This window comes from Verrucomicrobiia bacterium, assembly GCA_035765895.1.
Lineage (GTDB): Bacteria > Verrucomicrobiota > Verrucomicrobiia > Limisphaerales > DSYF01 > DSYF01.
In genome coordinates, this window is the sequence record DASTWL010000068.1 from 1 (window position 1) to 57671 (window position 57671).

Here is a 57671-nt window from a genome sequence, read left to right on the forward strand (position 1 = left end):
CCCTTCAACATTATGGCATGTTCGATTACTCCTTCAGCGGGGACTGGACGGGCACCACGTCAATCGGCGTCGGTGTCTTCAACAACGGCACGCAGGAATACATGGACGGCCGGCTGGACAACACGGCGCTGACGGGCGGGATTCTGACCCCCGGCGATCTTCAGGCGCGGCTCAACGCGCTTTATCTCAACCTGCCGAGCTGCCAGACGGCGGGCATTGTCAGCGACCCGGTGGACCAGGCCGTGGAGACGCCGAACACGGCCACGTTCTCTGTCGCCGCGACGGGCACCAGCCCTGCCTACCAATGGCAGGTGAGCACCAACAGCGGTTCGCTGTGGGACAACGTGGTCACGGGCACGGGCGGGACAACCGCCAGCTACACGACCGCCCCGACATCCTTCGCCGACTCGGGCAAGCAATACCGCTGCATCGTCAGCGTGAGCTGCGATTCCAGTTCCGTCACCTCGGCCGTTGCCACCCTGACCGTGACCGGCACCGCCAACTGGACGGGCGGCGGCGGCAATGGTTTGTGGAACGACACGAATAACTGGGACATTCTCCAGGTTCCCGACGCCGCCACCAAGGCGATCATCGGTTTTGACACCGTCAGCTACAACACGCCGATGGCGGCCGCCAGTTTCCGCGGACTGACGCTTGCGGGCGCCCTCAATGTCAACACCAACGGATTCACGATTGACGCATCCAGCGCGGTGCCGCTGACCGTTCAGCCGGGCGGTCTGGTGACCATCAATTCCAACGGCGTGGTCACCATCACTGATTCGGGCTCGGTGACGATGCCCACGCCCACCAGCGGAACGCCGCCGGTCATCGATGTGGAAGGCGGCACGCTGATTCTGACCAACAACGGCAGCGCGTTCTTGATGGGTGACAACACGAGCAGCGACGCCAACATTGGCGCGGCCTTCACCAACAATGGCGGCACGGTGGTGATCGACCAGCCGTTGCGCGTGCGCGGCCGCGACTCTCGCTTCTACATGAGCGGCGGCACCCTGGATTTGCAGGGCGGCCTCAACCATGACGTGGGCGGCAACGATTCCCGGCAGTTCTTCCGCATCGCGGGCGGCTCGGCCAACCTGAATGCGGTCACCATCAATCGCGCGAGCACGTCGGGCGGCCTGTCTGTCGAGGGCGGCGTGGTGAATTCCAGCAGCGTCCGGATTGGCATTGGCATCGCCTCGGGCTACGCCCGAATGACCGGTGGCGTTTGGACAAACGCCGGCGCGTTCTACGTGGCGGACCGCAACAACGCCGCCAACTCGGGAACGCGCAACGTGACGTTCCGGATGGACAGCGGCGAGCTGGTCACGCTGGGCAGTGACGGCATTGTCATCAACAATCAAGGTGAACCGGACACTTCCAATCTCTCGAGTGTCGGCGGCATCCTGACGGTCAACGGTGGCACCATCAGCACCGAGGGCATTTATTTGAACGGCCCGTCGGTCACGGCGAACGCCTACGCCCGTTTTCAACTGAACGGCGGCACCATTTATCTGGGGTCGGTCGGATTGGTCGCCAACGCGAACAGCGCAAACAGCCTGACCACCGTCCCGACGTTGACCGGCGGCACGCTCGCGGCGCAGGCGGACTGGAGCAGTGTGGCCAACCTGCCGTTGAGCGGCGCGGTGACCTTCCAGGCCGCGGATGCGGAGGGAGCGGGACACAACATCACCCTCAACGGGGTGCTGAGCGGCAGTGGCGGCGTGACGAAAACCGGCGCGGGCACGCTGACCTTGAACGGCGTGAACACCTGTTCAGGCGCAACCACCATCAGCGGAGGCACGCTGGCGCTGGGCGCGGGCGCCACTCTTGGGGCAACGCCGCAAATCACACTCGAGAATGGTGCCAGCTTCGATGCCTCGGCGGCCGGCGGTTACACCCTTGCCGCCGGCAAGGTGCTGGCGGGCTCGGGCAGCGTGGCGGGCAGCTTTACCGCCGCGTCCGGAGCCACCCTCTCGCCCGGCAACAGCGAGGGTGTGATCGCCTTTGCCAACGGCCTCGTGGAGCAGGGCGGCGTCATCAACAACTTCGAGATTTCCGCCACGTCCAACGACGTGATCCAGGTGGTGGGCGACCTGGATGTCAGCGGCGGCGCCAACACCGTCACGGTGACCGCGCTCGGTGGCTCGCTGGCGGCCGGCACCTACACCTTGTTCGAATACTCCGGGTCGTTGATCGGCGACGTGACCAGTCTGTCCCTCGTCGGTGCGCCGGGTTATTTGACGAACAATGTCGCGGCCAAGGCAATTCAGCTCGTGACCTCCGGCGTGCGCGCCCCGGCGAGCGTGGTTTGGGTGGGCAACGCCGCGGCCAATGATTGGGACGTGCTGAACCACACCAACTGGCTCAACGGCGGTCTCCTGGATTTCTTTGTGCAGGGCGACACCGCCCACTTCGACGCCACGGGCGCGGCCAATCCCATCGTGAAGGTGACGGCGCCGGTCGCTCCGGCTTCGGTGACCGTTGATGCCGCCAATGATTATACCTTCACCGGCGCCGGTGCGATTGGCGGAGCGGGCGGCCTGACCAAAACCAACAGCGGCACTTTGCACGTCCAGACTACCAACAGCTACACCGGTCCCACGACCATTGGCGGCGGAACGCTGGAGGTGGCCGTCCTCGCCAACGGCGGCATCAACAGCGGCATTGGCGCTTCTCCTGCGGACCCGGCCAATCTCGTCATGGACGGCGCCGCATTGAAATACACCGGCCCCACGGTCAGCATCAACCGCGGCGCTACATTGAACCCCGGCGGCGGCACCGTGAGCGTTGATGACCCCGCGGCCAATCTGACGGTGGGCGGCACGGTGACGGGCACAGGTGCCCTCACGAAGACCGGGGCGGGCGCGCTGACGTTGGGCGCGGCCAACACCTATGCCGGAGACACGACCGTGAGCAACGGCGTCCTCTCGCTCGTTACGGCGACGAGCGCGGGCAATGGAGCGATCACCCTGCAGGATGGCGCCGCGCTCCGGCTGGCCGGGACCTACACACTGAACAACAACCTCAACTTCAACGGCACTTGCGCCATTGATCTGAACAACAACAGCCCCGCCGGCGACCGTCATCTGGTGGGCGAATGGGCGGGCACCGCAACCATTCTCATCACCAACTTCTACGACAGCAGCCGCACCTTCACCATCGGCGGTAATGGCGGCATGTCCACGCTGGCGGGCACGCTTGATTTGGTGGACAGCTCGTGCCATCTCCGCTTCAACAACGGCGGCGGCAACCCAAGCACCGGCAGCCCGAATGTGTATTTCAAGCTTGGCTCCGGCAGCATCATCATGGAGCCGCGCAACGGCAGCGTGACCATTGACCTCGGCGCCTTGTCCGGCGGTCCCAACACCGTCGTGCGCGGCCGGGCCAGCGGCGGCTCGGGCACGGTGAATTACTCCGTGGGCGCGCTGAATCTGGACTCCGTTTTCCAGGGCGCCTTCTCCAACAGCACCGTCAGCGGCAACCTGACCTCGCTCGTCAAGATCGGCACCGGCAAGCTGACTCTGACCGGCGAAAGCACGCACACCGGCGGCACGACCGTTTACGACGGCACCTTGCAGGTGGACGGCGCCATCGACAACGGTTCGGTGTTCATCGTGAGCGGCACCCTGGCGGGCTCCGGAACCATCGGCGGGCCGGTGGATGTGGGCGCGGGCGCCTTTTTGACGCCGGGCAGCGCCGTCGGCACCCTGACGATCAACAACACGCTGACCCTGGAATTCGGCAGCACCACCACCCTGGAAGTGGACGCGGCCGCGGGCACGAACGACCAGATCGCCGGCGTCACCTCGCTGCTCAACAACGGCGGCGACCTCGTGGTGACCAACGTGAATGGAACGCTTGGCAGCGGCACGGTGTTCAAGTTGTTCAGCGCCGCCAATTATCAGGGCACGTTCAACTCCGTCACCCTGCCGCCGCTCACCGGCGGGCTCACCTGGGACACGAACAGCCTGTATGTCGATGGCACCATCCGCATCGCGCCGTTGACCACGCCGACCACGATGACCGTCGCGCTGAACGGCACCGAGCTGACGCTGGCCTGGCCCGCCGATCACACCGGCTGGAAGCTCCAATCCCAGACCAACGACCTCGCCACTGGCCTCACCGGCGCCTGGTATGACGTGCCGGATTCGGACTTGAACCATTCGTTCACCACGACGGTGGATCCGGCCAGCCCGACCGTCTTCTACCGTCTCTACCTGACGGTCCCATAACCGGACGAGTCTTGCTAGGCCCGGGACTGGCGTGCGCCGGTCCCGGGCTTTTTTATTGCAGAGGCGCAGCCTTTCTCCGGGAGCCCGAACATCAGCAACCAACGAACGGCCGCCGGGCATTTCCTGGGAGGTGAATGTCTTCCTCGTTCCGTTCAGTCACTCAAGCTGGCTCGGAGGGTGAACCGGTGTTTTTTCACTTCTTCGCCACCCGGCAGCAGCCGCCAAAGATAGGGCGGCATCGTCGACAACTGCACCGCCTCGATTTCCTCCATGCCGAGCAGGAACGCCTTGCAGAGGCGGTGCATCCCATCAAGGACGACTCCGACCGGAGACATGAGATGGGAAGGCGAAATAGTTCACATCTAAGGAAGATCGATTCCGTCTAGTTGCAGCGTGGATTGTATCAAAATGAAATGCTCCACGTTGGATAAATGCCGCGCGCTTTCGCAAAAATCTCGTTTAATTGGAGTTCCAAGTGTGCGCCAGAAACTGTGTTAACGAAGATAAAGCGAAACTGCGCTTTGAGATTCTGTGCAACCAGCACTTCGGCAGCAGTCAATCCGAAGAAATAGCCGCGAAAGTCGGCGGCCATGTCCTTCTTCGTGGACTTGATTTCGCACAGCAGCAACTTGCTCAAATGGGTCTCTACTTCATTCACCGAATCCAAGTTCACAGGCTCCGTTAATCGAATTACGTCAAAGGCCTTACCATAGACAATCATGTCCCGTTTCGCGAAGGCCACGACGATATTCCTCTTCTGCCTGACAGTGGGAACCAGATAACCAAGTCCTTTCGATGCCAACAGTAATGCGGCCTTTCCTGCCGTGGCGCTCCCAGAATCAAGATTCTTCACTTGGCACCTACCTTCTTCGCCTCAGGAAGTCTCTCTTCAAACTTCTTTGCGAACGAAACGAGGGTGGCGCCTAGGGATTGGCAAACGTTTCGCAGTTCAATCACGTCGAGCCGTCTCTCACCGGTTTCGTATTTGCTCACAAAACTCTGGGGCATTCCCAGAGTCTCGGACAATTGAACTTGGGTGAGGCCCTTCTGTGTGCGAAGTTCTCGCAGAAGCTCCCGAAAGACCGCATACTCAGTTGTGAAAACGGATTTTGACACTTGCCAATAGTCAATCCGATTTTAGGATAACCCAAAACAGGATAAATGAGCCGGACCAGACAGCACCAAACACGCACCGATCGTTTCCACGGCTCGTCCTTAGGAGTTGAAGTGCTCGCCCGTTCCTTAGGTGTCCCTCGACGTGAAGTGGAAGCCAAGCGCTGGCGCATGCCAGACGGATCGTTCTTCTACCATCCGCGATACCGCTGGTGCCTGCTTATCAAGGCCATCATCGAGCACTTCTGCCCCGCCTTCGCCCCCGGCGGGGTGGTCCTCTACATCGGCGACACCGAAAACAAGTTCGTCCATCTGGAAACCGGAGGTTTGGCCACGCTCGGCGTCTCCCTGGATTCCGCCGCCAAGATTCCCGATGTCATCGTTCACTTCCGTGCCAAGAACTGGCTCCTGCTCATCGAAGCGGTTACCAGCGCCGGCCCGGTGGACAGCAAGCGCCGCAAAGAACTCAAAGACCTGTTCGCTGGCTGTAAGGCCGGTCTTGTCTTCGTGACTGCCTTCGAGAACCGCCGCACCATGCAGACCTTCGTCTCGCAGATTGCTTGGGAATCTGAAGTCTGGATCGCCGAAGATCCCGACCACATGATTCACTTCAACGGTGAGCGTTTCCTCGGTCCCTATCCGGACGTAATCGGAAAAAGTTGATAGCTCCCTCAAATGGGGGATCAAGGGCGAATAATTCGATCAGATACGCTGCTTGGGGGACAGCGCAACTCAATCTTAAACGGCACAAATAGTTGGTCCCATCTCGCATCTCCGCGCGTCAGTAGGAGGTTTTCAGCCAGTTGGTTTTGGCCCAGGTGGGCTGGCCGAGAATCGCGGGAGCGGTGGGCGGCGGGGTAACGACGTTGCCGCGCAGCAGCCGGTAAAAGCGTTGTGGCTCGGAGAGGAGCAACGGATTCGTGCAGGCGAAGTTGTCGCCGGCATCGAAATGATTGGTGGCGATGGCCGGCCATTGCGCCAGCGGCGCGGCGACGTTGGTGCTCGACAACACCTGATAAACGCCGCTCGTGGCGCCGTTGGTTCCCCGCAACACGATGCCGTCCGGGCCGGCGCTGGCCTCGGTGATGCGCGGTTCGTGCGATCCCGTGTCATCGACTGCGGGCGTCACATCGGCCCAGGTCGTCCCCACGCGCAGCGTGTCGAAGTTCCATGTGTCGTAGCCGGCGCTGGACTTCAGATAAAGATTCTGGAGGTTGACCGCATCGGTCCCGCCCGTCTGACTGGCGTCCGGCACGGCCGGTTCGCTGCCGCCGGGTGTAGGATTGATGAACAGGCTCACCCCGTCGTCGCCCGTTCCGGGGTTGAACGCATACTTCACCACGATGAATTGCGTGACGTTGGTGGCGAGCACGTTCGCGGCATAAACCGCGGACGCGCCGGTTTTCCGGATGGCGAGCTGATAGCCGTTGCCGTTGAGACTGAAATACAACGCCAGGGCGTCGCTGCTGCCGTTGGGTGAGGTGGTGCCGGAGGGCAACAGGCCCGTCAGGTAACCGCTGCCGGTGGCAGCGCGGTGCATTGCAGCAGGAAAGAGTAGTAAATATTGCCGCAGCTGACGCTGCTGGCGTCAAATGGCCGGCAGTTCGAACCGCCGCTCGTGCCGGCGATGCTGACCAGGTTGCCCGCGGTCGCGGGCAGTTTGAGCGCGGGTTGGGTCAGATTACCGCTGGCGACTTTGACCTGCGACGAACTGTTGCTCCACGGCGCCACCGAGCCGACGTTTGCGCCCGGCGCGGCGTTGGTGATGGCGTCCTCCATCGGCAACGCCGCGTGCAGGAGCTGTGCGGTGACAACGACCAGGCTGATGATGGCGGCGCGATGCTTCAGTCAGACTGTGGCACGCATGGGGTTTCTGAACTGGCGATACGACGGCTGGCCGTTCCGGACTCAACGGGTGCCGCCGGGTCCGCGGGAAAACAACCTTTCGCGCCGCGAGCGGGCGATGTTACCACCACCAGTGGCGGTTGTTGCTCCAGTCCACGTAAACGCGCATTTTTTTGAAGTTGCGCCATTCCACATGGTTGTCCTGGCACAAAATGTTGCCCCCCTCCGGACGACTGCCCGAACTCATGTGACTGCTGTTGTAGCCCTGCGGAATAATTTGCGGGTTGGAGGTGTAAACGCCGGTGAATTTGTCGTTCTGCCCGCCCGAACCTTCCGAGACGACCACGCAGGTGACGAGTTCGCTCTGCGCCACCGTGAAGTTCGTCACCGCCACGGAAAGCTTGCTGACGTAGGGAAGCCCGTCCCGCCGGCGCGAAGGCCGTGAGGCGTCGTAGCCCGCGGTGCCGGGATTGTTCCGTTCAAACAACCATTGGTAGGTCGTCACGCGGTAGTTGACGCCATTGTCCGAGGGCGGCGTCGTGGCCGAGTTGAAATAATACCAGTTGTCGATGTCCTGCACGGTGGCCTTGGTGGCCGGATCGTAAAGAATGCCACGGTTGCCGCCGGACTGAATGATCGCGTCGGCCGTGAGCCGGGGCACGTCCCACAGGGCCGAGCCGGGCGAGTTGCCGGCGCCGACCACGGTCTGCGGCACCTTGTCATTGTTGTCACCGGCGTAGATGGCGAAGGCGATGCCAATTTGTTTCAGGTTGCTGGTGCACTTGATGCGCTTGGCCTTTTCCTTGGCCAGACCCAGGGCGGGCAACAGCATGGCGGCGAGGATGGCAATGATGGCGATGACCACCAGCAACTCGATGAGCGTAAAGGCGCGTCCGCCGCGGGGGCCGTGCGTCGAAGAGGGGCGGCGCAGCGTGGAAATAAACGGAGACTTCATCATGGGACGGGGTTGGGCGTGGCCACGCACGGTGCCGGCGAAGGCAGGCAAATCATTGGAACAACACGGTTGTTTTGCATACGCGGCCGGACATGGGTGGCTACCGTGTCAGCCTAACAGTTGCCGTGTGGCTGTCATGTCCTGCGCGTTGCAAAACAGCGTGAAAAATGCGCACCGGACGTGCGACCGTGAGGTTCGGACCCACTGGGTCCGGCTTCAACGGACCGGGTTTGCGCCGAGGGGACGCACCCGGATGTGACGGAACTCGAAGGACTTGTTCTCCGCCTGCAACCCGAGGAAACCGCTGGTGGCATCCAGTTGGTCGTAGTCCCAGAGGTGCCGACCGCCCGCCTCCACGCTGATATGCGAACCAGTCACCGTAATGCGGAACTTGCCCCATTCGCCCACGGGCCGGGCCGGCGCGGCGTTGGTCACCAGCGTTTTGGATCCGCGCATCAACGTGCCCAGCGCCGTGCCTTTCAGGTTCACCTGCCAGACATTGGTCGGGAACGGCTTGCCCTCGGCCGCGGCCCGGATGAGCAGTCCGCTGTTGTAATTCTTTTCCAGCGCGCGCCATTCCGCCTCAAAAATAAAGTTGGTGTATGGTTGCGCGCTGCGCAGCCAGCCGGTGCCCCTGACCAGATGAATGACGCCATTCGTGACCGAGAACTCGCCGCCGTTCACCACGGTCCAGCCCGAGAGATCCTTGCCGTTGAACAACGTGGTCCAGCCCGTTTCAGCCGGGTCGGCGGCCTGCACCGAGGGGCAAACAAAGAGCGCGGTTCCGAGGGCGAGAAGCGCGAGCGCAAGGCGGCGGGGTTTCATGGTGGGCGCAGCTTACGGCTTCGGGGACACCGTGCAATCCACCAGTTTGACGTTCGCATCTTTCACCACGTCGGGCTGGGTGAGGCCGGCGAAGGTTGAGTGGTGGAGCCGCACGTCGCTGATTTCCGCCGCGGGAAAGCCCTGCACGTCCAGCACGCGCCGGGCGTTGGCCACGGTCAGGTTTTCCATCGTCACGTGGCGCACAACCGGGCGTTGCGGACCGTTGGCGCCTTCTTCGTAGAGAAAATCAATCTGCAACACCGCGTCGCCGACGGTGCCGACCTTCACGTTGCGGACGAACACGTTTTCCACCGTGCCGCCGCGGACGGCGTTGGACTTGAAGCGCAGCACGCGGTCGAGATTCGGGCTGTCCATCGTGCAATTCTCCACAAACACGTTCCGGCAGCCGCCGGAAATCTCGCTGCCAATGGTCACGCCGCCGTGGCCGTCCTTCATGGTGCAGCCGCGCACGACGATATTCTCCGCGGGGGCGCCCAGGCGCCGGCCATCCTCGTTGCGGCCGGACTTGATGGCGATGCAGTCGTCGCCCGTGTCGAACACCGTGTTCTCAATCAGCACGTCCCGGCAGGCCTCGGGATCACATCCGTCGTTGTTGGGGCCGTGGCTGACGATTTGCACGCCGCGCACAATGACGTTTGTGGACAACACCGGGTGCAGTTCCCACATGGGCGAACGCCGGATGCGCACGCCTTCGATCAGCACGTTCCGGCAGCGGAAGGGCTCGATGAAACTGGGCCGCAGGTAGTCGCCGTCGCCGAACGTCCGCTGGGCCACGGGCGTGCCTTCCGCAACCATTTTCACCAGGCGTTGGCGGGCGGCGTCCTGTTTGGGCTGGCCGCTGGTCCAGCCGTATTCCTTTTTGCCCTTCCAGGGCCACCAATGCGTTTCGTCGGCCTGACCATCGAGCACGCCGTCGCCGGTGATGGCGATGTCCTGCGCCTCGAAAGCGTAAATGAGCGGCGAGTAGTTGAGGCACTCCATGCCTTCAAACCACGTGCGCACGGCCGGCAGGCAGGCGGAGGGATCGGTCTTGAACTTCAGCGTCGCCCCGCCTTCGAGGTGCAATTCAATCCGGCTTTGCAGGTTAATCGGGCCGGTCAGGTATTCGCCGGCTGGCACGATGACGCGCCCGCCGCCGTGGCTGCCGCGATGGCCCGGGCGATGGCCGCGCTGCTGTCCGTCTGGCCGTTGCCCGTGGCGCCGAAATCGGCAATGGAAAATTCCCGCGCTGGAATGACTGGCGGCCGGAGGCGCGCGAGCAGTGCGGGCAATTCCGACCACTCCGGCGCGCCGGATTGCGGTCCGGTCGCGGTGGCGGTTGACGCGTGTTCCGCCCGCAACGGCAGGTCGATCAGTCGTTGCAATTCGAGACCGGCCAGAATGAACGGGCCGACGCCCTTGAGGTCGTTGTCAACCACCGGTTCGCGCAGGTAATACGCGTAGGAACCGTCGCGGCCGTAGCCAAGCCCGGCCACGGCGCAGCAATGCGTCAACGAGATTTGGCCGTTCCCGTCATCGCGCACAAACTCGTGGATGAGGCCGGCGTAGCCTTTGACGATGGCGGGCACGTAAGTGCGCGGGAGATAGCCGCGGTTGACCGCTTTCGCGAGTGAATAGACGAACATGCTCGACGCCGTTGCTTCGAGGTAATTGCCCGGGCGGCCGCCCTGGTCGAGCACCTGCCACCACAAGCCAGTTGCTGGATCCTGCCATTTCACAATGCCGCGAGCGGTCTTTTGGAGCATGGCGAGAATCACCGCGCGGCCCGGATGATTCTTCGGCAGATAATCGAGCACATCGACCTGCGCCATGGCGAACCAGCCCAGCCCGCGTCCCCAGAAATTCGACGACGTGCCCGTGGTTGGGTTGGCCCATTCCTGCACGTGTTTCGCGTCCCAGCCGTGATAATAAAGGCCCGTGCGGGCGTCGTAGAGGTGTGCGTCGGCCAGTTGGAACTGCTTCACCACGTCGTCGAAGCCGGCGGGTTCGTTGAACTGGCGCGCGTATTCCGCGTAAAACGGGGCGGCCATGTAAAGGCCGTCGAGCCACATCTGCTCCGGATACCGTTCCTTGTGCCAGAAACCGCCCTCGCTGGTGCGCGGCTGCGTGGTCAATTGCAGGCGCAAGGTCGCGGCGCACTTGCGGTAGCGCGGTTCATGGGTGAGCTGCCACAAGGCCAGCACGGTCTTGCCGGGATTGACGGCGTCGAGCTGATACTCGCCCGGTTTGTAACCGCGGATATTGCCGTCGTCGGTGATGAACGATCCGATGGCATTTTCGGTGAACGCGACGTAGCCGGGCGTCGGCACAGCGCGGTTCAATTTCAGGAGCGACAGCGTGAAGAGGCCGGCCGTGTAATCCCACTTGGCCTTGCCGTCCGCGCGCCACGCGAGTTTGTCGTCGCGCCGCGTCATTTCCGAATCCGCCATGCGGACGGACCACTGCAACGGCGTGGCGCCGTTGAAGGTGGCCGGTGTGGAACGGGATTCAATTGTGCGGCACGCGGGGAGCAGAGGGAGCGTCAGCAGGCCCGCGGCGATTTTCAGGGACAGGCGGAAGGACTTCATGGCGCAATCTCGTATCATCAGGAATGGTTTTAATCCTGACGCCGTTCCCGCGCGCCTGTCGAGCCCGCGCGCGGTTGAAATTGCGCCTTTGCCCCGCGAAATTGTGCACCGCGCTGGCTTGGTTCAGGGCACGATGGGCGCGGTCTTGAGCACCGCGTCGAAGGCCGGTTTGGGCCGGCCCTGGCGGTCGAACAGGAGCGGATACGAAGTGCGGCCGGGAATGGGCCAGTTGTTGAGCCACGAATCGCCATCCGTCACGCCCCAGAACGTCACGCGTGCCAGCGTGCCGCGGTGTTCGCGATACACCGTGAAGATGTCGGCGTAACGTTGCGCAAGCGCTTGTTGCACGTGGTCGGGCAGGCCGTTGGTGTAGGGATTCAACGTCGGATTACCCGTTTGGCGGAGGGAAACTTCCGCGGTGCGGTTCGCGCCGCGGCCCGGCAGCACGTCCACGTCGAGTTCGGTGACCATGACCTTGATGCCGAGCCGGCCAAACGCGGTCAGCATGTCGTTCACCTGCTGCGGTGTCGGCCAGTCGAGCTTGATATGCTCCTGCGTGCCGATGCCCGCCACGGGCACACCGGCCGCCTGCAACTGTTTGATGAGCGCGACGGCGCCGTCGCGTTTGGTCGCGTTCTCCAGTGAGAAATCGTTGTAATACAGTTCCGCCGACGGGTCGGCTTCGTGGGCATACGCGAAGGCCTTCTCGATGTAGTCGTCGCCGATGATGCGCTGCCACGGCGACTGCCGCCGTGTGCCGTCCTCGTTCAACGCCTCGTTCACCACGTCCCAGCCTTTGATGCGGCCCCGGTAGCGCCCCACGACGGTGTGAATGTGGTCCCGCATGCGCGCCAGCAACGCCGCCCGGGTCATCGGCCGCCCCTGGTCGTCCTGGAACACCCAGGCCGGCGTCTGGTTGTGCCAGACCAACGTGTGCCCCACGATGAACATGCCGTATTTCTCGCCGAAGGCGACGTAACGGTCCGCCGGTCCGAAGTCGTAGCGGTCCGGCGCGGGATGCACGTGCTCCCATTTCAGCACGTTTTCCGAGGTGGTGGCGTTGAACTGCTGTCGGATGAGCTCGAGACGCGCGGAATTCGTTTCGGCAAACTGGGATTCGTTCAACGCCGCACCGATGAGGAAGTCATCCTTGAACGCGGTCTTCAACGCCGGTTGGGCGGCGGCACAGCCCGTCAGCGCCGCGAGGGCGAGCGGGACGAGCAGCGAGGTGTGACGTTTCATGGGCGCTCCCTTCAAGTCGTCGCAAACCGGCGGCGGCGTTCGGTTAATTCATCCTGGATCTGGAGGTTCAACTGCTTGGTGATGCCGTAGCAAAGCAGGCAGACAATCACGATGCCGAAGAAGAGGGCCGGATAAACGCTGATGGTCATCCGGATGCCCTGCAACGCCGCGGGCGTCTGCGCCACATTGGGCACGTAGCCATAACCGGACAGCAACCAGCCGGCGATGGCACCGCCCAGGCTCAAGCCGACTTTCAGCGCAAAGATGATCGTGGCGTAAATCACGCCGGTAGTGCGCCGGCCGGTTTTCCATTCCGCGTAATCCACCACGTCGGCGAACATCGCCCAGATGAGCGGGATCGTCGGCGCGTAGCTCAGGGCGCGCAGCCACTCGAGCACGAACGTCGCGCCAATCGCGTTCGCCGGCAGGAAGATGAAGCCCGCCATGAACAGCGTCGTCACCGTGAAGCCCGTTACGGCCACGGCCTTCTTGCCGAACCGGATGGAAAGCCACGTCGAGCACAGCACGCCGAGCACGGTGACAAATTGCGACGACATGTTGAGCAGGCTGAAGCCAACGGCGCCGACGTTCGACTGGTCCGCGTTGACGACCAGCCCGAAGGTGTTCAGCAGATAATGCCAGGCGCCGCCGGGGCCGCCGGCATTGGTCAGTCCGAGGGTTTGCAGCACGTCCAGCATCCGCGCCTTGTCCACGTAGTATTGGAAATAATAGAACATCGTGCCGCCGCGCATCGCGAGGACGATGAAATGCGCGAGCGTCAAAATGAACATGGCGATCCACGGGCCCGTCTTGAGCAGGTTGCCGAAATCGCGCTTGGGATCGGACTTCTGCTCCGGCGGCGGCGTGATGCGCTCCCGCGTGGTCAGGAAGGTGATGAGGAACAGCCCCACGCAGATCACAGCCCACAGGCCCATCGTCATCTGCCAGCCCTTGGCGTTGTTGCCCTCGCCGAATTTGGCGACGAGCGGCAGGGTGAAACCGCCCACGATGAGCTGCGCCACCATCGCCGCCACGAAACGGAACGACGACAGGCTGGTGCGTTCGTTCACGTCCCCGGTCATCACGCCCGTCATGGCCGAATAGGGCGTGTTGTTCATCGAATACAATGTCATGAGCAGGATGTTCGTGGCGGCGGCCCAGACGATTTTCCCCGTCGAACCAAAGCCCGGCACCGTGTAGGCCAGCACCGTGATGACGCCCCACGGCAGCGCGGTCCACAGGATCCACGGGCGGAATTTGCCCCAGCGCGTCTGCGTGCGGTCGGCGATGACGCCCATCAGCGGGTCGAAGAAGCCGTCCCAGAGCCGCGCGAGCAGCAGCAGGGTGCCGGCCGCCGAGGCCGTGATGCCGAGGGTGTCGGTGTAAAAGTTGAGCTGGAACAGGATCATCGTCATGAAGACGAAGTTCGCCGCGCCGTCGCCCAGGCTGTAACCGGCCTTTTCGGTGAAGGAGAGTTTTTGAATGCGGTCGCTCATGCGGGGAGGGGTCTATTTCGTTACGGTCAACGTGAGTGGGTGGAGATCCGTGTCGCGTGAGGACGTGCCGATGAGGATTTTAAAGTCACCCGGCTCAACGACGTATTTCATGTTCACGTTGTAAAACGCCAGTGACGCCGGGGTGATGTCGAGCGCCACGGTCTGGGATTCGCCGGGTTGCAGCGCCACTTTTTTGAAGCCCTTCAACTCCTTCACCGGCCGCGTCACTGAGCTGACGCAGTCGCGGATGTAAAGCTGCACCACCTCGGTGCCGGCGCGCGGGCCGGTGTTCGTCACGTCCACCAGCACGCGGGTGGCGCCGTTGGGCTTGATGCGCTTTTTCGTCAGCCGGGCGTTGGTCAGGGCAAAAGTCGTGTAGCTGAGCCCGAGCCCGAACGGGAACAGCGGCGTGGCCTCGTCCCACAAATAACCGCGGCGCGCCGAGGGCTTGTGGTTGTAGAACACGGGCAGCTGGCCGACCGAGCGCGGAATGCTGATGGGCAGCTTGCCGCCCGGGTTGAAGTCGCCGAACAAGACGTCCGCCACCGCGTGCCCGCATTCCTGGCCGAGATACCAGCACTCGAAAATGACCGGCACCTTCCGGGCGACGTTGTTGATCGCGAGGGGCCGGCCGTTGAAGAGCAGGGCGATGACCGGCCTGCCCGTCGCCACCAGCGCGTCCACCAGTTCATCCTGACGCCCGATCAAATCGAGACTGGTGCGGTCGCCCTGATGTTTGAGCGACCACGCTTCGCGTGAGGTTTGTTCGTTGCCGCCGATGGCGAGGATGATGACGTCAGCCTGCCGGGCCACTTTGACCGCCTCGGCAATCTGGCGGCGGTCCTCGGCTGGATCGCTGGGAATCACCTCATCCTGCTGCCACGAACCACCCACAGTGATCCGGCAGCCTTCCGCGTGCAGCACCTGCACTTGCGGGCCCACGCGGGCGCGGATGCCGTCGAGCACGGTGACGTTGTGTTTGGGCGCGCCGCTGTAACCGCCGAGCAGCGGCCGGTGCGCGTTCGGGCCGATGACGGCAATCGTCCGGAGCGTTTTGAGGTCCAGCGGCGCAAGGTGATTTTCGTTTTTGAGCAGGGTGATGGTTTCCCGCGCGGCCTGGCGGGCCAGCGCCCGGTGTTCGTCGCAGCCGACCACCCGTTCGGCTTCGGCCGGATCCACGTAAGGATCGTCGAACAGGCCGAGCTTGAATTTCCACAACAGCATCGGCGCGATGAGTTCGTCGAGCTGCTTTTCCTTCAGCGCGCCCCGGCGCACGAGTTCGGCCAGATGCAGATAACAGTCGGGCTCGGGCAGCTCGAGGTTGACGCCGGCCTCGACCGCCAGCCGGCAGGCTTCCTTCTTGTCGTGGGCGACCGCGTGGCCGTGCGTGTCAGGCCGGTGGCCCAGTTCCCAGATCGCGTAATAATCCGAAACGACGAAGCCTTGGAATCCCCATTCCTGGCGCAGCACGTCACGGAGCAACCACCGGTTCGCGTGGGAGGGCACGCCGTCAATTTCGTTGTAGCTGGCCATGACGCTGATGGCGCCGGCCTGCTGGAGGCAGTCCTTGAACGGATGCAGAAAGGTTTCCCGCAGCACCCGTTCGGACACGTTCACGGGCGCGCAATTCTGGCCAGACTCCGGCTGGCTGTGCGCGGCAAAATGTTTGAGCGTGGCGATGACGCGGCGTTTGTCGCGAAACGAGCGGTCGCCCTGAAAGCCCCGCACGGCGGCGACGCCGAGTTGCGTGTTGAGAAACGGATCTTCGCCGTAGGTCTCTTCGACGCGGCCCCAACGCGGGTCGCGCGCCACGTCCACCACGGGCGTCAACGCCTGGTGTGTGCCGCGCACCCGGGCCTCGTAGGCGGTCATCGTGTAGAGCGCTTCCACCAGCGCCGGATTGAACGTGGCGCCGAGTCCGATGGGCTGGGGAAAACTCGTGGCGTCGCGCGCGGCGTGCCCGTGGAGGCATTCCTCGTGGAAAATGACCGGAATACCGAGGCGGGATTCTTCATGAAAGAAACGCTGGATGGCATTGGTCAGTTCGGCCATCTGCCGAGCCGTTCGCCCGAGCCAGGGCGTCGCGGCCGGCGCTCCGGCGTCGCTCGGCCGGCCCACCTGGCCGAGTCCGTGGCCGGACTTGAAGGCGGCCCGGGCTTTGGCGGGGTCGAAATTGCCCGCGGCATCGACGAGCTTTTGCGCCTTCTCCTGCCATACACACATCATCTGCGCCGCCTTTTCCGCCAGCGTCATGCGGGCGAGCAGGTCGCGCACCCGCCTTTCGGCCGGGAGTTGGGGGTTTTGATAAGCGGGGGCGGGTGAAAGCTTTTTGGCCATGTCGAATGGATCGTGTTGGTGGCTTCACGGTAGCAAGCCGGGGCAGGGGGGGACATACGACGAATGGCGGATTCCCCTGGCCGGTTGGACCGGGTGGTGGAAAATGCATTTCGCCCAGCCGGCGGTGGGGATGCGGAGTTATGTCCGGGCCGATGACTTTCCTTCGCCCTTGGGTATGGAACGCATGTATTTGGCCGCCGCCTCGGCCCGGCAACGCACGTGCAGCTTCTCGAAGATGTGCATGAGATGCGTGCGGACGGTCGAGAAGCTGATGTCGAGCCGCGCGCCGATTTCCTTGTTGGTCAGCCCCTCGGTGATGAGGGCAAGGATTTCCGATTCGCGGGGCGACAGTTCGGCGGTTTCGTCATCGCTGCTGGGGCGTTCCATGAAGGAGCGGACAACCATGCGGGCGATTTCCGCGGTCATGGGCGCGCCGCCCGAGCGGACCTCGGCAATCGCCTTCAAAATTTCCGCCTCGTCCGCGCGTTTGAGCACGTAGCCGCAGGCGCCGGCCTTGAGCGCCTGAAAAATCACCTTCGTGTCCTTGTAAACGGTCAGCATGATGACCTGCACCTGGGGGAGCTTTTCCCGCAGGCGCGCGGTGCAGACGATGCCCGATTCGCCCGGCAGATGGATGTCCATGAGCACGACATCCGGCTTCAGCGGGGGAATTTGCGCCAGTGCCTCTTCCGCCGAACGGCAGGTGCACACGCATTGGTAACCCGGCGTGGCCGCGATGTAATCGGCGAGGCACTGCCGCAACATGGCGTTGTCTTCAACGATGGCGACGCGGGTCGGCATGGCAGTGGTGGCTGCCCGCAATTCTGTGGTCAACAACGTGGACATGCGAGTGTAATTCCCGCGCCGGGGCCGGGCGCAATTCGGAGCATAACCCGCCGCGCGGCAAATCCCATCGGTCAGATGGCGGATGCGGCCTGGTCCGGCACCGGCGCGAAGATGGTGACGCGCGTGCCGGCGCCGGTGCGTGACGCGATTTCGCACGTGCCGCCGGTGCGTGCGAGACGTTCCGGCAGGTTGCGCAGGCCGTGGCCTTCGGCGCCGAGTTCGCCCGGTTCAAAGCCCCGGCCGTTGTCCGTGATGACAATCCGAATGCCCTGCACGTCCGCTTCCAGTTGGAACTCCACTTCGCTGGCGCCGGAATGCCGCACGACGTTGTGCAGCGCCTCTTTGACGGCGAGGAACAGATCGTGGCGGACCTGGCCGTCCAGCATCCGGTCCGGCAGCGACACGGGAATCTTGAACCGGCAGACGATGCCGGAAGCCGCGAGGTAATCAGCCGCGTAACCACTGAGGTAATCCGCCAGCGATTGCAGGGAATTGGCCTCGGGATTGACCGCCCACACGATGACGTCCAGCGCGCTGACGAGGGCGCGCGCCTTTTCGGTGATGGCCTGGAACAGCGTGGGCGTGCGCGCGTCGGTGCCGGGCTGGCGCAGGCCCGTGCTGGCCAGCACACGGATTTCCGTGAGACTCGAGCCGAGGTCGTCATGCAGGTCGCGCGCGATGCGGGAGCGTTCCATTTCCAGGGCGCGCTCGCGTTCGGCGTGTTCACGGCGGGCGTGCTCGCGTTCGAACTGCTGCGTGCGGTGGGCCACCTGCCGGCGCAACTGGCTGATCCAGATCGCTGCCATGGCCAGCACCGCGACCAGCGAGGCGACGATGTAGAGCAGGCGCCGCAACGTCCACCACGGCGGGCGTTCCAGCAATTGGATGTCCCGGCGCGTGTTCAGCAACAATTCGAAGCCCGTCAGGTCGCCGTTGCGCTCGTCATCCAGCGTGGCATAAACACCGGCCACCTGCAGGCGGCTGCCGAGGGGAAAATCGTCCGCGAGGTTTTCGGTCGCGTTCAGCCGGGCGCGGAAGGCGCGCAGCCCGGCTTGCAATTCCAGCACCCATTCCACGCCTGCGCGATGAATGCCGATCAACCGCGCTTCCGTCTGGACGCGGGTTGCGTCGGGGCTTTGCCGGCCGGGTTCGTCCGAGGTCCACGTCACGGCGGGCGGCAGCGGTGCGGTGCCGGTCTGGCGCGCCACGGCTTCGTGCAGCCGCGGCACGGGCCCGCTCAATTCCGGGATGCCGACCACTTCCGCCAGGTCCCCCGCCTGCAGCCCGCTGGCGGTGCCGCCCGCCAGCCGGAACCGCAGCCCCTTGCCGTCCTGCATCAGAAAGTATTCGCCGTTGCGTTCCTGCACGATCTGCCCGGCGATTTTCACACGCTCGAAGCCGCTCGCATTCAGGTCGAACAGCAGCAAGTCGGAAATGGTTTTCTCCGGCGCTGCGAACGGATCGGCCATGGGCAACTGGTCAATTTCAACCGTCGGATTACGGAAGCGAATTTCACCGACGCGCACCTGCCGGGTCTGTGAGTCCCATTCAGCCAGCAGGCAGCCGTGAATCCGGACCAGGGTGTTCAACAGACGGCGCAGCGCGGTCTCACCGAGGTTGTGCAGCGTCACGCGGATTTTCCCGCTCTCGGTCAGCAGCGTGACGCGGTTGCCCGCGACCTCGGTGACGATGCCGCGCACTTCGGCGTATTGGGAATCGAGGCTGCCGCTCATCAACTGGTTCCAGCTTGGTCGCACCGGTTCCGGCATCTGTCCGGGCCCGAGCACGCGCACGGATTTGGCCTCAATGACCGGCGCGAAATCACCGACGGCGGTGACGCCCTGAATCTCCGCGTAATCGCCCGGGGCGAAACCGTTCTGATACGACGGTTCATAGCTGAAGAACACGCCGCGGGTGTCGTCCTGCACCACGGCGCCGCCCCATTCCACCAGGCAGGTGATGACCCCACGCACGACGACCGGATGCTGCCGCGCGGCTTCCTTGGCGCTCAGTTGCTGCACCTGCGCGGCGGTGGTGAACACCTGCGGCGTCGAAGGCTGGGCCGCCACCGGGCGCCACACGGCAAACGTCACCCGGGCGCCGTCGTTGGTGGTCACGGTTCCGAGCACATCGATTACCAGGCCGTTGGTGAGCCCGGCCAGGTCCGCCGGCTGGATGGCAATCCCACCGCTGGCGTCGTGCAGTTGAAATGTGCCGGCACGGTTGAGCTCCTGCACGGTGCCGCGCAGGTGAACGATGCCCGGTTCCCTGCCGCCCGGCGTGAGGGCGCGGGCGATTTCAGTCCGGGCGGCCTTTTCCCACTGCTCCGGCGCGACGTCGAGGAGGCGCAGGTGCCCCGCGCCGACGACGGACAGCAAGCGTGATTCGTTTCCGCCGTCCGGACCCAGAACGCGCCGGCAAACGCCGGTCGCCCGGACCCGGCCGTTGAGCAGCAGGCCGGGGGGAATGCCCTCGTTGCTGGCAAGCCAGACGCGGGCTGGGTGCAGGCCGTCGTTCAACACCAGTTCAAGCCCTTCGCGCCCTTTGCCGGCGAATGTCACGGTGCCTTCCAAAGTCTGCCAGGCACCACGTCCGGACTGTGCCGCGGCCGCGTTGGTCACGAGTGTGGCCACGGGCGCCGGGACCGTGCCGAGCTTGGTGATGTCGGGTTGCAATTCGCCGACGTAAAGTTCGGCGCCGTCGTCGGACTTCACGGTGAATTCGTATTCCCCCGCATGGGCAATGGCGATGAGCCCGCGGAACTGCATTGCAACGTCTTCCGTCGGCCGGCGCAGCGCGATGTCAAAGTTCGTGGCGAACCCGCGGTAAATGGGTGCCTGATTGCGCATCTGGTCAAGGGTGGCTGGCGTGTCGTCGTAGCAGAAGAATTCCAATCCCGGGCGGGGTCCGTTCGTGGCCATCGCGCTGAGAAAAAGGACGTCATCGGGAATCCGCTGCGGCGCGCCGTCGGGCCCGCGGTAGCTCACCTCCAGCGCGGCGGGATCCTTGACGTTGAAATAATACAGGCGCAGCGGATGCATCCCGGCGGCGAGCGTGATGCGGCCGGAGCTTTCGGAGACCGAGTGAACACCGCCGTTGTCCACCACCGGTGTGGTGGCCAATGCCACGCAGTTGGGGCGACGAACCAGTTCGCATTGCGGGGCCACGATGTGGAGCTGGTCGCCGGGGGCAAAATCGCGCCCCGCGAGGTTCAGGGCGCAGGCTTCGACACTGGTGGCGTCCGCCAACACGAGCAGGCCACGCGCCGGGTCGGTGGCGCAGACCACGGCTTGCAGATCGACGTCGCACACGCGGTGCTGCTGGGCCTGCACCGCCGCCTGCAATTCCCGCAAGTTGTGCACCACCGTCGCCTCCGCTGCCAGCGCCGCCAGGGAGCGGACCAGCAAGCCAAGCACGAGGAGCCGGAGGAGGCACCCGGCGCGGCCCTTGTGGGCGTCGTGCGGGAGAACATTTAGGCCGGAAGCAGCGGGCATGCGAGTTGTGGCATTAGCGCCGGTCGTTCGGTGGTTGAACTGTGTTGGTTTCCCGGCGGATGAACCATCGGTCAGATGTCGTATAGGCGGGTGATGTCGGCACCGGTATGCTTTTGCTCAAGTCAGCCCCCAAAGCAACATGCGGTGTCATGTGAACACCATGCGACAAGCCATGACTTTTTGGAAAACTATTTCCGTTCCGGATGACGGCGTCGCGCCGCGCATTCAACGCAGCATTGACTACATGCGGGCGCATCTGAACCGGCCGTTGCAGGTGGCCGAACTGGCGGCGCAGGCAGGCTGCTCGGCGTCGCATTATTTCACGCTGTTCAAACGCGCCGTCGGCTGTCCGCCGCTGGATTATTTTACACGGCTGCGGATGCAGCACGCCTGCGAATTGCTGGAGCAGGGTGGGCTGTCGGTCAAAGCCGCGGCGGCCCGGCTGGGCTACGACGATCCGTTTTACTTTTCCCGCGTTTTCAAAGCCACCTGTGGTGTGGCGCCGCGCGATTACCGGGCGTTGCCGGCGGTTTGTCCGCCCGTGTTGCCGCGCCCGGCCGCACTGTCCGGAACCTCAACCCCCGCTTGCTGACAACCATGTTTCACCCCATCCATCGTCCAGCCCGGCGGGCGTTCACGCTGATCGAGCTGCTGGTGGTCATTGCCATCATCGCCATTCTCGCGGCCATGCTGCTGCCGGCGCTGGCCAAGGCCAAATTCAAGGCCAAGGTCATCAACTGCACCTCGAATTACAAGCAGTGGGGCCTCGCGCTCAACATGTATTCCGGGGACAACTCGCGGGGCGCCTATCCTTCGTTCTCGCTCGGCGGCGGCGCCGGGAACAATGCCTGGGACGTGTCACTCGACATGATCACGGGCATGGAGCCGTATGGGTTGACGGTGCCAATGTGGTTCTGTCCCGTGCGGCCCAGCAACCTTGAGGACGCCAATGCGAATTCGCGGGCGCGGACCAGTCCGCCGCACGACATTCAAAACCTCAATGACCTCAAGGTGGCCGTGCAATACACGGGCCTGAGCTTTGGGGTCATCTATCACGACCTCTGGATTCCGCGGCCCTCGGGCTCGGCCATGTTCCCGAACCAGTGGAACACGATTTTGAACCGGCCGAATCCCAACGCCAATGAGGACTATCAATGGCCGTCCAAATCCACCGATTCCACCATCAGCCAGGTGCCCGTGCTGTCGGATCGCGTCATCGGCAGTTCCACCAGTCTGACCGGCGCGGTCGAAGGCCATTACCAGAACGGCAAAGTGGTCGGCGTGAACGCGCTGTTCGGTGACGGTCACGTCGAGCAGCACAACGCCGGCATCATGAAGTGGCGCTGGAAGGGCACGTATTACACCTATTACTGACTCTCGTCCCACGCCCGTCGACGCGCTTCCTGCAAACACAAAGCAACAAACAACACAACCCGACAACCCGCCTATGAAAAACGTTCCCCGTTGGTTCGGCGTTCGCGTGCTGACCGCCGGCGCCCTGCTGCTGGCCGTCTGGAATTCCCGGGCGCAAACGTCCGTGCTGATCAATGCCTTCGACAATGACACCGAAGTCACCCAGAACAGCGGTCAGCCGTGGCAGAACTGGTATGGCACGGCCTTTTACCAGGTGTTATGGGACAGCTCCGATGCCAGCAACAATGCCAGTTCCGGCTCGCTCAAAATCGAGGCCTACTTCGGCAACTCCGGCATCGGCGGCTGTTGCGGGCCGCAGTTTCTCGTCATGGATGGATACAGCGGCATCAACCCGCCACTGATTGGCAATGGCGGGCCCGCCTCGGCGGCGCTGGCCACCAACGTCGAGTTCGATGTCCGCTTTGATCCCGCGTCGTTTGCGGTGACCAATGCCAACAGCACGAACTGGCCGACCATCACGGTGGGCACGCGCGGCCTCGATTACGGGGCGGACAACTTCGGCAACTTCACCATTCCGGCGTCGCAGACGAACTGGATGCACGTCGTCATTCCCATCGGCCCCAACGCCGCCTGGACCAACATCCCGAACGTCTTTTTCAATTATTACACCACGACGTATTCCGATACGGATGCCGCGTATCTCGGGCTTTACCTCGACAACATCCGGTTCACCACGGCCGCCGTCCCGGTGGTGCCGCCCACGATGGCCATCGAGCCGGCCAAACGCGCCCTGCGCGTCTTCGCCGGTTCATCGGGACAATACGACCGGTCGCAGGTCGTCACCGTGGACACGAACCAGTCGTGGATCGGCGGCACGTATCCGGTGTCCTACTCGTTCACGCTGTCCGACTACAGCCTCAATCCGCCATTAAACCAGGTGCACGTGTTTCTCATTCCGCTGGACCACGACGCGGGCGGCGCCATCAACCAATACACGGATTACAGCACCGCTTCGAACAGCGTCTGGCTCCAGATCGTGGGCGGGGCGACCAACGTGACGTGCAACATTTCGTGGAAGACCAACCTGGTCAACGCGAACCCCGATCACGTCGCGCTCAACATCACGAACACCACGGCCATCGGCACCTGGACGCTGACCTTCAGCAATGCTTCGGGCGGCAGCCTGACGGCGCCCGGCGCGGGCCCGGTGCCGTTCACGATTGATGATCCGGACATCGCCACGGATTTCGCCAATCCGCTGGTGGCCTTTTTCGGCGTGCAGCCGAACGACCCGGCGGCCATTGGTCAGCACGCGGATTATGCCCGTATCCAGACCGCGGGCGTGGTGGGCGTGCCGGTGAACGTGGACTTCACCACCGCGACCGCGCTCGACACCAACATTCTCAGCACGAGCGCGGCGGCCAAGCCGGCCAGCGTGGTGCTGGTGGGCGGCGACGCCGCTTATTGGGTCAATTGGAGCTATCCGGATTATGGCGTGGTGCTCGGCACGAAAGCCGATTTGGGCAATGCGGCGCTGTCGTGGAAAACGCCCGCGTATTTCACGGGCTACGCGAGCAACGCCGTCTTCCAAAGCCTGATGGGCCCGAGCAAGGTATGGTCCCTGATTCCGAAGTCCGGCCTGCCCACCGTGGATGGCCTGTCGAATGGCGTGCGCTCCGCGAACGCCTTCTTCCGGCTCTCCAGTCCGGGACCAGCCGAGTAGCGCGTCGGCATCCCAAGACGACAACGCTTAAACTGAAAATGGCGGTGGTCGGCGATCCGGCCACCGCCAAGCTTGAACCAAAACCGCAACGCATGAACATCGCCCTCAACCTGCGGACGGCTCTGCTGGCCATTGCCCTCAGCGCCCTCGCACTGCCGTTATCCAGCCTGGCTGACACCACCATTGGCAGCTGGCAGACTTCCAGCAGCGACGGCTGGATCAACAGTCTGTCCGGCGGAACTTCGATCACCGACACCGCGATCTCGCCGGGCATTTACAGTTTTGTAGGGGGCGCCGTCAGCGGATACAGCCAGAGCCTCCAGATCAACCAGGGCGGCTACGGCTCGACGCTGGCGATCAAATTGCAGGACAACGGTTACGTGGACGATTTTCTCGACAACCACCTTTTGTCCTTCACCTTCTCCGTGCCATCGGCGGCAGCCTCCGGTTCCACCGCCGGCTATTCACAGGTGTATGCGCTGACCCTCAATGCATCGGGATTTGGCTACAACAACATCGGCTCGGCGGACACCTGGCCCAACACGACCGCCACGGGCGATACCGGCAACAACTCGGCCGGTGGCCAGCCCAACTTCTACTTCTACAGCGGGGCACCGGCGCGGACGGAAACCGTCACCATCGACTATTCCAGCCTGCTGCCGGCCATCACGGCCACGCCGACCAACGGCTACATCGAACTGATGTTCACGTTCAACAACGGCGGCGGAGCGCCGGCCAATTTCTTTCTGAACAACGTGACGTTGTCCGGCGGGCCGGCGGCTGCGCCGGAACCTTCCGCACTGGCTTTGGTTGGGGTGGGTGTTGTGGGCTTGCTGGCGGCGCGCCGCACGCGCCGCCCGCCGGCTTTGACCGCTTAAGCTCTGGAACGGATGACTTTCTCTTGTATTTCGCCGGCGCCGTGGAACCGTGGTTTCTGCGGCGCCTTGCTTTTGGCGGCCCTGATATTTGCCGGCGTTTGCCCGGCCCAAAATCTGGCGTCCAATCCCGGCTTCGAATCCGGTGACACAGCCGGTTGGACCGGCTTTGGCGCAGTCGCCCTTTCTGTCCAGACAACGACGGTTCACGCCGGCAGCTACGCCGCGCTGGTGCAGAATCGCACGGCCACCTGGAATGGCCTCGCGCAATCCCTGCAAGCCGCACTGGAGCCCGGACAGGTTTACAATCTTTCGGCCTGGGTGCGCCTTGCGGACGCGGGCAGTGAGACGGTCCAGTTGACCATGAAAAAAGTGGATGCGGACGGCGACGGCTATGCGGCCATCGCGAGCGGGACGGTGTCCGCCGCCGGCTGGACGCAGTTGAGCGGCCAATACGCCCTGACCGTCTCCGGCGTGCTGACGTCGCTGACGTTTTATGTCGAAGTGCCGTCCAGCACCACGGCCTCATTTTATGTGGACGACGTGGACGTGGAGCCGGTCAATCCGGGAGGGACGGGCACGAACGGTGCAAGCCTCATTGACGCGGCGGAGGTGCATCAGCGGATTGACGGCTTCGGCGCCTCGTCGGCCTGGCGCAGTTCCTGGTCCGCGAGCGCCGCCGACAAATATTTTTCGACGAACAACGGCATCGGCCTTTCCCTGCTGCGCACCCGCATTGCGCCGGGCGGCACGACGGTAGAGGGCAGCATCATGCAAATGGCGCGGGACCGCGGGGCACGGGTTTGGAGCTCGCCGTGGAGTCCGGCCACTCCGTTCAAGAGCAACACGAACGTCAATGGCGGCAGCTTCGTCGGGAATCCCGCCAACTATCAGGCCTACGCCGCCCAACTGGCCGGCTACGTTGCGAACATGAAAGCACAGCTGGGCGTCACGCTGTATGCGCTCTCGGTGCAAAACGAGCCCGATGCGAACGTCACCAACTACGAATCCTGCAATTGGACGGCGCAGCAAATTCACGATTTTGTGCCGTATCTTCGCGCCGCGCTCGTGGCGAGCAATGTGGGCGCCACCCGAATCATGCTGCCGGAAAGCCAGAACTGGACCGATCCACGCGGCCTGGCGGCACTGGCCTTGAACGACCCCAATGTGCTGCCGGCCGTGGGCATTGTGGCGAATCATAATTACGTGCCCGACAACCAGCACGGCGACCAGGCGCCGCCCGCGGCGTTGGCGACGCAGGGCCGGGCCCTCTGGGAAACGGAGGTTTCCACGTTCAACGCCTACGATGGGAGCATCACCAACGGCATCTACTGGGCCGAACGCATTCACGCATTTCTGACCGTGGCCCAGGCCAACGCGTGGCATTACTGGTGGCTGAGCGCCTACGGCTCCGATAATTCCGGGCTCGCCAACAACAGCGATGTGCTGGCCAAGCGTGCCTATGTCGTCGGTCAATTCAGCCGGTTCGTCCGCCCGGATTTTTATCGTATCGGCGTGGTGACCAATTCCGGTGGCGCGCTGGTGAGCGCATTCAAGGATTCCGTCTCGCCGCGCTTTGCCATTGTGGCCATCAATCCCGGAACCAACGCTGTCGAACAAACCTTCACGCTGGCCCATTTGGGCGTCGTGACCAGTGTGACGCCGTGGATCACCTCGGCGGCATTGTCACTGGCCGGCCAGGCGGCCGTCACGGTCAGCAACGCAACATTCGCGTATTCGCTACCGCCGATGAGCGTGGTGACTTTTGTGGGCCAGGCCGCGACCAACACGGCCCCGACCCTGGCCGCCGAGACCAACGCGGTCGTCGATGCCGGTGTCAACGTGGTGGTGACCAATCTGGCGGTGGACCCCGACGTGCCCCCGCAAACGCTCGCCTATACGCTCGTGCAGGCGCCGACCAACACGGTGCTGAATCCGGTCACGGGCGTGCTGACGTGGCGGCCGCCGGTCAGCCGGGCGGACTCGACCAATCTCATCACCATCCGGGTCAGCGACAATGGCTCGCCGAGTTTGAGCGACACGAACAGCTTCACGGTCATCGTGAAGCCGCTCAGTGAACCAACGCTTGAGCCGGCGGAAGCGGCGGGCGGCGGCGTCCAGTTGCGCGTCAACGGCACGCTGGGGCCGGATTACACCTTGCAGACCTCGACCGACTTGGTGAACTGGCTCACGCTGTTTACCACGAACCCGGTCGCCATGCCGTTTGATTTGACCGATACCAACGCGGGAGACGCCGCGCGTTTTTACCGGCTGCGCCTCGGGCCGTGAACGCGGCGATGCCCTCCCATGTCATGAAACGAATCCCAATTTCGCCAGTCCGATGGCTGCGGGCCGGCGGCGCGTTGTTGGCCGTGCTGTTTGCGGGTGGCGTGGGCGCCGCGGACCAGGCGCCGTTGCCGTTTGTGAGTCCCATGTTTGGCGACAACATGGTCCTGCAGCGCGGCAAGACGAACACGATCTGGGGCTGGACGCAGCCCGGCCAGGAAGTTCGCGTGGCAGTTGCCGGCCGTTCCACCACGGGCACGGCGGGCGCCGACGGCCGCTGGCAGGTCCGCTTGCTGCCGCCGGAGTCCGCCGGGCCCCTGACCCTGCGGGTTTCCGGACCGCAAACCGCGACGTTCACGAACGTTCTTGTCGGCGACGTTTGGCTGTGCGGCGGACAATCGAACATGGAACTGCCGTTGCGCGCCGCCCGGAACGGCGAAGCCGAAAGCAAGGCCGCCCATCATCCCGACATCCGGCTGTTCACCGTCGCCCATCACGTCGCCTATGCGCCGGCGGCGGTGGTCGCCGGATCGTGGAAGGTTTGTTCGCCGGAAACGATCGCCGAGAACGGCGGCTTTTCGGCAGTGGGATACTTCTTCGGGCGCAAACTGCAAACGGAACTGCACGTGCCCGTCGGCTTGATTCAGGACTGTGTTGGTGGCACGCCTGCCGAAAGCTGGATGAGCCCGTCGGCCTTGCATGCGTTGGGAGATTTCGAAGCGCCGCTCGCGGAGATGGCCCGCTTGCATGCCCGCGGGGGGCCGGAATACGGGAGCTTTCTCATGCACTGGCTTGACGAATACGACCTCGGTTCGGGCACCCACTTCTGGGGCGCATCGGCGCTGGACGAAGCGGACTGGAAACCCGTGACGATCCCTGGCGGCTTCCGCGAACTGGGCGTGCCTGAGGTGCCAAGCGTGTGCTGGTTCCGTCGCGAAATCATCCTGCCCGATCCGTTGCCGGCGGGGCCGGCGATGTTGTTTCTCGGCTCGATCGAGAAAATGGACACGGCCTACGTCAACGGCCAGTGGGTCGGCGCCAGTTCGTGGGTTGAAAACCCGCGCGTGTATTTCATCAAGAACGGCGTGCTGCATTCCGGCACGAACACGCTGGCGGTGCGCATCTTCAAATTGAAACCTGACGGCGGATTTCTCGCGAAGCCGGAAACGCTCCGTCTGAGGCTGGGCGACAAGTCCACGATTCCGCTCGCGGGTGCATGGCGGGGCAGGCTCAGCGTGGACGCCCGGCCGCCGCATCCGTTGCCGATGACATTTGAGAATTACCCTACGATGCCGGTGGTATTGTATCACGGCATGTTGCAGCCTGTGGCGCCGCTCGCGCTGCGCGGTGCGATTTGGTATCAGGGCGAGGCCAACTTCCTGCGCGCCCACCAATACCGGACCCTGTTGCCGGCGTTGATCCGCGACTGGCGTGCGCTCTTCCAGCAGGGTGATTTTCCGTTCTACATCGTCAGCCTGCCGGCCTTCATGCACCGCCGGGAGCAGCCCGGCGACGACGCGTGGGCCGAACTGCGGGAGGCGCAGGCGTTGACCGCGCAAACGGTGACGAACACTGCGCTCGCGGTGACGGTGGACACCGGCGACGCCGACAACATTCATCCACCGGAGAAACAGGTCGTCGGCGAACGGCTCGCGCGGTGCGCTTTGGCGCAGGAGTTTGCCCGGGTGATTCCGTATCGCGGTCCCGAGTTCGCGTCCATGACCACCCGGCCGGGCGTGTTGGTCCTGCGCTTTCGATATACGGATGGCGGTCTCGTGGCCAAAAGCGGCGCCTTGGGTGAATTTTCAGTTGCCGGCAAGGACCGCCACTGGCACTGGGCACAGGCGCGTATCGCGGGCGATGCCGTGGTGGTTTCGTCTCCGGACGTGCCCGAACCGGTGGCCGCGCGTTACGCCTGGCAGGCCAACCCGGCGGCGACGCTGTTCAACGGCGCGGGCCTGCCGGCGGTTCCGTTCCGCACGGACGACTGGCCCGGTGCCACCGACCACGCCCAACCGTGGTAGGTGGCGCGTAGTTTTGTTGAGGTTGAATCGCGTCAAGCCGCGCCGCCCCGCTCGCCGTTGATCAGCTGCAGGCCGGCGCGGATGTAGCCGAGCGCAAAGGCCATGCCGGCGTGCCACGGCGCGGCGCAACTCATCTGCGGCGCGTGATCCGGAATCAGCACGCCGGTAAAATGGTTCCGCTTCAGGATCCGCAGCACGCGCAGGATGTCCACCGCGCCATCGTCAATGAACGTTTCGCGATAGTGCGGCACCTTGTCGCGCACGTTGCGCAGGTGCACGTAGGCCAGCCGGCCCTGGCGGCTGTAAGTGTCCACGACGTCGTAAATGTCGCCCTCGGTCATTTCGGCCAGCGTGCCGACGCAGAATTCGAGCGCGTTGCGCGGGCTGGGCTTGAGATCGATCAACTTCTGGTAAAGGCGCGGCTGGTGGACGAGCCGGGGTTGTGCGCGGACCGTGGGCATCGGCGGATCGTCGGGATGCGCGGCGAGCGTGACGCCCGCTTCTTCGGCAACCGGAATCAACGCGTCGAGAAAGTCCTTGAGCCGGGCCCACAATTGTTCGGAGGTGGCCGACGGCACCACGCCGGGCGCGGCGTTCCGGTCGTAAACCATGTTCCAAACCATGCCGTTGGGCAGCGGCTTGTCAAAAGGGCCATCCATGCCCACGGCCTCGGCGTCGCCGCGGGCGAATGGACCCTTCACGCGGCCGGCCACGCCGGCGATGGAGAAGTTGTAGCCAAAGACCGGAATGTCCGCCCGGCCGACGCTGCGGATGAGCTGTTTGAGGTTTTCGAGCTGCTGTGTCTTTTTCGGTCCGTCGAGCAGCACGTCGTGCCAGTGCGCGGGATCGAAGTTCTCGACGGCTTCGAGTTCGAGTCCGGCCGCGTTGATGTCGCGCTTGATCGCCGCGAGTTCCTCGTAACCCCAGAGGTGGTCCGGGTCGCCGGCGAGGCCCCAGCCCGAATCATCGCCGACGGGCTGGTCGCCGGGCTGGTTGCTGCGCGAGGAGCGGAAGTAATCCACGAGGTGGATGACCAGATGCGTGCAGCCGCATTGTTTGGCGAAGCGGTAATGCTCCGCGTCGAGTTGGTGCCGGTAAAGACCAAGTCCCAGTTTCATGCGCGCCGCTGCTGGTGCATCCACCTGCGTGGATGCGCGGGTTCAGATGAATTCGTTGATGAGGTTTTCGAGCATTTCCTGACGGCCGCTGCGGCTGGGCGCGGCTTCGCCCTTCTGCAACGCATAAGCTTCCAGCTCCTTCAGGCCGACGCGGCCCTTTTCGATGTCGCGGCCGATGCCCGAGTCCCACGAGGCGTAACGTTGCTGGATGAACTTCGCGAACCGGCCGTCCTTGCGAATCGCGGCGGCAATCTTCAGCCCGCGCGCGAAGGCGTCCATGCCGCCGATGTGCGCGTGGAACAGGTCCACCGGTTCGAAGCTTTCGCGGCGCACCTTGGCGTCGAAGTTCAAGCCGCCCTTCTTCAAGCCGCCCATGCCGAGCACGGCGAGCATGATTTGCGTGGTGAGATAAATGTTCGTCGGGAACTGGTCCGTGTCCCAGCCCAGCAGCTCGTCGCCAACGTTGGCGTCAATTGAGCCGAGCCTGCCGGCGTTTGCGCACACCTGCAGCTCGTGCCACATCGAATGGCCCGCGAGCGTGGCGTGGTTCGTCTCGATGTTGAGCTGGAAATGTTCGAGCAGGCCGAACTCGCGGAGAAAGTTCAGGCACGCCGCCGCATCCGAATCATACTGGTGCTTGGTGGGCTCCTTCGGTTTCGGTTCGATGAAGAACTGGCCCTTGAAGCCGATGGCCTTCTTGTGCGCGACGGCCAGGTGCAGCAGCTTCGCGAGGTGTTCCTGTTCGCGCTTCATGTCGGTGTTGAGCAGCGTGGAATAGCCTTCGCGGCCGCCCCAGAACACGTAGCCCGAGCCGCCCAGCGCGTGCGTGACTTCGAGGGCCTTCTTCACCTGTGCGGCGGCGAAGGCAAACACGTCGGCGTTGCAGCTCGTGGCCGCACCGTGCACGAAGCGCGGATGCGAGAACAGATTGGCCGTGCCCCAGAGCAGCTTGATGCCGGTGCGCCGCTGCTCCTGCTTGAGCACCTTGACCACGGCGTCAAGGTTGGCGTGGCTTTCCGCGAGCGAGCGGCCTTCGGGGGCCACGTCGCGGTCGTGGAAGCAGTAAAACGGTGCGCCGAGCTTGGCCATGAATTCAAAGGCCACCCGGGCGCGGTGCTGGGCATTTTCGACGGAGTTGGAGCCGTCGTCCCACGGACGTTGCATCGTGCCCGCGCCGAACGGGTCGGAGCCGGTGCCGCGGAACGTGTGCCAGTAGCTCACGGCAAAACGCAGGTGGTCCTCCATGGTCCGGCCCTCGACCTTCTCGCTGGCGTTGTAATGTTTGAACGCGAGTGGATTCTTTGACTTCGGTCCTTCGTAACGAATGGCTTTGATGCCCTTGAATGCTTCCATGTTGCTGTGGTTTATGTTGGTTGCCATTGCTGGCGATTGCTGTTTACGACGTCCGTCCGGCGCGCGGACGGGTTGCTTGCGAATTGCGGTGGTGGCGCGCGGTGCGGTTCCCGGCCGGAAACGTTCCGGCGGGCCGGCCTCGCTGGGGCGCGCGCCAACCGTGTTCGCGACCCATCTTGTCAGGACTGCTCCCCGGTCCACCATCCAGAAATTGAGCGGTAGTGCGGCATCCGGCTTAACGTCGGAAAAGCCTCTCGGGCGGTCTGCCAAGAGCACGCGGCCTCATGGCTGAACGGGCGGAGCGGATGCCGCGGCGCCGGGTGCGAAATGGCGCGCTGCGAATTGCAGGAATACCGGCCAGTTCGGGGTGTCGCTGTGGCCGCCCGGATGCTGGCGAAACGCAAGGTCGCCCGACACCAAGGCTGCGCCGATCGGCGGGAATTCAGTCGTGCCCAGGTCGCGTTTGCCGAGCAGCCGGTAAACCGGACCCGCCGCGGCGGCGGCCATGAACATGCCTTTGGCGTCCGCCCACCCATCGCCTTGCGTGGCGCCGCCGCCGATGAACACGGGGCGGGGCGCGCAGAGCGCGATCAGTTCATGGGCGTCCACGGGGAGGTCGTTCCAATGCAGTGGCCCGGCGTATTTCAGAAAGTTGCCCGCCATCCAGTGATATTCGCCGCTGCCAGCGACGTTCTCGACCGTTTCGCCAAAGTCGCGCCGGAACAGTTTCGCGCCGCCTTCGCCGGAGGAGCTGATGTAGGCGATGGCAAAGCGCGGATCATACGCCATCGCCACCAAGGCCGCCTTGCCGTAACGTGAATGCCCCTCCAGTCCGACGCGCTTCGCGTCCACCGCGGGGTCGGTGGCAAAGTAATCGAGCGCCCGGCTTGCCCCCCACGCCCAGGCACGCAGGGCGCCCCAGTCATCGAGCTTCCGGGGCTGCCCGTGGTTGACGAGCCCGATGATGCCACGCATCAGCCCCGCGCCGTTGTCGGGCTGGATGCTCGTTGGAATCAGTGATGCGTAACCCCAGCCCCTGGCCAGAACTTGCTGCTGCCATGAGGGCTCGTTGCCAGCGGGCGCGCCCGGGCGGCGGCCGAAGTTGGGAAAGTTGAAGCTCAACTGCAGGATCACCGGCACCGGCTGTTTGGCGTTGGCCGGCGTGGTCAACGTCAGCTCGATGTTGACCGCAATGTTCGTGTCGCCGGAATTGTCCACTTGCCCGACGAGCTGCTTGGTTACGACTGGGAAGGTCCCGTTGGTTTCCGGCGTGGTGCGGAGAACTTTCCACGTGATCGAGGGCGTCACCTGCGGCGCGCGCCCGTAGATTTCGCGGTCGAAGTCCTCCACAATCTCCGGTCGGCGCTGCTCCCACCACATGGCGGGTGTCGTGACGGGCCGGCCGTCCTTCAAGGTCAGCGGATCGGGCAGGTCGGGATGAGGATTGGCCCTGGCTTCTTCGTAATTGGCGTAAAACGGCGACTGCGGATTGTTGCCGTCGCGGCCCCGGCGCAACGTGCTGATGTGCAGCAAATCCATGAGACGCCGGTGATCCTGTTCGGCCAGCGCGCGTTCATCCGCGGGGGGACGGCGAATGGCCGGACGGGGTGTTTGTGGTGGCCGCCGGTGTGCCTGGAGCAAATACGAGGAGCAGCGCAAGCGCCCCGGTCCGGCGCGCGATTCGCAACAAAGAGTTCCGCATCATGTCGGGATTCAGTAAAGCCCACGCGCCGTCGGTTTCGGGCCGTAGCGGGGCGTTGACTTTGCCGGCTTCAAAACTACCAATCCCGCCGTCCGGGTGGAATGGACGATTCTTTGGCCCCTGCTCCCGGCTTAATCCTCCGTGGTGGTGGTGCAAGTGGCCTTCACGACCTCGCCCCGGCTGACGGCGTTACGCGGGACGCTGTGCGTCCGGAATACCAGTTGATCAACGCCGGCATCACGCGGTCGGCAGGCGCACACAGCCACCGCGTCGGCGGTGTGGTGATCGAAGCATTTCATTATGTCTGGGCAGGCTTGGAAAAGTTCAGAACCATGCCGGCATCGACGACCCGGTGCGGGGCTGCTGCCGTCAGGACGGCTACAGTATTTATGAAACTGCTATAGGCAACGCGTCCTCTGCCATCACGGGCTCGTCAGATGTTCGATCATCGCCGGTGGGTCGCCTCTGGTCCCGGAAACCTTACTGACACGGTTTGCCCGCTTGCCGCAGTTTCTTCGCTCGCAGGGCTTCGACGAAGCTCACAAACCCGTCGGCCTGTTTGGCCAGGCGTTTCTCCGTGTCTTCGTTGGCAAGCTGGCCGGATGCATCCAGCAGCTTGCCGATGCCCGGCAGGAAAACACGCTCCGGAAAGATGAACGCATTGCGGTAGCCGAAGATCGCCTGCAACTGCTCGACCGGCCGCAGCGCGCCCCAGATGCCCGCCGCCAGGCCGACGAAACACACCGGCCGATGCTCGAAGCTTTCCGGAAAGGGCAGCATGTCAATGAAGTATTTGAGGATGCCGGGCACGCTGCCGTTGTATTCCGGCGTCACGATGACCAGTCCGTCGGACGCGAGCACGGCCTCCGTAAATTTGGCAAAAGATGCCGGCTTTTCCGCGTAGGCTGCCGGCGAGAAAATCTCCGGCGGCAACTCTGCCAGATCAAGCGTTTGCATGGCGACGCCGAGCGATTGATAAATGGCCTCGAGGCGGGCGGTGACCTTGCGCGTGTTGCTGCCCGGACGGTTGGTGCCGCTGAGAATGACAATCATGCCCGAACTTCTACGCGGACTGGCCCGTGGCGTCCATCAAATCCAAGTGTTTTGGCGCCGGGATTCGCTGCCGGTGGGGGAAATAAGAAGCCGGACGGCATTGCGGCCGTCCGGCTGATGAAATTGACGCGGTTTAAGGCTTCCACTTCATGTCCGCCACCGTGCGGCCGGCGGGAATGAACGGCAGCACGTGTTCGCTGTAAGGCGTGCAGACGTCGAGGACGTAGGCCGTTTTCGCCTCGATGAGGCGTTGCAACGCGGCCTTGAGATCGCGCTTATACATCACGCGTTCGCAGGGCACGTTGAAGCTGTTGCAGACGCGGACGTAGTCGGGATAAACCTGTGCGCGCTTCTCCGGATCGCCGAGGTAGGTGTGCCCGCGGTTGCCGCCGTAGAAGCTGTCCTCCCACTGCACCACCATGCCGAGGTGCTGGTTGTTCAGGATGATCGCCTTGGCATTAATGCGTTCGATGTGTGCGGTGGCGAGTTCCTGGATGTTCATCAAGAACGAGCCGTCGCCGTCGATGTCGATCACTTCCTTGTCCGGATGCGCCACCTTCACGCCAAGCGCGGCCGGATAGCCGAAGCCCATCGAGCCGAGGCCGCCGCTGGAGATGAACTGGCGCGGGTGTTTGCAGGGATACCATTGGCCGGACCACATCTGGTGCTGGCCGACGCCGGTGGTGATGCAGGCCTCGCCCTTGGTGAGTTCGTGCAACATCTCGATGACCATCTGCGGCAGGATGACCTGGTCTTCCTGGCCCTTCATGTGGTCCTTCATGTGGTCGCTGTTGGCGATCTCGGCGGTGATGCCGTAGGTGAACGGCGCCTTCTTTTTCCACTCGGCGATCTGGGCGTGCCAGGCATCAAATTTCTTCGTGACCGGGCGCTTGGCGAGCAGCTTGTTCAGCCGCGTCAATGCGTCCTTGATGTCGCCCACGACCGGCAGATGTGCCCGTTTGTTTTTGTTCAGCTCGGAGGCGTCCACGTCAATGTGAACGATCGTTGCGCCTTTCGCGAACTCGCTGAAGGCGCCGGTGACGCGGTCGTCGAAGCGCACGCCGAACGCGAGCAGCAGGTCCGCGCCGTCCTTGAGCTTCACCATCGGATCATTGAAGGACTTGCGGTGCTCGTATTCACCGTTCACGGCCCAGTTGGCAAACGCGGCGCCGTGCATGCCGAGCCAGCGGAGCGAGAGTTCATGGTTTTCGGGGAACGCGCCAATGCCCATCAGCGTGGTCGTGACCGGAATCCCCGTCGCTTCGGCGAACTTTTTCAGGTCCGCCGCCGCGCCGCTGGTGATGATGCCGCCGCCGCAGTAAAGGACCGGCCGTTCGGCCTTCTGGATGAGCCCGACGACTTCGTTGAGCGCAAGTTCGTCGGCGAAAATGTCGGGGTTGTAGCCCGGCAGCCCGGCGCGCATTTCCTCGTGCGTAAGCCAGACCGGCTGGGTCCGGGCCTGTTGAATGTTCTTGGGAATGTCAATCACGACGGGTCCGGGCCGGCCGGATTGGGCGATGTAGAACGCCTCCTTCACGATGCGCGGAATGTCGTTGATATCAGTGACGAGGTAGCTGTGCTTCACCACGGGCAGCGTCATGCCGATCATGTCGGTTTCCTGGAACGCGCCGCGGCCGATCATGTTCTGGTTCACCTGGCCGGTGATGGCGACGAGCGGGCAGGAATCCATGTAGGCATCCGCAATGGCGGTGACGAGGTTGGTCGCGCCGGGGCCGCTGGTGGCCATGCAGACGCCGGCCTTGCCGGTGGCGCGGGCGTAGCCTTCCGCGGCAAAGCTGCCGCCCTGTTCGTGACGGGGCAGAATAGTGCGGATCTTGGACTTGGTGAGCGACTGGTGAATTTCCATGCTCGCGCCGCCGGGATAGGCAAAAATCACCTCAACGCCTTCGCGTTCGAGGGCCTCGACGAGGATGTCGCGGCCATACATCAACGGGCCGACCTTGCCGGCGGCGGCTTTGGCAGTTTTCTTCGATTTGGCGGATGTTGCTTTGCTCATGTTTCTTTCTTGGTTGATGGCCGGCGCAAGTCTGGGGCTGATCGACAAAAAACCCACGACCGTTGCCAGCCGTGGGTTCTTGTTAAAACTGGATTCAGTCTCGACAAGCACCATCGGCGGCGCGGGCTGTTACTACCAGCGCGAGAGCAACGGTGACTTGTTGAACGATACCGAACATCGGGCGAAAAGCTAGAATTCCGCCCTGGCCGGGTCAAGCCCGGAATCAGCACCCTGCGGGCCAAAGCGCTAATGAATTACTTGAAAAAGTCTTGAATCACCCCGGCCACGCGGTCGATCTGGGCGTCGGTCATTTCTGGATAGATCGGCAGGCTGAGGCACTGGTTGGCGGCCTTTTCGGAAACCGGGAACGCGCCCGGCTGGTAACCGAGGTTCGCGTAGCACTTTTGCAGGTGCAACGGCAGGGGGTAATGCAGCGCACAGCCGACGCCGTGGGCTTCGAGGTGCTTTTTGAGTTCATCCCGGCGCGGATGGCGCACCACATAAAGATGGTAGGCGCTTTCTGCCCAGCTGGCCTCGCGTGGCAATTGCAGCGGCGTTCCGGCGAGCAATTCATGATAACGGTGGGCGACGCGGCGGCGGCCGGCCGTCCACGCGGGCAGATGCTTCAACTTCACGCCCAGCACGGCGCCCTGGATGCCTTCCATGCGGTAGTTGAAACCCACTTCGTCGTGGTAATACCGGACCGTGGAGCCGTGTTCGCGCAGGGCCCGCGCGCGGGCGGCAAGGGCATCGTCGTTGACCAGCAATGCTCCGCCTTCGCCGGCGGCGCCAAGATTCTTGCCGGGATAAAAACTGTAGCAGGACAGGGCGCCGAACGTGCCGACGGTGCGCCCCTTGTATGTGGCGCAATGCGCCTGCGCGGTGTCCTCGACGAGCGGCAGGTTGTGCTTTTGGGCGATGGCCAGCAGCGGATCGAGATCCGCCGGATGACCGTAGAGATGCACGGGCATGATGGCCTTGGTGCGGGGCGTGATCGCGCGTTCGACGAGTTGGGGGTCTAAATTGAACGTCGCGTCGTCAATGTCCACATACACCGGTTTCGCGCCGACATAACTGATGGCCCAGCTGGTGGCCACGAACGTGAACGGCGTGGTGATGATTTCGTCACCCGGCTTGATGTTGAGCAGCAACAGGGCGATGTGCAGTGCGGACGTGCCGCTGTTCATGCCCACGCAATGCTTCGTGCCGATCAGCTTGGCGAAGTCCTTCTCGAACTGCGCCACGTCCGGCCCGAGGCAGAACGAGCAGTTATCGAGGGTGCGTGCAATGGCGGCGTCGAGTTCCGCGCGGAGCGGGCGCATCTGAGCCTTAAGGTCCAAGTAGGGAACGGGTTCCATGAGGATTCCTTTAATTTGAACTGCGGGCGCCAGCGTAGCGCAGGGGTGACCCGGAGAACAATAGCGCAATACGCGGCGGGATCAGGGCTTCTTCCGGGACGGTTTGGGGACATTGGCCGGGCGGGCCGGCTTGCGGGCCAGCAACGCATAACGGGCGTGCGTCAGGCCGTTGAACATCTGGTTGAAGAAGAATTTCATCCCGCTGGAGAGGCTGACGCGTTTGAACTCCACTTCCAGCCCGGCGGCAGCGAAAAACCGTTCATAGTCGTCGCGCGAATAAAGCCGGCGTCCGGAACGCACCCGGGCCTCGCTGGTTTCTTGGGACTGGAATTTAAGCCAGGGCTTGACGGGCTCGCGCACGGCCACGAACCAGCCGCCCGGCTTCAGCACGCGCCTGGCCTCGCGCAACGTTTCGCCGATGTTCACCGTCCGGTTCAGCACCGAGGCGCATACCACGAAATCAAAGTGGCTCGCCGGAAAATCCAGTTCGTGCAGATCGCCGGCGATGCGGGTGATCTTGTCCTCCCGGGCGCCCACACGGGCGAACACCCGCGGCGCCTCCTCCTTCAACCGCCGGCCGGACAGGTCCGTGGCGATGATCTCCACCACGCCCGGCAGTTTGGACAGTTCGGCGCTCAACCAGGCCGCGCCCGCGCCGATCTCGAGAATCCGCCCGCGAAAATGCAGTCCGAACCGCTTTGTGAGGTAGGGCGCGATTTGTGCGGCGCGTTCCTGGAGATCGTCGTTCAGGTGCGCGTCGCGCTCGCGCGCCGCCACGCGCCGGGCGGCGGCCGTTGCCGCCTGCACCGCACTGCGCGGCCGGCGGTTGACGCGCGGTTCGACAAATTTGGATTCTGGACGGTTCAAGCGCCTGCAGCTTAATGAAACCCGCGCGCGGACAAAAGGGGTGATTGCACGAAAAGTGGACGCACCAGAGCCCGAAAAAAATTGTCTTCGCCGGGGCGCGCCGTATGTTGGCCACGCCGATGACGAAGACCTTCGCGCAACTTGGATTTCCCGGGCGGCTTGTGGCTGTTGAGGGCCTTGATGGTTCCGGCAAATCCACCCAGATCTACCTGCTGAAGCGCTGGCTGGAATTGCAGGGGCTGAAGGTTTTTTTCAGCGAATGGAACTCGTCGGAACTCGTCAAGAGCGCGACCAGCAAGGGCAAGAAGCAGACGCTGCTCACGCCGACCACGTTCAGTCTGATCCACGCCACGGACTTTGCCGACCGTTACGAACGGCAACTGGTGCCCCTGCTCCGGGCCGGTTACATCGTGCTGTGCGACCGTTACATCTTCACCGCCTTTGCGCGGGACACCGTGCGCGGCTGTCCGGCCGAGTGGGTGCGGGAGCTTTACGGTTTTGCGGCGCACCCCGACCTGACCTTTTTCTTCAAGGCGCACCTTGAGGTGTCCCTCCAACGCATCCTCGCGGGGCGGCCGCAGTTGAAATTTTTCGAGGCGGGCATGGATTTGAAGCTCTCCAATGATCCCGAGGAAAGTTTTCGCATCTTTCAGGGCCGGTTGCTCGAGCAGTATCTGGCCATGAGCACCGAATTCAACTTTCACCTTGTGGATGCCAACCAGCCCATCGAGGTCCAGCAATCACTCGTGCGCGAGGTGGTGGCGGCGCGCATCAACCTGCGGGCCTACGCGGCCGCCAAGCCCATGCTGCGCCTATGAAGAAACCCGCCGCCAGCCTCAAACGCAAACCGGCGACCCGCTGCCAGGTGCCAACGCGGGCACAACGCCGCTTTTACGGCCACGGCCTGCCGGATGTCGAACTGGACAAGCTTTTGGGCAAGCTGATCGTGGTCGAGGGCGCGGATGGCTCGGGCCGGTCCTCGCAGATCACGTCGCTCGTGCAATGGCTGGAAGGGCGCGGGCACGCCACCGTGCAGGTCGGCCTCAAGCGTTCCACGCTCGTCAGCGAGGAACTGGGGCGCGCGCAGAATGGAAACATTCTGAGCCATACCACGATGAGCCTGTTCTACGCCACCGACTTTGCCGACCAGCTCGAAAATGTCATCATCCCCGCACTGCGGGCGGGTTTCATGGTGCTCGCGGACCGTTACATCTACACGCTGATGGCCCGCGACCTTGTCCGGGGCGCGGACGCGGCGTGGTTGAACAATCTTTACGGCATCGCGCTGGTGCCGGACGCGGTGTTTTACCTCAAGGTGTCGCCCGAGGTGCTGGTGCAGCGGAACTTTGCCAAGAACCACACCCTCGACTATTGGGAAAGCGGCATGGACCTCGGCCTTTCGCGCGACATGTTTGACAGCTTCCTGAAGTATCAAAAGATGATGATCGAACAGTTCGAGCGGCTGCGGCGCGAGTTTGATTTCCACATCGTCGATGGCAACCAGTCGATGGACGAAATCAACCTGGAATTGCGTCACAACATCGAAGCCGTGCTGGCCGGCGACCGTTAGATCAGCTTTGCCGAGGCGGCATGGGGCGTCCGGCCCGTGTCCGGGCGCGGTCGAACAACCATCACCACCAATGCCTGAAGCACCAACCAAAACCGAATACCTCGTGGGCGTGGATCTGGGCGGAACCAAGATCCTGGCGGGCGTCTTTAACCCCGCGCTGAAATGCCTTGGCAAAGCCAAGCTGAGCACCAAGGCGGAACGCGGTGCCGACGCCGTGATCGACCGCATCGCGCGCTGTGTCCGCGAAGCCGTGGACGAATGCGATCTGGACCTCAAACACTGCCGGGGCGTGGGTGTCGGGGCGCCGGGCGCGGTGGACTTCGCGGCGGGCCGGGTGATTTTTGCCCCCAATCTCGGGTGGAAAGACCTGCCCCTGAAAAAGGAGCTCGAAAGGCGGCTCGACCTGCCGGTCTTTCTCGAAAACGACTGCAACGTCTGCACGCTCGGCGTTCACGAGCGCGAACTCGGCGGCAAACCGCGCCACCTCATCGGCATCTTCGTCGGCACCGGCATTGGGGGCGGTTTCATTCTGGACGGCAAACTGTTTTCCGGCGCCAATCACACAGCGGGTGAGGTGGGCCACATGGTTGTGCAGGTCGGCGGGCAAAAATGCGGTTGTGGCAACAAGGGCTGTCTCGAAGCCATGGCCAGCCGCACCGCCGTCTTCAACCGCATCCAGGCGGCCGTGAAGGACGGCCAGAAGACCGTGCTGACGGACATGCTCGGCGAAAAGCTCGAGAACATGAAGAGCGGCGATTTGCGCAAGGCGCTGCGGCGGGGCGACAAGCTGGTCGATCAGGTGATCGAAGAGGCGGCCGAATACATCGGCATCGCCGTCGGCAATCTCATCAACCTGTTCAATCCCGAAGTCATCGTGCTGGGCGGCGGAATGATTGACGCCCTGGAGGACGAAATGTTCAGCATCATCACCGAAGTGGCACATGATTACGCGATGCCCGGCACGGACAAGGGGCTCGAAATCATTCCCACGAAACTCGGCAACGACGCCGGCATCACCGGTGCCGCCGTGCTCGCGCGGCAGCAACTCAAATAATCCGCCGCATGGGCATTTCGCGCCGCGCCGTCATCGACATCGGCACCAATTCCGTGAAGCTGCTCGTGGCGGACGTGGGCGGTCCGGATGTGGTGCCCGTCGTCGAACTTGCGGAGCAGACGCGGCTGGGCCGCGGCTTCTACAAAACGCATCGCCTCCAGTCCGAGGCCGTGACGGCCACCGCGCAGGCCGTGGCGGAGTTCGTCCGGCAGGCCCGCGACCTCGGGGCCGTCACGGTCCGCGTCTTTGCGACCAGCGCCGCCCGCGACGCCCACAATCCGGAGGTGTTGCGCGACGCCGTTTGGACCGCCTCCGGCTGCGCGATGGAAATCATTTCCGGCGAGCAGGAGGCAGAGTGGGCTTTTCGTGGCGTGACCACCGATGTCCGGCTGGCACGGCAGCCGTTGTTGCTGCTGGACGTCGGTGGTGGCAGCACGGAATTCATCCTGGGCGCGGGCGAGCACAAGCATTTCCGGCAAAGTTTTCCGCTGGGCGTGGTGCGTTTGCTGGAGCACGCGCCGCACTCTGATCCGCCCCGGCCGGCGGAGCTGGCGGCCTGCCGGCGTTGGGTGCGGGAATTTCTGGCGGCGCAGGTGGCGCCCCAACTGGAGCTGGCGCTGGCCCGGGAACGCAGCCAGGGCGAACTGTTGCTCGTGGGCACGGGCGGCACGGCCAGCGTCCTCGCCAGCATGGAAACCGGCCTCGGAAAATTTGACCGCCACAAAATCGAGGCGGTGATCCTGAGCGCGGAACAGGTGCGGGCCTGGGTGGACCGGCTCTGGAGTCTGCCGCTGGCCGAACGCCGCAAGATTCCCGGTCTGCCGCCGCCGCGCGCCGACGTGATGCTCACCGGCGCCGCGATTTATGAGGCGGTCATGGAGCAATTCAAGTTTGCCGGACTCCGCGTCACCACGCGCGGGCTGCGCTTCGCCGCGTTGCTGGACGACCCGGCGACGGCGGGTTGCTGAAGCGGCTCGCCAGCGGCGGTCAGGCGCCGGCTCGAAGCGCCTCCCGCGCCCGCTGCGGCGTTCGCATCTTTGGCAAAAGCGCGAATCGCTGTAATATTCTTCCGCTGATGGCGTCAGCAGGATTGATGAATGACCTGGTCACCCAATTCATGGGCAGCCGCGATGAGTTCCTGGCCTTTGCGCGGGCGCGCCTTGGCGATCCCGAACTCGCGGCGGATGCGGTTCAGGAGAGCCTGCTCAAGGCCCTGTGCAAGGTTGGTCAGTTGCGCCGGGCGGAAGGCGCAAAGGCCTGGTTTTACCGCATTCTGCGCCGCACGATCATTGACCTTTACCGGCGGCGCGGCGCGCAGGAGCGGTTGATGGACCAGTGGCAGCGCGCAGCGGCGGCTGGTCCGGACTCCGCTGCGGAACGTGTCGTTTGCGCCTGCCTCAAACGGCTGCTGCCGGCGTTGAAGCCGGAATACGCCATTCTCCTGCGCCGACTGGACCTTGCGGGGGAAGACCCGAAGACCGTGGCGGCCAGTCTCGGCATCAGCGCCAACAATCTGGCCGTTCGCCGGCATCGCGCCCGTCAGGAACTCCGACGGCAACTGGAGCAAACCTGCCGGTCATGCGCCCGGCACGGTTGCCTGGATTGTTCCTGCGATGAAAATTGAAACCTTTGGCCCCAGTTGGAAATGAACACGACAACGATGGAACCTCGACCTTCAGCCCCGTCCGGACGCACGGAATTGCGCGTCACGGGGATGACCTGCAACAACTGCGCGCGGACGGTGACCGGCATCATCCAGGATTTTCCGGGAGTGGCCGGCGTGAACGTCGCCCTGGACGAACAACGCGCCACGGTGCGCTGGGCCGCGGCGGTGCCCGCCGACCTCGCGCCGTTGCTCGGGGCCCTGGAAGACGCGGGCTACGGCTCGCAGGTGATTCAGGCTGGCGCAGCCCAATCAGCGCCCAAGCTGGGTGGCTGGGCGGTGAACTTGCTCCTCGGCGTGCCGGTGACGGGGCTCTTGATGCTCGGCGAATGGGTGTTTGGCTGGGGCGAAACCCGCTGGTTCGCGTGGTTCGCCTTTGCGCTGGCGGGCACCGTCCAGATTTTCGCCGGCGCAAAATTTTATCGCGGCGCCTGGGCCCAGTTGAAGGCGGGCAGTTCCAACATGGACACCCTCGTGGCGTTGGGTTCGACGACGGCCTTTGGTTACAGCGCATGGGCCTTGTTGGCCGGCTGGCAAACGCACCTCTATTTCATGGAGGCCGCGGCCATCATCACGTTGATCAGCGTCGGCCATTGGGTGGAGGCGCGGGTCAGCGCCAAGGCCGCCGGTGCGTTGAAATCCCTGATGACGCTCGCCCCGCAAACCGCCCGCAAATTGACGCGCCCCGCTGCAACCAGGCCGGCGGCTCCGGCGACGCCATTGCAATTCAATTTCCGCGCCGCCGAAGCACCGGCCCGCCCGGTTGAGACGGAGGTGACGGTGGCGGAATTGAACGAGGCGGATCTGGTGGTGTTGCGCCCGGGCGACCGCGTGCCGGTGGATGGCGAAGTGGTCGAGGGCGAATCCACGGTGGACGAAGCCATGCTTACCGGCGAATCGAATCCGGTGGAGAAACGCCCCGGCGGACCGCTTTACGCCGGCACCGCAAATCTCAACGGCCGGCTGGTCATGCGCGTGACGGCCACCGGGGAAGCCACGGCGCTCGCGCACATCATTGCGGCCGTGCAGCGGGCGCAGAACAGCCGTGCCAACATCCAACGGCTGGGCGACCGCGTCAGCAACGTCTTTGTGCCCATCGTGGTCACGGTGGCCTTGGCCACCGCCCTGTGGTGGGGACTCGCCTTCGAACACGCGTCCCGGGTCATGGCCTGGCTCACGCCCTTCTTGTGGCACGCGCATCCGCCGACGTCACCGCTGGCGGCGGCGGTCATTGCAGCCGCTGCGGTGCTGATTGTGGCGTGCCCCTGTGCGATGGGCCTCGCCACGCCCGCGGCCATCATGGCGGCGGCCAACGCGGCGGCCCGGCGCGGCATTTTGATCCGTGACGGCGTTGCGTTGGAAAAGGCCGGCGAGGTCACGGCCGTGCTCTTTGACAAAACGGGCACGCTGACCGTTGGCAAACCGGTCCTGACCGACGCCTGGGCGGTGGATTCGCAATCCAAGGCGGACGTCACGTCCTGGGCTGCGGCGTTGGCGAAGCCTTCAAGCCATCCCATCAGCCAGGCGATTGCGGCGGCCGCGCCCGCGGAGGCCGGCGTTGAGGACTGGCGTGAAGTGCGTGGCGCCGGGGTGGAAGGGAAAATTCGCCTCGCGGATGGCTCCCGCCCAGCCGCGCGTTTGGGGTCGTTGCGCTGGCTGCGGGAGGCGGGCGTTGATCTGACGCCGGGCGAGGCCTTCATCAAGGCAGGTTCGCAGGCGGGCGCGACGATGGTGGGCCTGGTGTTGGGGAATCAACTGCGCGGCTTGTTCGCGGTGCAGGACGCGTTGAAGCCGGGCGCCGCGGCGGTCGTGCGCCGGCTTCAGGCACGCGGCCTGCACACGTATCTCGTCACCGGCGACAACGAACTGACGGCGGCGGGCATTGCCAAACACGCCGGCATTCCCGGCGAGAACGTGTTCGCCGAAGTGCGTCCGGAACAGAAGGCCGACTTCGTGAAGCAACTCCAGCAGCGGGGCGAAAAGGTCGCGTTCGTGGGCGACGGCATCAACGACGCGCCGGCGCTGGAGCAGGCGGATTTGGGCGTGGCCGTGAGCCGTGCCAGCGACGTCGCCCGCGAGGCGGCGGACATCATCCTGCTCAAATCCGACATCGAAGCCGTGCCGGAAAGCCTGGGGCTGGCGCGGGCGACGCTGCGCACCATCAAACAGAATTTGTTCTGGGCGTTCTTCTACAACGTTGCCGCAGTGCCGCTGGCCGCGCTGGGTTTCATGAGCCCGGTGCTGTGCGCCGCCACGATGGGGTTCTCCGACTTGATCGTGATTGGCAACGCACTGCGGTTGCGGCGGGCGAAGGTTCAGTGAGACGGCCGACGACCTAGTCCGCCCGGCAGGCGGCGGGTGCCGCCGTGGCTTTATTCGGGCAAAACCGGGTCGGGAAGCCGAAAATCCATAAAAATCGGTGCAATCCGTTCCCGCAGAGGGAGAACAAGGGCGGTTTGACGCTGGAAACGGCCGGGGCTGGACGGAAAAACCCCAGGAAATTTCGCTCCAACCCCGGGAGCGGAGTCTCCAGCCCGCGGGCTGGTCGCTCCGCTACGCCGGGCAGGCGGGAGAAAATCCCGCCTTCGGCGCGGGTTGAGCCGTCCCTTTGGCATGGGTTGTGCCGACCTCAGAGTTCATGAAGCTTTTGCCGGCGGACCGACAAGGATGGTTTGGCCTCCTGCTGTTGCCCTTTCAGGTTTACGTGGCGCTGGCTCCCTTGGGTTTGGCTGTTTGGTGGAATGTGACGAGCAGGCTCCATGGCCAAAGGTTCTTGTATCGCGAGCAGGAACAGCGGTGCCTCAAGGGCTGCGCCATCTGCCTGCTGGTGTTTTTGCTCGCGGCGCTCATCCAATGTTTCGGTGTCACGTTCGCGCGCCGTCATGGTCCGTCAGACTGGGCGCGCGGCTTGAAAGGGAGCCTCATCTGGGCGGGCATGACGCTGGGTCTGCTCGCGGCTTTTCTGTGGCCTCAACTGTCGGCTGCAAAGTAGGCTGGGCAGGACTTGCGGCGTGGGGAGCGCGCCACTTGCGTGAAATTGAGCCGTTCGAGAAGGTTTTTTGCGGCTGATTCCGGCGCCATTCTGTCGGCACGCGTTATGCAAAGCGATTGACCATGAAAACTCGCCTGCCTCTTTCACGTCGCCCGCTCGTCGCGTTCACGTTGCTGGAGTTGATGGTGGTCGCGCTGACGCTTTTCCTGCTGGCGCTGTTGGTGCTGCCCAACATTCAACATTATGGTGGCCGATACCCAGCAACACGCATCCGCTGCGTCACCAACCTGAAGCAAGTCGGCCTGTCGTTTCTCGTTTGGACAGGTGACAATGGCAATCGGTATCCAATGTATGTGCCGGTGACCAACGGCGGCGCCATGGAACTCGTGGCAGATGGTTTGGTGGCCCCGATTTTCGGCGTGATGTCAAACGAACTGGGGACGCCCAAAATGCTCTTCTGTCCCGCTGATGCGGAACGCGCACTCGCAACTACTTGGAACTCTTTTCACGATGCCAACGTGAGTTACTTCGTGAGCCTGAGTGCGACGAACAATGCCGATCCAGCGATGTGGCTGGCCGGGGACCGGAATCTGACCAACGGCACCGCGCGGGTGCGAGGCGTGTTGACCGTGCCCACGAACAGCGTCGTGGGCTGGACCCGGGCGATGCACAATCTGCAAGGCAACGTGTGTTTCGCCGACGGCAGCGTGCAGCAACTGAGTGCGGCAGGATTGCCGGCATCGTTGCGCACGCAAAGCGTTTCGCCGCTGCGCTTGCTGATGCCGCAGTAGGCGCGGCGGCGCCGCCGGGCTTACTTCGCCGGCACCGCGTGCAGGGCGGCTTCCTCCTGGAAATCCCGGCCCAGCGCGCCCGCTGCCTCGCCGGCGTGTTGTTTCGCGAGCAGCATGTAGAGCGAGGGAATGACCAGCAGCGTGAAGATGGTGCCCAGCGCCATGCCGGCCACAATCACGATGCCGATGGAATTACGGGCCGCGGCGCCGGCGCCCGACACGAGCGTCAGCGGGAAATGGCCGGCCACCGTGGCCACGCTCGTCATCAACACCGGCCGCAACCGGGTCAGCGACGCGCGGCGCACGGCCGCGAGCTTTGAGAGGCCGCTGCGTTGCAGTTCATTCGCGAATTCCACGATCAGGATGCCGTTCTTGGAGACGAGGCCGACCAGCGTCACGAGACCGACCTGGGAATAGATGTTCAGCGTGGTGGTCCAGCCGTTGGTGAAGAACGGCATGTTCTGCCCAGGCATTTTCAGGAAGCAGAAGGTCAGCGCGCCGAACATGGCCAGCGGCACGGAGCCCAGCAGGATGATCAGCGGGTCGCGGAAGCTGTTGAACTGCGCGGCCAGCACAAGAAAGATGAGCGTCAGCGCGAGGACGAACGCGGGCAGGAACTTGCTGCCCTCGACGCGCAACTGGCGCGACTCGCCGGTGTAATCGAGCTTGTAGCCTTCGGGCAGAATCTTTCGCGCCTCGGTTTCCAGATAGGTCAGCGCCTCGTCCAGCGGGCGCACGGCCACGCCGCTGATCTTCACGGCGTTGAACTGCTGGAAGCGGTTCAGCGCCCGTGGCGTCGTGGTCTTCTCGAGCTTCGTGAACGTGCTGAGCGCGACGAGGTGGCCGTCCGGCCCCTTGACGTAGGTGTTTTCCAGTTGCTGCGGGTTCAGGCGATCCACGCGCTTGATCTGCGGAATCACCTTGTAGCTGCGGCCGGCGAGGTTGAAGCGGTTGACGTAATTGCCGCCCACCATCGCGGAGAGGTCGGCGCCGACGTTCTGCATGTTCAGGCCCATCGAGGCCACCTTGTCGCGGTCGAGGACGAGCTTTGTCTCGGGCTGGTCGATTTTGGTGTCGATGATTGGCGGGAACGCAAACATGCCGCTGGCCGCCGCCTTCTGCTGGAGCTCGTTCGCAAAGCGCATGATGACGTCCGGCTCGGCCGTGGACGCGATGACGAATTCCACCGGGAACTGGCCGCCGCCGGGCAGCGCGGGCGGGGTGACCGACAGCACGCGAATGCCGGGAATCTTGTTCACCTTCGCCTGCACCTCGGGGGTGATCTGGAACACCGTGCGTTTGCGCTGGCCCCACGGCTTCAGGACCACGCCGCCCACGCCATTGTCGGGGAAGGTCAGCTGGAAGCTGCGTTCGAATTCCGGCGTGGTCATCCATTCGCGGTTGACCTCGTCCGTGTAGAATGTCGTCTGGTCAATCGTGGCGTCTGCCGCCGCATCGACCACGCCCAGGATGATGCCCTGGTCCTCCGTGGGCGCGAGTTCCTTGGGCGCCATCATGAACATTGGGAAGGTGAGCAGGCTCAGCACAATCCAGACGAAATAAACCGCCGGCCGGGCTGAGAGGGTGGCATCCAGAATTTTGGCGTAGGTGTTCCGCAGCCGGTCGAAGCCGTGATTGATGCGGCCCACCAGGCCTTCCTCCTCGTGGCCGCCCTTGATCAGCTTGGCCGACATTACCGGGGAAAGCGTCAGCGCCACCACGCCCGAGATGAACACGGCGCCGGCGAGCGTGAAGGCGAATTCGCGGAAGAGCGACCCGGTCAGGCCGCCCTGCAAACCGATCGGCGCATAAACAGCGGCCAGCGTGATGGTCATCGCAATCACCGGGCCGACGAGTTCGCGCGCGCCAAGGATCGCCGCCTGCGTGGGCGTCTGCCCTTCGCGGATGTGACGTTCCACGTTTTCCACGATGACGATTGCGTCATCGACGACCAATCCGACCGAGAGCACGATGGCCAGCAGCGTCAGCAGGTTCAGGGTGAAGCCAAAAGCCTGCATCAGGAAGATCGCGCCGATCAGCGAAACGGGGATGGCCACCAGCGGCACGAGCACGGACCGCAGCGAGCCGAGGAACAGGAAGATGACGATGGCCACGATGATCAGCGTTTCGGTCAGTGTGTGCAGCACTTCGTGGATGGCGTCGTCGATGTATTCCGTGGCGTCGTAGGCGACGCGTCCGGTGAGACCGGTGGGCAGATCCCTTTGGATCAGGCTCATTTCGTGGCGGACGCGCTTGATGACATCCAGCGAGTTGGCGTTCGGCAGCACCCAGATGCCCATGAACACCGCGCGTTCGCCGGAAAACCGCACTTCCGAGTTGTAATCCTCCGCGCCCAGCACCACGTCCGCCACGTCGCGCAACCGGATGAGATGGTTGCCCGACTGGCGCAGCACGAGGTTGCGGAATTCCTCCGCCGAGCGCAGGTCCGTGTTCGCGGTCAAATTGACCTGCACCAGCGAGCCCTTGGTCTGGCCGACGGCGGCGAGGAAGTTGTTGGCCGCGAGCGCCTCGCGCACCTGGTTGGGGTTGATGTTCAACGCCGCCATGCGGTCCGGCTTGAGCCAGATGCGCATCGCAAACGTGCGGCCGCCGAGGATGTCCGCCTTCTGCACGCCTTCGATGGCGGTGAGGCGCGGCTGCACCACGCGCACCAGGTAATCCGTGATCTGGTTTGCCTGCAAAATGTCCGACGTGAAGCTGAGGTAGGCCGAGGCGAATTTGGTGTCCGCCGATTCAATGTTCAGCGTGGGCACCTCGGCTTCCGGCGGCAAATCACCGCGCACCTGGTCCACCTTGGAGCTGATTTCCGCGAGGGCCTTGGTCGAATCATAGTTCAGCTTGAGGTGAACCGTGATGGTGGAGAGGCCGAGCTTGCTGGATGATTCGATGTAATCGATGCCGTCGGCGGCCGCGATGGCGCGTTCAAGCGGCGTGGAAATGAACCCACGCACCAGATCCGCGCTGGCACCAACATACACGGTGGAAACCGTGACCACGGCGTTCTCACTGCGCGGATACTGCCGCACCGTCAACGAGCGGATGGCCTGAAAGCCGGCGATCAAAATCACCAGGTTCACCACGATGGCGAGCACCGGGCGGCGGATGAAAATATCCGTGAACGACTTCATGGGGGGGAGCGTGTTAGCTGTCGGACGGCTGCGGTTTCTCGGAGGCTTTGGGCGCGATCTCGTCGTTGATCACGACCGGCATGCCGTTGCGGAGTTTGAACAATCCGGAGCTGACCACGCGTTCGCCCGGTTTGAGGCCGGCCTCGACGCTGACGAAGTCACCGCGCGCCCGGCCGGTGCGGACAAACTGCTGCCGCACCACGAGTCCGCCGCTGGAGTTGGTGGCGGGTTCGATCAAATACACCGAGTCGCCGTAGGGCGCGCTCAACACGGCCGGCGCGGGGATGACGAGCACGTCGTTTTCATCCGGCAGCAGGACTTCCACCTGGGCGAACATGCCGGGCCGCAGGAGCTGTTCCGGGTTCTCAAACGTGGCCTGAAGCCCGATGCTGCGCGTGCTGGGGTCGAGACCGGGATTGAGCGCGGTCAGGATGCCGTCGAAGGTCCGGCCCGGGTAGGCGTCCGTTGTCAGCCGCACCTTCATGCCGGTCTTCAAACTGGCGAGGTCCTGCTGTGGCAGCGATAACTCGGCGTAAGTCGGCGAGAGCGCCTGCAGCGAAACAATCACCGTTTTGCCGGCGTCCACATACTCGCCCAGATTCACCTGCCGAATGCCCAGCCGGCCGGCAAACGGGGCGCGGATGGTCTTCTTGGCGATGGCCGCGCGGATGGCGTCCGCGCTGGCCTGTGTCTGCTTCAAGGTCGCCTCCGCGGTGTCGAGTTCGGACTGCGCCACGGTGTTGTTCGCGCGCAGTTCGCGGACGCGCGCGGCATTCACCCGGGCCAGTTCGACCTGCGCGTCGAGGGCCCGCAACTGGGCTTCCTCGGATGACGTGTCGAGGCGCACCAACAAGTCGCCCTGGGCGACGATGGCGCCGGATTCAAACGCAATCTCCACCACGTTGCCGGAGGCTTCGGCAGTCACGTTGACGCCTTGCACGGCGGTGATGGAACCGATTGCGGTCAGGGTGCGCTGCCATTTTTCCTCATGCGCCACGGCGGAGGAAACGGTTTCAGGTGGCTGTTGGTAAGCCTTGCCGGCATCAATCAGCTTGCGGATTTGCAGCGCTTTCACGCCGGCCAGTCCGCCCACCACGGCCAGGACGATGACTGCGGAAACAACGATTTTCGATTTCATGCGGAGATACTTCCTGATTCAAAAACAGCTTTGGGCCCGTTTCGGGGGCGCGCGCCGGCCACCTTCGGCCAGAACCGTTGCCAAGTCAAAAGCCGCGCGGCGCGACACCGCCTCAAACCTGACGAGGGGTGATTTGACCAGGCCGCGCGGCGCCGTTGGCCGTTAAATTCGCGGGACAGTAGGTAAACCGGGGAGAGAAGTCAAACACGTGTTTGAATTGTGCGGAGTCGTTACGCCGCAAGGTCATGGCGGGTTTGCCGGAATGAAAACCTCGACAGGCCGGCGCTTCCGTTCAAAGCTGCGCGGCGTGGCTGGCATTTGTATCCGGAACCTGACCAAGACGTTTCGTGCCTTGACCGCGGCGGGCGGCGCCATCACCGCCGTGGCGGGCGTGGATCTGCGGGTGACCGACGGGCAGTTGCTGACGTTGCTGGGACCGTCGGGTTGCGGCAAAACCACCTTGCTCCGCCTGATTGCCGGGCTGGAGACACCTGATGGCGGCACCATTGTCATCGCGGACATGAATCAGGCCGATGTGCCGCCCGAACGGCGCGACGTCGCAATGGTGTTCCAAACGCTGGCGCTGTTTCCCCACCTGACCGCGCGGCAGAATCTGGCTTTCGGCCTGACCCTACGGCGCCTGCCGGCGCCCGAAATCGAGGCGGAAGTGGCGACTGCCGCGCAATGGCTGGGGTTGACGGATTGCCTGGCGCGCCGGCCGGCGGAATTGTCGAGCGGTCAACGCCAGCGGGTCGCCTTGGGCCGCGCATTGATCCGCCGCCCCAAGGTGTTGTTGCTCGACGAGCCCTTTGCCAATCTCGACGCGCCGTTGCGCCGGGAATTGCGGCGCGAACTGCGGCGGTTGCAGCGCGAACTGCAATTGACCACGCTGCTGGTGACGCATGACCAGGCCGAGGCGCTGGCGCTGGGCGACCAGGTGGCGGTCATGAATCAGGGGCGGGTGGAGCAGGTGGCGGCTCCGGCCGAACTCCGGGCGCAGCCCGCGTCGGAGTTCGTGCGTGGCTTCCTCGATGGGGCGGCGATTTGAACTGGGCCACGGCCGGGCGGTCGCTAAACTTTTCCTCATGAATCAACTCGGGTTGCACGAATTTCATCAAGGCTTGGGAGCGACGTTCGACGTCGTGGCTGGTGCGGAAGTGGTGCGGGATTACGGCGACGCCGCGGCCGAGGGTGCGGCGCTGCATGGTGCGGCGGGCGTGCTGGACCTCAGCTTTCGCGGGCGCCTCTGCGTGCTGGGCGCGGATCGCCAGCGCTTCCTGAACGGCCAGGTGACGAACAATGTGAAGGAGCTTCAGCCCGGCCGGGGCTGTTACGCGGCGTTGACCACCAACAAGGGTCGTTTGCAATCTGATTTGCACATTCATTGTCTGGCGGAGGAACTGTTGCTCGATTTCGAGCCCGGGCTGATGCCGGTCGTGGTCGAGCGGCTCGAGAAATTCATCGTGGCGGACGACGTGCAAATCGTGGATGTCGCGCCGCATTACGGACTGTTGAGCGTGCAGGGCCCGCGGGCGGCGGCGGTGGTGACGGCGCTCGGTTTGTTTGCGGCGCTGCCCGACCAGGCTTATCGCTCGGTCCGCGTGACGGATGCCACGCTGGGTGAGATTTATTTGATGAACCTGCCGCGACTGAGGGCCGCCGGATTTGATTTGTTTGTGCCCGTGGCCGCGCTCGGAGCGGTGGCTGACAAATTGATCGCAGCCGCGCGGCAAAACGGTGGTGGGGCGTGCGGCTGGGCGGCGCTTGAGGCGGCGCGCATTGAGGCGGGCATCCCGCGGTTTGGAGCGGACATGGACGCAACGAATCTGCCGCAGGAAACCGGCATCGAGGCCAGTGCGGTCAGTTACACCAAGGGCTGCTACATCGGGCAGGAAGTCATCAACCGCATCCGCAGCTTTGGCCAGGTGACGCGCGCGCTGCGCGGGCTGCGACTGCCTGATGATTTGGCGGCATTACCCGAACACGGCGACAAGCTGTTTCACGATGGCAAGGAAGTTGGCCACGTGACGAGCGCGCTGGCTTCACGGCGATTGCAGGCCAATGTGGCGCTGGGTTACGTGCGCAAGGAGTGCAACGCGCCGGGCACCGAACTGGTCTGGCGCGGGGCGGCCGGGGAGGCGCCGGTGCGGATTGTGCCGTTGCCCTTTGCCGCGTGAAGCCGCGCCGCGGTTTCATTCAGGCGCGCTTGGGGCGGTTGCCGAGATGTTGCAGGGTTTCGCGGACGCGCAGGCGCATGGCCTCGCGTTCCTCCGCCGTCAGTCCCAGCGGATCGAAGCGCAGCCGGTAGTGGAGCGCGAGCAGGGCGAGTAACAGTTCCTGCAGCTCGTTGACGTGGCCGTCGCGCACGGCGCGTTGCAAAAACTGCCCCAGCGTTTCGCCCGGCGGCCGGATGAATCCGTAATCGGCCAGCCGCCGTTCCACGAGATAGAATTCCGAATCAAGTCCGAGCCGCATGGTGGCGGCCGCTTCGGCAGCCTGACGCTTCTTGGCGCGCTGGCCGGGCTTGTGGCGCAACAGCCGGTAAAGCAGGAACAGCAGCATCGGGCCGACGATCCACCAGATGTAATCGCGGAGATTGCTCTGGCCCCAACGCCACTTCAGAAACTCGAATTTCAGCCGGTTCCAGCCGTCCGAGAGAAATTGCAGCGGCGACGCGCGCCGGTTCTCCTCCTCGACCCAGGACGCGGGCGTGGTGTCGAAATCGTGCCACTGGTTGTTGTAGTAGGCGAGGCACCAGGCGTGGGCATGGCGTTCGCGCACCACATAACCCGGGCCGGCGGGTTCCTGCACCGACCAGCCAACGGCATAGCGCGCCGGAATGCCCAGCTGCCGCAACAACAGGACCGTGGCCGTGGCGAAGTATTCGCAATGGCCGCGGCGCGTTTGGAGGAGGAATTTGGCCAGCGGCGTGGCGTTGGTGGATTCGCGGCGGTTGTCCCGGCTGCCGAGCCACGTGGTGTAGGTGTAGTGGTCCTGAAAATACGCGCTGATGGTGCGCAGCTTCTGGTTGATCGATGCGCCCTCCGGGAACGCGAGATTGGTGATGACCTGGTTCAAGGCTGGCGCTTCCCGGTCCGGCACGCCATCTGGTCCGTCCTCGGCCGTAGGCGGTGCGTCAAAGGTGCCGAAGGGACCAAAGGACGCGTCGAACAGCACCACGCCGGGACCTTCGGCCATGACCATGCCGAGGCCGTTGGTTTTCACGGCGAACACCGGCAATTCCTCCATGCGGGTTACTCCCGAGGGCAGGGGCAGCAAATCCAGGCCGTCCTCCAGAAACGTTGCGATGTTGACCTTTTGCAGGGCGGGGGCGTTGCGCAGCACCCAGTTCGCCGTTTTCGGTTCGGGAAACAGCGGGATGAGCGTGGCCATGCCGCCCAGATCGGAGCGGTTGTTGCCGGCGGCCCAGATGGGGCTGCGATAAATGCGGTAGCTGGCCGTGCGCAACAAGCCGGGCGGCGGGGTGCCGTCCTTGGGCTCCAGGCGGATGACGATGCGGCCTGAGCTTTGAATTTTGCCGATCTGGCCGATGGCGGTGCTGGTTTCATTCGGGCTCGTGCGCCGGCCGCTCCAGCGCCACGGCCACTGCGGGGCGTAATTCTCCACGAAGCGCCGCAGCTCGCTCAACTGTTGCTGGCCGAGAAAACCGATCCCGCACGCGAGCAATCCGCTGATGGCCCAGACGGGCAGCCCGAACCGCCGGGACCGGCGCGTCCACAGCGCCCAGAGCAGCAATACCGCCAGGCCGATGAAAAAGGTGTTGGTGTCGTTTTGCGTGATGCTGGCTGAAATCAAACAGATGCCGAAGAACACCCACACGGCGTTCACGTCGCGATCGGCCAGCGGTCCCGGCGGGCGGCGCCGTTTGTGGCGCCGGGCAATCAGCGAGAAGACCGGCAGTTTCAGGCGGTCCCGGCGGCTGCACACCAGCGCGGCGGCGAAGGGGAAAAAAACCATCGGCAGCCAGCGAATCAGCGACGCGGCGGTTCGCTGGCTGGTTTCCCCCACCAGCCGTTGCGTCATGAGATTGGGATCCTCCGCCAGGCGGGTGATGGCAGCGGGCCCCTGATTGGCGGTGAACGCGTAAACGGACGCGGCGATGAAAATCAGGGTGCACAGGTTCCAGAGCCGGTTGAAGTCTTCATCCGTCAGCTCCCACCGGAACCGGATCAGCCGGGCGCCTTCGAGCACGATGGCCATCGCGCAGCCCATCCCGAACAGGTCGGTTTGCCAGCCCCAAAAAAGGAGCGTGGCGCCGAGCAGCATTGGCGGGAGTTTGATCATGGTGTCAGAGTCGGGCCAGACCCTCCTCCATGCGGTTGCATTCGAGCACGTGAAAATGCTCCGGGTCATCGCGCATCGGTCCCGCCTCAATGGTTTTCGCCCCGCCGGGCTCCACCACGAGCAGCACCAGCAGCGGCGTGCCCAGCAGGCGCAACTTGCGCACCAGTTCCTGACGCGCGGCATCCCAGTCGATCAGCACACAAATGCAGCCACTAACCCGCGCCGCGTGATTCAGCACGAGTTCCTCCAGGGCGCCGAACTGGTCGTGATTCTGGTTGGCCTGCACCGAGGCGAGCACTTCGAGCAGGTGGTCCGAGCGCGCCAGCCCGCGTCCCGCCGTCATGCAATACGCCTCTGTTCCGGCAAACAACAGGTCGAGCAGCGACTCCTGGGTCTGCACGGTGCACGCGAACGAGGCGGCCAGGCTCACTGCCTCCTCAAACACTTCGCTGTAAGGGTCCGAGCAAAAGGTGTCGAGCACGAGGGCGTGCCGGACAAAAAATTCATCCTCATACTCCTTCACGATGGGCTTGCCGGTCTTGGCCCAGCTCCGCCAGTGAATGTGCCGGTAAGGATCCCCGCGCCGGTAGTCGCGCAGGGACACGAACTCGTCGGACTGCCCCACGGAAGACGCCAGCGCCACCCCGCCTTGCTGGTATTTCATCGCGCCCGGCAACGCCACGGCTGGAATGAAGTAGCGCTTCGGCAGCGCCAGCATGGTTTGTGGCAACGGACGCTTTTTCAGCGCGCGAAACAGCCCCAGCGGATCCGTGCGCGCAATGGTTGCCGAGTGAAACCGGATCAGCCCGCGACGCAGCGGCGTCAATTGCACCTGCACTTCTGCGGCCTGGTGCGCGGGCAGCGGCGGAATCTCCACTTCGCTCACCCGGGCCATGCGGAACGGATTGCGCGTATGCCGCCGCCAGATCGGGATTTTGCGCAGCCGTCTTTCCTCGGCGCGCTGAAAGCCGATCCACTGGGCCAGCGAGGGCCGCACATCGGCCAGGGTTTCAATGAAGGTCAGGCCGGCCTGCGGCTGGGGCGTCTGATTGCGGACACTCACGCGGTAGCGGATCGGCGCGCCCACGGTGCAGAAGCGCGGCAGCATCCGTTCAATTTCAAACCTGCCGCGCAGCCACCACCCAAAGGCCAGCGCCACGAGCAGCAAGGCCAGCAGCAGGCAGAGCGCCTGGTAGGCCACGTTGTTCTCCGCGTCGAACGACAGGGGCAGCACGATGGCCAGCGCGGTCAACAATCCCAAACCAGCCGGGCTGAACCGCCGCCACACCCAGTTCCGCACCGCGGCGAACAGCCGGAAACCGTGGTAAAGCAGTTTGAAGATCGGACCCACAGACGGAACGGTGCCTCAAGCCGGCACCGGAATTTTTTTGATCACTTCGTTCACCACACCCTCGGGCGTCTGTCCGGAAAAGCGCGCCTGCGGCTCCATCACCAGCCGGTGCGCAATGACCGGGCTGGCCAGTTCCCGCACCTGCTCCGGGCTGACAAAATCCAGTCCGTCAAACATGGCCAGCGCCTGGGCGGTCTTCATCAACGCAATCGAGGCGCGTGGGCTGGCGCCCAGTTGCACCCCCGGCATGGACCGCGTCGCGCCGACCACGTCCACGACGTATCGTTTCAGTTCCTCGCTGATGCGCACGTGCTGGGCCGCCCGCCGGAGGGCAAGCACGTCGTCCAGGGTGACGCACGGCTTGAGCAAATCCAGCGGATGATGTTCCGCCTGCGCCGTCAGAATGGACACCTCGTCCCCCGCGCTCACGTAGCCCAGCTTGAACTCCATGGCGAAGCGGTCCATTTGCGCTTCCGGCAGCGGATAGGTGCCGCGGAATTCGACCGGGTTTTGCGTGGCGATGACGAAGAACAAGCCCGGCAGAAACCGGCGTTCACCATCCACGCTCACCTGGTTTTCGCCCATCGCCTCCAGCAACGCTGATTGCGTGCGGGGCGAGGCCCGGTTGATTTCGTCGGCGAGGAGAATGTTCGTGAAGATGGGGCCTTCATGGAACTGAAACGAGTGGTCCCGCTGATTGAAGATCGAAACACCCAGAATGTCCGACGGCAGCAAATCGGGCGTGAACTGCACCCGCTTGAATTGCGCGTCGATGGACCGGGCCAGCGCCTTCGCCAGCGTGGTTTTGCCGGTTCCGGGCGAATCTTCGAGGAGCACGTGGCCGCCGGCGGCGAGCGCGGCCAGCAGTTTGCGGATGGAACCGGATTGTCCCTGCATGACGCGGGCGATGTTTTCGGCGATGCGCTGGAAGGTTT

Annotated in this window: 45 protein-coding genes (1 of these 45 running past the window's edge); 18 read left to right on the forward strand and 27 right to left on the reverse strand. The window is 63.9% G+C overall.

Going from position 1 to position 57671, the window contains the following annotated elements; all coding sequences use genetic code 11:
• Positions 1-17 precede the first annotated feature (17 nt).
• On the forward strand, positions 18-4232 hold the full coding sequence (locus VFV96_13515; GenBank protein HEU5071416.1) for an autotransporter-associated beta strand repeat-containing protein: 4215 nt from the start codon (positions 18-20) through the stop codon (positions 4230-4232).
• Between the two features lie 152 nt (positions 4233-4384).
• On the opposite strand, the gene VFV96_13520 is transcribed toward VFV96_13515, so the two are convergent.
• The 3 genes from VFV96_13520 to VFV96_13530 all read right to left on the reverse strand — a co-directional run bounded on the left by VFV96_13520 (position 4385) and on the right by VFV96_13530 (position 5348).
• Complete coding sequence (locus VFV96_13520; protein ID HEU5071417.1) at positions 4385-4567, reverse strand: hypothetical protein; 183 nt, start codon at positions 4565-4567, stop codon at positions 4385-4387.
• Between the two features lie 68 nt (positions 4568-4635).
• A complete protein-coding gene (locus VFV96_13525; protein ID HEU5071418.1) occupies positions 4636-5085 on the reverse strand; it encodes a hypothetical protein in 450 nt (149 codons plus the stop codon).
• Positions 5082-5348, reverse strand: a complete 267-nt coding sequence (locus tag VFV96_13530) for a helix-turn-helix transcriptional regulator (GenBank protein HEU5071419.1) — start codon at positions 5346-5348, stop codon at positions 5082-5084. The genes VFV96_13525 and VFV96_13530 overlap by 4 nt, the downstream gene beginning before the upstream one ends.
• 45 nt (positions 5349-5393) lie before the next feature.
• On the opposite strand from VFV96_13530, the gene VFV96_13535 reads away from it, so the two are divergent.
• The gene (locus VFV96_13535) at positions 5394-6008 is read left to right on the forward strand and encodes a BsuBI/PstI family type II restriction endonuclease (protein HEU5071420.1); all 615 of its coding nucleotides are present in this window, start codon (positions 5394-5396) and stop codon (positions 6006-6008) included.
• Between the two features lie 118 nt (positions 6009-6126).
• Here VFV96_13535 and VFV96_13540 read toward each other — a convergent pair whose 3' ends face one another.
• The 11 genes from VFV96_13540 to VFV96_13590 form a co-directional block, all read right to left on the reverse strand.
• Positions 6127-6885 carry a hypothetical protein gene (locus VFV96_13540; protein ID HEU5071421.1) on the reverse strand — a complete coding sequence of 253 codons (759 nt, stop codon included), beginning with the start codon at positions 6883-6885 and terminating at the stop codon, positions 6127-6129.
• Entirely contained in the window at positions 6852-7124 is a 273-nt protein-coding gene (locus VFV96_13545) for a hypothetical protein (protein HEU5071422.1), read from the reverse strand. Before VFV96_13545 ends, VFV96_13540 begins: the two co-directional genes overlap by 34 nt.
• A gap of 187 nt (positions 7125-7311) precedes the next feature.
• Complete coding sequence (locus VFV96_13550; GenBank protein HEU5071423.1) at positions 7312-8148, reverse strand: prepilin-type N-terminal cleavage/methylation domain-containing protein; 837 nt, start codon at positions 8146-8148, stop codon at positions 7312-7314.
• A 213-nt stretch (positions 8149-8361) separates the two neighbouring features.
• The gene (locus VFV96_13555; GenBank protein HEU5071424.1) at positions 8362-8970 is read right to left on the reverse strand and encodes a DUF1080 domain-containing protein; all 609 of its coding nucleotides are present in this window, start codon (positions 8968-8970) and stop codon (positions 8362-8364) included.
• Between the two features lie 12 nt (positions 8971-8982).
• Complete coding sequence (locus VFV96_13560; GenBank protein ID HEU5071425.1) at positions 8983-10110, reverse strand: glycoside hydrolase family 28 protein; 1128 nt, start codon at positions 10108-10110, stop codon at positions 8983-8985.
• The gene (locus VFV96_13565; protein ID HEU5071426.1) at positions 10089-11558 is read right to left on the reverse strand and encodes a glycoside hydrolase family 88 protein; all 1470 of its coding nucleotides are present in this window, start codon (positions 11556-11558) and stop codon (positions 10089-10091) included. The genes VFV96_13560 and VFV96_13565 overlap by 22 nt, the downstream gene beginning before the upstream one ends.
• Positions 11559-11681: 123 nt before the next feature.
• On the reverse strand, positions 11682-12800 hold the full coding sequence (locus VFV96_13570; GenBank protein ID HEU5071427.1) for an endo-1,4-beta-xylanase: 1119 nt from the start codon (positions 12798-12800) through the stop codon (positions 11682-11684).
• A gap of 11 nt (positions 12801-12811) precedes the next feature.
• A complete protein-coding gene (locus tag VFV96_13575; GenBank protein ID HEU5071428.1) occupies positions 12812-14296 on the reverse strand; it encodes an MFS transporter in 1485 nt (494 codons plus the stop codon).
• A 12-nt stretch (positions 14297-14308) separates the two neighbouring features.
• Positions 14309-16633: a glycoside hydrolase family 3 N-terminal domain-containing protein gene (locus VFV96_13580; GenBank protein ID HEU5071429.1), complete on the reverse strand. Its 2325-nt coding sequence runs from the start codon at positions 16631-16633 to the stop codon at positions 14309-14311.
• A gap of 138 nt (positions 16634-16771) precedes the next feature.
• Positions 16772-17479: a response regulator transcription factor gene (locus VFV96_13585; GenBank protein HEU5071430.1), complete on the reverse strand. Its 708-nt coding sequence runs from the start codon at positions 17477-17479 to the stop codon at positions 16772-16774.
• Positions 17480-17550: 71 nt separating this feature from the next.
• Positions 17551-20973 carry an ATP-binding protein gene (locus VFV96_13590; protein HEU5071431.1) on the reverse strand — a complete coding sequence of 1141 codons (3423 nt, stop codon included), beginning with the start codon at positions 20971-20973 and terminating at the stop codon, positions 17551-17553.
• A gap of 160 nt (positions 20974-21133) precedes the next feature.
• Between VFV96_13590 and VFV96_13595 the strand changes: the two genes are divergently transcribed.
• The 6 genes from VFV96_13595 to VFV96_13620 all read left to right on the forward strand — a co-directional run bounded on the left by VFV96_13595 (position 21134) and on the right by VFV96_13620 (position 29255).
• Complete coding sequence (locus tag VFV96_13595; GenBank protein ID HEU5071432.1) at positions 21134-21565, forward strand: AraC family transcriptional regulator; 432 nt, start codon at positions 21134-21136, stop codon at positions 21563-21565.
• Positions 21566-21570: 5 nt separating this feature from the next.
• Positions 21571-22347: a prepilin-type N-terminal cleavage/methylation domain-containing protein gene (locus VFV96_13600; protein HEU5071433.1), complete on the forward strand. Its 777-nt coding sequence runs from the start codon at positions 21571-21573 to the stop codon at positions 22345-22347.
• 73 nt (positions 22348-22420) lie between these two features.
• Positions 22421-24070, forward strand: a complete 1650-nt coding sequence (locus VFV96_13605) for a hypothetical protein (protein ID HEU5071434.1) — start codon at positions 22421-22423, stop codon at positions 24068-24070.
• A gap of 92 nt (positions 24071-24162) precedes the next feature.
• Positions 24163-24948 carry a PEP-CTERM sorting domain-containing protein gene (locus VFV96_13610; protein ID HEU5071435.1) on the forward strand — a complete coding sequence of 262 codons (786 nt, stop codon included), beginning with the start codon at positions 24163-24165 and terminating at the stop codon, positions 24946-24948.
• Positions 24949-25020: 72 nt separating this feature from the next.
• Entirely contained in the window at positions 25021-27234 is a 2214-nt protein-coding gene (locus tag VFV96_13615; protein ID HEU5071436.1) for a carbohydrate binding domain-containing protein, read from the forward strand.
• A 23-nt stretch (positions 27235-27257) separates the two neighbouring features.
• The gene (locus VFV96_13620) at positions 27258-29255 is read left to right on the forward strand and encodes a sialate O-acetylesterase (GenBank protein ID HEU5071437.1); all 1998 of its coding nucleotides are present in this window, start codon (positions 27258-27260) and stop codon (positions 29253-29255) included.
• Between the two features lie 32 nt (positions 29256-29287).
• Here the strand turns inward: VFV96_13620 and VFV96_13625 are convergent, their stop codons facing one another.
• The 5 genes from VFV96_13625 to ilvB all read right to left on the reverse strand — a co-directional run bounded on the left by VFV96_13625 (position 29288) and on the right by ilvB (position 36429).
• Positions 29288-30373 carry a mannonate dehydratase gene (locus VFV96_13625; GenBank protein ID HEU5071438.1) on the reverse strand — a complete coding sequence of 362 codons (1086 nt, stop codon included), beginning with the start codon at positions 30371-30373 and terminating at the stop codon, positions 29288-29290.
• Between the two features lie 42 nt (positions 30374-30415).
• Entirely contained in the window at positions 30416-31726 is a 1311-nt protein-coding gene (xylA, locus tag VFV96_13630; protein ID HEU5071439.1) for a xylose isomerase, read from the reverse strand.
• A 282-nt stretch (positions 31727-32008) separates the two neighbouring features.
• Positions 32009-33265 (reverse strand): acetylxylan esterase, encoded by a 1257-nt coding sequence (locus VFV96_13635; GenBank protein HEU5071440.1) that lies wholly within the window; start codon positions 33263-33265, stop codon positions 32009-32011.
• A 643-nt stretch (positions 33266-33908) separates the two neighbouring features.
• The gene (locus VFV96_13640) at positions 33909-34481 is read right to left on the reverse strand and encodes an NAD(P)H-dependent oxidoreductase (GenBank protein ID HEU5071441.1); all 573 of its coding nucleotides are present in this window, start codon (positions 34479-34481) and stop codon (positions 33909-33911) included.
• Positions 34482-34614: 133 nt separating this feature from the next.
• Positions 34615-36429 carry a biosynthetic-type acetolactate synthase large subunit gene (gene ilvB, locus VFV96_13645; protein HEU5071442.1) on the reverse strand — a complete coding sequence of 605 codons (1815 nt, stop codon included), beginning with the start codon at positions 36427-36429 and terminating at the stop codon, positions 34615-34617.
• A 67-nt stretch (positions 36430-36496) separates the two neighbouring features.
• On the opposite strand from ilvB, the gene VFV96_13650 reads away from it, so the two are divergent.
• Positions 36497-36691 (forward strand): hypothetical protein, encoded by a 195-nt coding sequence (locus VFV96_13650; protein HEU5071443.1) that lies wholly within the window; start codon positions 36497-36499, stop codon positions 36689-36691.
• A 61-nt stretch (positions 36692-36752) separates the two neighbouring features.
• Here the strand turns inward: VFV96_13650 and VFV96_13655 are convergent, their stop codons facing one another.
• On the reverse strand, positions 36753-37856 hold the full coding sequence (locus VFV96_13655) for a DegT/DnrJ/EryC1/StrS family aminotransferase (GenBank protein ID HEU5071444.1): 1104 nt from the start codon (positions 37854-37856) through the stop codon (positions 36753-36755).
• An 81-nt stretch (positions 37857-37937) separates the two neighbouring features.
• A complete protein-coding gene (locus VFV96_13660; protein HEU5071445.1) occupies positions 37938-38723 on the reverse strand; it encodes a class I SAM-dependent methyltransferase in 786 nt (261 codons plus the stop codon).
• Positions 38724-38842: 119 nt separating this feature from the next.
• On the opposite strand from VFV96_13660, the gene VFV96_13665 reads away from it, so the two are divergent.
• From VFV96_13665 to VFV96_13690, 6 genes are all read left to right on the forward strand, one after another.
• Complete coding sequence (locus VFV96_13665) at positions 38843-39541, forward strand: thymidylate kinase (GenBank protein ID HEU5071446.1); 699 nt, start codon at positions 38843-38845, stop codon at positions 39539-39541.
• The gene (locus VFV96_13670) at positions 39538-40293 is read left to right on the forward strand and encodes a thymidylate kinase (GenBank protein HEU5071447.1); all 756 of its coding nucleotides are present in this window, start codon (positions 39538-39540) and stop codon (positions 40291-40293) included. Before VFV96_13665 ends, VFV96_13670 begins: the two co-directional genes overlap by 4 nt.
• Positions 40294-40363: 70 nt before the next feature.
• On the forward strand, positions 40364-41347 hold the full coding sequence (locus VFV96_13675) for an ROK family protein (protein ID HEU5071448.1): 984 nt from the start codon (positions 40364-40366) through the stop codon (positions 41345-41347).
• An 8-nt stretch (positions 41348-41355) separates the two neighbouring features.
• Positions 41356-42315 (forward strand): Ppx/GppA family phosphatase, encoded by a 960-nt coding sequence (locus VFV96_13680; GenBank protein ID HEU5071449.1) that lies wholly within the window; start codon positions 41356-41358, stop codon positions 42313-42315.
• A gap of 125 nt (positions 42316-42440) precedes the next feature.
• Complete coding sequence (locus tag VFV96_13685; GenBank protein HEU5071450.1) at positions 42441-42971, forward strand: sigma-70 family RNA polymerase sigma factor; 531 nt, start codon at positions 42441-42443, stop codon at positions 42969-42971.
• 21 nt (positions 42972-42992) lie between these two features.
• Positions 42993-45332 carry a heavy metal translocating P-type ATPase gene (locus tag VFV96_13690; GenBank protein HEU5071451.1) on the forward strand — a complete coding sequence of 780 codons (2340 nt, stop codon included), beginning with the start codon at positions 42993-42995 and terminating at the stop codon, positions 45330-45332.
• A gap of 307 nt (positions 45333-45639) precedes the next feature.
• On the opposite strand, the gene VFV96_13695 is transcribed toward VFV96_13690, so the two are convergent.
• Positions 45640-45894, reverse strand: coding sequence for a hypothetical protein (locus tag VFV96_13695; GenBank protein ID HEU5071452.1), 255 nt, complete (start codon positions 45892-45894; stop codon positions 45640-45642).
• 230 nt (positions 45895-46124) lie between these two features.
• Between VFV96_13695 and VFV96_13700 the strand changes: the two genes are divergently transcribed.
• Positions 46125-46793, forward strand: a complete 669-nt coding sequence (locus VFV96_13700) for a type II secretion system protein (GenBank protein HEU5071453.1) — start codon at positions 46125-46127, stop codon at positions 46791-46793.
• A 20-nt stretch (positions 46794-46813) separates the two neighbouring features.
• Here VFV96_13700 and VFV96_13705 read toward each other — a convergent pair whose 3' ends face one another.
• The gene (locus tag VFV96_13705) at positions 46814-49942 is read right to left on the reverse strand and encodes an efflux RND transporter permease subunit (GenBank protein ID HEU5071454.1); all 3129 of its coding nucleotides are present in this window, start codon (positions 49940-49942) and stop codon (positions 46814-46816) included.
• Between the two features lie 13 nt (positions 49943-49955).
• Entirely contained in the window at positions 49956-51080 is a 1125-nt protein-coding gene (locus VFV96_13710; GenBank protein ID HEU5071455.1) for an efflux RND transporter periplasmic adaptor subunit, read from the reverse strand.
• A 262-nt stretch (positions 51081-51342) separates the two neighbouring features.
• On the opposite strand from VFV96_13710, the gene VFV96_13715 reads away from it, so the two are divergent.
• Together VFV96_13715 and VFV96_13720 are read left to right on the forward strand one after the other, a co-directional pair.
• Entirely contained in the window at positions 51343-52128 is a 786-nt protein-coding gene (locus VFV96_13715) for an ABC transporter ATP-binding protein (GenBank protein ID HEU5071456.1), read from the forward strand.
• Between the two features lie 37 nt (positions 52129-52165).
• Positions 52166-53257, forward strand: a complete 1092-nt coding sequence (locus VFV96_13720) for a glycine cleavage T C-terminal barrel domain-containing protein (protein ID HEU5071457.1) — start codon at positions 52166-52168, stop codon at positions 53255-53257.
• 19 nt (positions 53258-53276) lie between these two features.
• On the opposite strand, the gene VFV96_13725 is transcribed toward VFV96_13720, so the two are convergent.
• The 3 genes in view from VFV96_13725 to VFV96_13735 are tightly spaced (at most 15 nt apart) and all read right to left on the reverse strand, a layout consistent with a single transcriptional unit that may run on beyond the window.
• A complete protein-coding gene (locus VFV96_13725) occupies positions 53277-55385 on the reverse strand; it encodes a transglutaminase domain-containing protein (protein ID HEU5071458.1) in 2109 nt (702 codons plus the stop codon).
• A gap of 4 nt (positions 55386-55389) precedes the next feature.
• Positions 55390-56736 (reverse strand): DUF58 domain-containing protein, encoded by a 1347-nt coding sequence (locus tag VFV96_13730; protein HEU5071459.1) that lies wholly within the window; start codon positions 56734-56736, stop codon positions 55390-55392.
• Positions 56737-56751: 15 nt separating this feature from the next.
• A protein-coding gene (locus VFV96_13735) for a MoxR family ATPase (protein ID HEU5071460.1) crosses the window boundary here: on the reverse strand, positions 56752-57671 show its 3' portion. The gene runs 31 nt beyond the window's last position; only the last 920 of its 951 coding nucleotides appear in the window; its start codon lies beyond the right edge, outside the window — the gene reads right to left on this strand; it ends in the stop codon at positions 56752-56754.

What these genes read in the sequence shown, in the direction of transcription:
- VFV96_13515 (HEU5071416.1), top strand. Translation starts at nt 18, where the DNA reads ATGTTCGATTACTCCTTCAGCGGGGACTGGACGGGCACCACGTCAATC.
- VFV96_13520 (HEU5071417.1), bottom strand. Translation starts at nt 4,567, where the DNA reads ATGTCTCCGGTCGGAGTCGTCCTTGATGGGATGCACCGCCTCTGCAAG.
- VFV96_13535 (HEU5071420.1), top strand. Translation starts at nt 5,394, where the DNA reads ATGAGCCGGACCAGACAGCACCAAACACGCACCGATCGTTTCCACGGC.
- VFV96_13540 (HEU5071421.1), bottom strand. Translation starts at nt 6,885, where the DNA reads ATGCACCGCGCTGCCACCGGCAGCGGTTACCTGACGGGCCTGTTGCCC.
- VFV96_13545 (HEU5071422.1), bottom strand. Translation starts at nt 7,124, where the DNA reads ATGGAGGACGCCATCACCAACGCCGCGCCGGGCGCAAACGTCGGCTCG.
- VFV96_13550 (HEU5071423.1), bottom strand. Translation starts at nt 8,148, where the DNA reads ATGATGAAGTCTCCGTTTATTTCCACGCTGCGCCGCCCCTCTTCGACG.
- VFV96_13555 (HEU5071424.1), bottom strand. Translation starts at nt 8,970, where the DNA reads ATGAAACCCCGCCGCCTTGCGCTCGCGCTTCTCGCCCTCGGAACCGCG.
- VFV96_13565 (HEU5071426.1), bottom strand. Translation starts at nt 11,558, where the DNA reads ATGAAGTCCTTCCGCCTGTCCCTGAAAATCGCCGCGGGCCTGCTGACG.
- VFV96_13570 (HEU5071427.1), bottom strand. Translation starts at nt 12,800, where the DNA reads ATGAAACGTCACACCTCGCTGCTCGTCCCGCTCGCCCTCGCGGCGCTG.
- VFV96_13575 (HEU5071428.1), bottom strand. Translation starts at nt 14,296, where the DNA reads ATGAGCGACCGCATTCAAAAACTCTCCTTCACCGAAAAGGCCGGTTAC.
- VFV96_13580 (HEU5071429.1), bottom strand. Translation starts at nt 16,633, where the DNA reads ATGGCCAAAAAGCTTTCACCCGCCCCCGCTTATCAAAACCCCCAACTC.
- VFV96_13585 (HEU5071430.1), bottom strand. Translation starts at nt 17,479, where the DNA reads ATGTCCACGTTGTTGACCACAGAATTGCGGGCAGCCACCACTGCCATG.
- VFV96_13590 (HEU5071431.1), bottom strand. Translation starts at nt 20,973, where the DNA reads ATGCCCGCTGCTTCCGGCCTAAATGTTCTCCCGCACGACGCCCACAAG.
- VFV96_13595 (HEU5071432.1), top strand. Translation starts at nt 21,134, where the DNA reads ATGCGACAAGCCATGACTTTTTGGAAAACTATTTCCGTTCCGGATGAC.
- VFV96_13600 (HEU5071433.1), top strand. Translation starts at nt 21,571, where the DNA reads ATGTTTCACCCCATCCATCGTCCAGCCCGGCGGGCGTTCACGCTGATC.
- VFV96_13605 (HEU5071434.1), top strand. Translation starts at nt 22,421, where the DNA reads ATGAAAAACGTTCCCCGTTGGTTCGGCGTTCGCGTGCTGACCGCCGGC.
- VFV96_13610 (HEU5071435.1), top strand. Translation starts at nt 24,163, where the DNA reads ATGAACATCGCCCTCAACCTGCGGACGGCTCTGCTGGCCATTGCCCTC.
- VFV96_13620 (HEU5071437.1), top strand. Translation starts at nt 27,258, where the DNA reads ATGAAACGAATCCCAATTTCGCCAGTCCGATGGCTGCGGGCCGGCGGC.
- VFV96_13625 (HEU5071438.1), bottom strand. Translation starts at nt 30,373, where the DNA reads ATGAAACTGGGACTTGGTCTTTACCGGCACCAACTCGACGCGGAGCAT.
- xylA (HEU5071439.1), bottom strand. Translation starts at nt 31,726, where the DNA reads ATGGAAGCATTCAAGGGCATCAAAGCCATTCGTTACGAAGGACCGAAG.
- VFV96_13635 (HEU5071440.1), bottom strand. Translation starts at nt 33,265, where the DNA reads ATGGATTTGCTGCACATCAGCACGTTGCGCCGGGGCCGCGACGGCAAC.
- VFV96_13640 (HEU5071441.1), bottom strand. Translation starts at nt 34,481, where the DNA reads ATGATTGTCATTCTCAGCGGCACCAACCGTCCGGGCAGCAACACGCGC.
- ilvB (HEU5071442.1), bottom strand. Translation starts at nt 36,429, where the DNA reads ATGTATGGCCGCGACATCCTCGTCGAGGCCCTCGAACGCGAAGGCGTT.
- VFV96_13650 (HEU5071443.1), top strand. Translation starts at nt 36,497, where the DNA reads ATGTTTCTTTCTTGGTTGATGGCCGGCGCAAGTCTGGGGCTGATCGAC.
- VFV96_13655 (HEU5071444.1), bottom strand. Translation starts at nt 37,856, where the DNA reads ATGGAACCCGTTCCCTACTTGGACCTTAAGGCTCAGATGCGCCCGCTC.
- VFV96_13665 (HEU5071446.1), top strand. Translation starts at nt 38,843, where the DNA reads ATGACGAAGACCTTCGCGCAACTTGGATTTCCCGGGCGGCTTGTGGCT.
- VFV96_13670 (HEU5071447.1), top strand. Translation starts at nt 39,538, where the DNA reads ATGAAGAAACCCGCCGCCAGCCTCAAACGCAAACCGGCGACCCGCTGC.
- VFV96_13675 (HEU5071448.1), top strand. Translation starts at nt 40,364, where the DNA reads ATGCCTGAAGCACCAACCAAAACCGAATACCTCGTGGGCGTGGATCTG.
- VFV96_13680 (HEU5071449.1), top strand. Translation starts at nt 41,356, where the DNA reads ATGGGCATTTCGCGCCGCGCCGTCATCGACATCGGCACCAATTCCGTG.
- VFV96_13685 (HEU5071450.1), top strand. Translation starts at nt 42,441, where the DNA reads ATGAATGACCTGGTCACCCAATTCATGGGCAGCCGCGATGAGTTCCTG.
- VFV96_13690 (HEU5071451.1), top strand. Translation starts at nt 42,993, where the DNA reads ATGAACACGACAACGATGGAACCTCGACCTTCAGCCCCGTCCGGACGC.
- VFV96_13695 (HEU5071452.1), bottom strand. Translation starts at nt 45,894, where the DNA reads ATGACGGCGCGCGAACGTGACACCGAAACATTGGATGAGCGCCGCGAG.
- VFV96_13700 (HEU5071453.1), top strand. Translation starts at nt 46,125, where the DNA reads ATGAAAACTCGCCTGCCTCTTTCACGTCGCCCGCTCGTCGCGTTCACG.
- VFV96_13705 (HEU5071454.1), bottom strand. Translation starts at nt 49,942, where the DNA reads ATGAAGTCGTTCACGGATATTTTCATCCGCCGCCCGGTGCTCGCCATC.
- VFV96_13710 (HEU5071455.1), bottom strand. Translation starts at nt 51,080, where the DNA reads ATGAAATCGAAAATCGTTGTTTCCGCAGTCATCGTCCTGGCCGTGGTG.
- VFV96_13715 (HEU5071456.1), top strand. Translation starts at nt 51,343, where the DNA reads ATGAAAACCTCGACAGGCCGGCGCTTCCGTTCAAAGCTGCGCGGCGTG.
- VFV96_13720 (HEU5071457.1), top strand. Translation starts at nt 52,166, where the DNA reads ATGAATCAACTCGGGTTGCACGAATTTCATCAAGGCTTGGGAGCGACG.
- VFV96_13725 (HEU5071458.1), bottom strand. Translation starts at nt 55,385, where the DNA reads ATGATCAAACTCCCGCCAATGCTGCTCGGCGCCACGCTCCTTTTTTGG.